Below are 55,206 nucleotides of genomic sequence, written 5' to 3' on the forward strand. Positions count from 1 at the left end.
TACAACCTCAAGCGGGTGTTCAACATGAAGGGAGCGCCCTGGATGCTCCGGGCGCTGGGGGGCTGAGGCCCTTGGGGCAATCGCTCGCCTAACGAAAAATGCCCCGCTCTCGCGGGGCATCTCGATCTAAGCGGGCGGCAGACTATTTACACAGACTGTCGCCGGGCGGCTTTTTCATTGGGACCTCGCGGCCGGTCGATCAGTAGTAGCGCGAGCTGTTCATGCGGCGCATGGCGTCGTAGATCGTCGGCATGCGGGCTTCGCGGGCGCTTTCGGCCATGCGGGCCAGCGCATCGACCTTGGCGGCGGCAGCGGCCGGAACCTTGCCTTCGGACTCGTGGCGCCACGTGGCGGCCTGCAGCTCCTGCATGATGCGCGGGTCGTTCTTGGCGGTTTCGAGGAAACGGGCATCGGCACGGGCCGCGGCGCGGCGGTGGGCCGCAGCGTTCCAGGTGCCTGCCACCGTGTCGCGCAGCGAACCGGCGAACAGCGCGATGCCGGCGAACACGGCGCCGCAGAGCACCGCCCAGCCGGCGAGCAGCGCGCCTTCGTCCCAATGGGTGACGAGGTTGTCGGCCACCACCGCCGCGGCGGCAAGCGCTGCGACGATCAGGAGGACGATCAGGGGACGCGAACCGTTGGCGCCCGCGCGGGCAGCCTTCAGGCGGGCAAACAGAACCTCGGCGCGATCGACGCCGGGATGGGAAGTGGGTTGGTCAACGTGGACGAAGCTGGTCATGATGAATCCCTCCTAGGGATGATTTACGGTGTCGATGGGGTGATATTAGGGTTTGCCCTAGTGTTTGGCTACTTTATCTTTCTGATGTTTATCATTCACAACACTGATGGACGTCAATTTCCGTACCCTCGACCTCAACCTGCTGCGCGTCTTCGACGAAGTGATGGCGGAGCGCAACCTGACGCGCGCCGCGCGCAATCTGTCGATCACCCAGCCGGCCGTGAGCAATGCCCTGCGCCGGTTGCGCGACACCCTGGGCGACGAACTCGTGACGCGCGCGGGCGCCGGCGTCGAGCCCACGCCGCGCGCGCTGGCGCTCTGGCCCACGGTGCGCGACGCGCTGCGGCAGCTGCAGCACACGCTGGCGCCGGGCGAATTCGACGCGGCCTCGGCCGACAGCACCTTCGTTCTGGCCATGGCCGACGCGACCGCGGCCGAGCTCATTCCAGGCCTGGTGCAGATCGTCGAGAGGGAAGCGCCCGCCATCTCGCTGCGCGTGCTGCCGCTGACCACACGCGATCCGCGCCGCATGCTCGAGCAGGAAGAAGTCGACATGGCGGTGGGCTACTTCCCGGCCGTGATCGCCAGCCTCGCCGCCCGGGGCCAGTCGGGCGCAGGGGTGGCGTTCGAGACCCAGCGGCTCTACCTGGGCCAGTACGTCTGCGTGATGCGGCGCGGGCACCCGCTGGCCGACACGCCGCTCACGCTCGACGGCTACTGCGCCGCACGGCACCTGCTGGTGAGCTTTTCGGGCCGGCCCTACGGCTTCATCGACCAGACGCTCGGCGCGCTGGGGCGCGAGCGGCACATCGTGGTGACGGTGAACCAGTTCTTCACGGCCGGCCGGGTGGTGGCCAACTCGGATCTGCTGACGGTGCTGCCACGCCACTTCGTGACCGTGACCGGCATCGAGGACCAGCTGGTGCTGCGCGAGCTGCCGTTCGACCAGCCGATGGTGCATGTCGACGCGATCTGGCATCGGCGCGCCCAGCACGGGCACGCGCACGAATGGCTGCGCACCGCATTGATGCGCTCGGCCGCATCAGCGTTCGCCGATCCGGCGCTGGGCCGGCAAGCGGGCGGCCAGGGCTGAACGCAGGCGCTCAGCGAACGACGCTGAGCCAGGCGCTGGCGGCGATGCGCAGTTCCTGCGCCTGGTGCGCATTCATGCCGGCGCGCACGTCTGCGCTTTCCATCAGCGTGGCGGCGTGGCTGCGCGGCAGGGCATCGGCCGGGGCGGAACGAAAGAATTGGGCCACTTGGGCAAGAAGGTTGGACATGGCGAGTGCGCTGCTTTTGGCTGCGCGAAGTAGTTGGTGCTTCAAGGATAAGGGTTATCCCTAGTATTTAAACCCCCTCCCTCATGCGCTTTGTGCATGGGCTGATTCCTCTAGACTGGCCCGACGATGAAGCTGCAACTGCTCTCCGACCTGCACCTGGAATCCCATCCGAACTTCGTTGCCGAGCCCGCACCCGGGGCCGACATGCTGGTGCTGGCGGGCGACATCGGCTCCTATCAGCAGGGCTCGCGCCTCGTCGACACCGACTTCGGCCTGGGCCGCTTCTCGCCGCGCCACGGCTGGCCCGTGCCGGTGGTCTACGTGCCGGGCAACCACGAATACGACAACACCGATTTCGACGAAACCCATGCCCGGCTTCGCGCGCTCTGCGACGCGCTCGACATCCGCTGGCTCGAGCGCGAGACGGCGGTCATCGAGGGCATCCGCTTCGTCGGCACCACGCTGTGGGCCGACTTCGACGCGCTCGTCGACCCGGCGGTCGACGGCCTGGCCGACGCACTCAAGAAACGCGGCAAGGCGATGCGCGCGGCCGACTTCTATCTCGAGAAGGCGGCCACGGTCCGCCACGGGCAGCCGTTCATGTCGGCCGCGCTGCGCGAGCAGGCGCTCGCATGCCAGGCCTGGCTCGAACAGGCGCTGGCCGAACCGTTCGACGGCACCACCGTGGCCATCACGCATTTCGCGCCAAGCCTCGCGAGCGCCGATCCGCGCTACGGCCTCAGGCCGGGTACAGCCGGCTTCTGCAATGCGCTCGACCCGCTGCTCGCCCACGCGCAGCTGTGGCTGCACGGCCACCTGCACTGTCCGTTCGACTATGTGAAGAACGGCTGCCGCGTGGTGGCTAATCCGCTCGGCTACAAAGGCAAGGGCGAACAGGAAGGCTTCCGGCCGCATCTGCTGATCGATATTTCCTGACGAAAGAATCGCGCGTGCTCAACGGCTTGTGGCTGGGTTTCTTCCTCGTGGCGGCGCTCGCCGCCCTCGGCCGCTGGCTCGTCGGCGGCGATCCGGGCGTCTTCGCGGCCATCGTCGAAAGCCTGTTCGCGATGGCGCGGCTCGCGGTCGAGGTGATGGTGCTGCTGTTCGGCACGCTCACGCTGTGGCTCGGCTTCCTGCGCATCGCGGAAGCGGCGGGGCTGGTCGGCTGGCTTGCGCGGCTGCTCGGGCCGCTGTTCCGGCGGCTCATGCCGGACGTGCCCGCGGGCCATCCGGCGCTGGGGCTCATCACGATGAACTTCGCGGCCAACGCGCTCGGGCTCGACAACGCGGCCACGCCGATCGGCCTGAAGGCCATGCGCGAACTGCAGCGGCTCAATCCCGACCCGGTCACCGCCACCAACGCGCAGATCCTGTTCCTCGTGCTCAACGCCTCGTCGCTCACGCTGCTGCCGGTGACGATCTTCATGTACCGCGCGCAGCAGGGCGCCGCCGATCCGACGCTGGTGTTCCTGCCGATCCTGCTCGCCACCAGCGCATCGACGCTCGCCGGCCTGCTCGCGGTGGCGGCCGTGCAGCGGCTGCGGCTCTGGGACCCCGTGGTGCTGGCCTACCTGGTACCGGCCGCGCTGCTGCTCGGCGGCTTCATGGCGCTGCTCGGCAGCCTCTCGGCGGCAGCGATCGCCGCGCTGTCGTCGCTGACGGGCAACCTGGCGCTGTTCGGCGTGATCGTCGCTTTTCTCGTGGCCGGCGCGGTGCGCCGCATCAAGGTCTACGAGTGCTTCGTCGAAGGCGCGAAGGAAGGCTTCGACATCGCAAAGAACCTGCTGCCCTACCTCGTCGCCATGCTGTGCGCCGTGGGGGTGCTGCGCGCATCGGGCGCGCTCGACGCCGCGCTGGCGGGGCTGCGCTGGCTGGTGGAGATGGGCGGCTGGGACACGCGCTTCGTCGATGCGATGCCGACCGCCCTGGTCAAGCCCTTCTCGGGCAGCGCGGCGCGCGCGATGCTGATCGAGACCATGCAGAGCCAGGGTGTCGATAGCTTTCCCGCGCTCGTGGCCGCCACCATCCAGGGCAGCACCGAGACCACCTTCTACGTGCTCGCGGTGTACTTCGGCGCCGTGGGCATCCAGCGCGCCCGGCATGCGGTGGCCTGCGCCCTCCTGGCCGAAGCGGCCGGCGTGGCCGCGGCCGTCGGGGTCTGCTACTGGTTCTTCGGCTGAAACCGAGCGCGCAAGCCTGACTTCTCATCCGTTCGCGACGATGCCGCTTGTAGGGCGCTGGTCGAGGTAAGCTCCTGCGCATGCCCTCTGAGCGCAGCCCTGCAACAAAGCCGCCGGACACAGGATTTGCCGCGCTGGTGACCAGCATTCGCCAGGTGCACGAAGAGTGCGCTGTCCGGGCGACCCGCGCCGTCAACATCAGCCTCACTTGGCGCAACTGGCTGATCGGCTCCCACATCCACCACTACGAATTGCAAGGCGCCGATCGCGCCCGCTATGGGGACAAGCTGCTGGTCGAACTGTCGGAAGCCTTGCGCGCTCAAGGCGTCAGCAACAGCGGCAAACGCCAGCTGTATGGCTACCTGGCCTTCTACAGGGCCTATCCGCAGATTGTGCGGGCGGTGTCCGCACAATCTGCGGCCCTGCATCCGCCCACGGCCCCGGAAGGAAAAGTGCGGACGGCGTCCGCACCATCGCCCACCACCGTTTCCTCAACCGACCCCGAACTGCTCGTCACTCGGCTTTCCTACAGTCACTTCGAGCAGTTGGTCGAGCTCGACGACGCACCGCAGCGAGCCTTCTACGAAGCCGAAGCACTGCGCGGGAACTGGTCCGTGCGCGAACTCAAGCGCCAGATCGCGAGCCAGTATTGGCAACGCAGCGGACTGTCCATCGACAAAGCCGCACTTTCGAAACGCACCCATGAGGGTGCGGAGCAGAACGCGCCGCAGCAGGTCATTCGCGATCCCTACGTGTTCGAGTTTCTGGGCCTCAAACCCCAGGAAGTGGTGACCGAAGGCCAACTCGAGGACGCGCTGCTCGAAAAGCTTCAGGGGTTCCTTCTGGAACTGGGCCACGGCTTCTGCTTCGAGGCGCGGCAAAAGCGCCTCCTGATCGGAGGCGAGCACTTCTTCGTGGACCTGGTCTTCTATCACCGCGTCCTCAAATGTCATGTGCTTATCGAACTCAAGAACGACGCGTTCCGCCATGAGCATCTGGGACAGCTCAACAGTTACGTGGGGTACTACAAGCAGCATGAAATGAGCGATGGCGACCAGCCACCGATCGGCATTCTTCTGTGCACACGAAAGAACGTTGAACTCGTGGAATACGCATTGGCGGGCATGAGCAATCAGTTGTTTGTGTCGCGATACCAGGTGCAGTTGCCAGAAAAGGAAGAGATCGCCGCGTTTCTGCACAAGGCGGTAGAGGAGCTGAGGAGCGCGTGAACACGAGGGAGGGCCATGTTCGATCTGCTCCGCAGGCTGTCGATCTACACCCCGTACGTGACCGAGGGAATGACGGCCCCGCCAGCGGCACTGCCGGCAGCTGAGCCAGAATAGCCCTTCCCTGCCTTCCAACGCGCCGCTTCTTCCGTGACCACCTCCCGCCGGGCCCAGCCCCCGACCTTCTCGCCCGCTGAATTCCGCGCGGCGCTCGGCATGTTCGCCACCGGCGTGACCATCGTCACCGCGCGATCGGCCGAGGGCACGCTGGTCGGCCTTACTGCCAATTCGTTCAACTCGGTCTCGCTCGCGCCGCCGCTGGTGCTTTGGAGCCTCTCGCGTGCCGCGGCCTCGATGCCGGCGCTCAGCGCGGGCTCGCACTATGCGGTCAACATCCTGGCGGCCGACCAGAAAGCGCTGGCCGAGCGCTTCGCCACCAAGAACATCGACCGCTGGGTCGACGTGGCCTTCACCGAAGGACTCGGCGGCGCGCCGGTGCTCGCGGGCGCGGCGGCGAGCTTCGAATGCTTCAACCGCAGCCGCTACGACGAAGGCGATCATGTGATCTTCGTGGGCGAGGTGGAGCGCTGCACGCACGACGACACGGCATCGCCGCTGCTCTTTCACGGCGGGCGCTTCTACACCGAACATCCGCTGTGACCGGCGCCTTCTGCGGCGCACAAGAAAAACAAGACCCATGATCCAGCGCAAGACCCACCTCGACTCTTTGGCCATCGGTCTGCTCATCGCCTGCTGTGCCTTCTGGGGGCTGCAGCAGATCCTCATCAAGACCACCGTCACCGAAGTGCCGCCGCTCTGGCAGGCCTCGATCCGCATGGCAGGTGCGGTGCTGCTGCTGTGGCTGTGGTGCGTGTGGCGCCGCGTGCCGCTGTTCGAGCGCGACGGCACGCTCGGAGCCGGCCTGCTCGCGGGGCTGCTGTTCGCGGGCGAGTTCGCGGGCATCTACCTGGGGCTGCAGAACACCAGCGCGTCGCGGCTCACGGTGTTTCTCTACACCGCGCCGTTCTGGGTGTCGCTGCTGCTGCCGCGCTGGGTGCCGTCGGAGCGGCTGCGCGGCTTCCAGTGGCTGGGCCTTTTGATCGCGTTCGCGGGCGTGGTGCTGGCCTTCAGCGAAGGCTTCGGCCACATGAGTTCGACGCAGCTCGTCGGCGACGCCATGGCGCTCGGGGCCGGCATGCTCTGGGGCCTGACGACGCTCACGCTGCGCACCACGCGCCTCGCCACGGCGAGCGCCGAGAAGACGCTGTTCTATCAAGTGGCAGTCACCGCCGCGGTGTGCCCGCTGCTGTCGCTCGTGCTCGGCGAGTCGTGGGGTTTCTCGTACTCCGCCTGGGCCTGGACCTCGATCGCGCTGCAGACCGTGGTCGGCGCATTCGCGAGCTATCTCGCGTGGATGTGGCTGCTGCGGCACTACCCGGCCACGCACATGTCGTCGTTCACCTTCCTCACGCCGCTGTTCGCGCTGGTGTTCGGCGTGGCGCTGCTGAAGGAGCCGCTCACGGCACAGCTGATCGTGGCGCTCGTGGGCGTGGCGGTCGGCATCGTGCTCGTGAATCGGCGGCCCGCAGTGCCGAAGGTGCACCGGTGAGCCATTTCCAGCACGTCCTCGACGAGATCGTCGACACCCTGCAGCCGCAGCTCGGCCAGGGCGGCACGGTCGCAAGCTACATCCCTGCGCTCGCCTCGGTCGATCCGCGCCAGCTCGGCATCGCACTGCGCACCTGCGAGGGTGAGGAAGCCGGCGCCGGCGACTTCGAGACGCCGTTCTCGATCCAGAGCATCTCGAAGCTCTTCACGCTCACGCTCGCCATGCAGCGCGTGGGCGACGCGCTGTGGGAGCGCATCGGACGCGAGCCCTCGGGCAACCCTTTCAACTCGCTGGTGCAGCTCGAGAACGAACACGGCAAGCCGCGCAACCCGTTCATCAATGCGGGCGCGATCGCGGTGGCCGACCGGCTCGTGAGCCAGGCGCTGCAGGCGGGCGGCAGCGCCAAGGCCGACATCCTCGCGCTGATGGCGAGCCTCTGCGACGAGCCCATCGCCTTCGACAGCGAAGTGGCGCAGTCGGAGGCCGCCACCGGGTTCCGCAATGTCGCGCTCGCCAACTTCATGAAGAGCTTCGGCAAGATCGACAACGACGTGGGCGCGGTGCTCGACACCTATTTCCACCAGTGCGCGCTGCGCATGAGCTGTCGCCAGCTCGCGCGCGCCGCGGCCTTCCTGTGCCGCGACGGCGCGCATCCGATCGACGGCCGCGCCGATGTCACGGGCGAGCGGCAGACACGGCGCATCAACGCGCTGATGCTGACCTGCGGCACCTACGATGCCGCCGGCGACGTCGCCTTCTCGATCGGCCTGCCCTGCAAGAGCGGCGTCGGCGGCGGCATCGTGGCCGTGGTGCCCGACCGGCTCACGCTCTGCGTCTGGTCGCCCGCGCTCGACGCGTCGGGCAATTCGCTGCTCGGCATGAAGGCGCTCGAACTGTTCGTTGCGCGCACCGGGCTGTCGGTGTTCTGAGGCCGGCGCGGCGCGCCCCGGCGCCCATGGCGTCAGGCGACAATGCCCGCGCAAGATCACGCATGCCCCGAATGACCGAACCCACCGACACCGACGACACCCCGCCCCTGCACGAGCCCCGCCTGTGGCGCGACGGCCTCTGGACCGCCCGCGTGATCAAGAACGAAGACGACGACGGCTGGGCCGTCGAGATGACGCGCCATGGCGACCCCGAGCCCGCGCTCGTCGGCCCCTGGACCATGGGCCGCGACAAGAAGAACCCGAAACCGCTCGATGGCCCGGCGTTCTCCACGCTCGTGAAGACCGCCGCCGAGGTCATCCGCCGGCACGAGCAGCAGCTGCACGCCACGCTCAACAAGCACGTGACCGTGACCACGCGCGACGACCGGCGCGTGCGCGTGTCGCTCGCGATCGTGCCCGACGAGGACAACCCCTCGGCCACGCTCACGGCGCACGACGCTGCGGACGACACGGAGCTGGCGAGCGTGAGCGTGTCGCCCGCGTTCCGGCTCACCGCGTCCAGCGCGGCCGCCTGGATCGAATCGGGCTACGCGCGTCCGCGGGGTTAGCAAGTCCCACAGGCGCTGCGCGCGAATAACACACGTTTCGCACATTCGCCAATTAGCGAAACAGCGTATGTTCACGCGAGGGTGAACCGAGGAAGAATTCGCCCCAACGAGCAATCGTTACCAGTCATTCGACGCCCGCTGCCAGTGCTGCCAGCGAGGTGTCGGGCAATAAAGCCCGAATCGGTTTCACCACCGGTTCGGGCTTTTTTGTTTTTTCGGTCGCAACAACGCCTTTTCAAAACGGATGCGCGGGCATCCGGTGGCGCAGCGTTGCCCGAAGAAGAAGCACTGGCAGCACAGCGCTCGTTTGCAGGGGCCGCGCGGCGGGAGGAGACACCCAAATCGCAGTTCCGAAGGTCGGATGTTCCTGATGACTCGCACAAAACCAAAGCAAAGGAATTTGACATGACGAACGCTTTCAACCGCCGCCAGATCGTGAAGACCGGGGGCTCGATGATCGTGCTGGGTGCCGCCGGCGGCGTGGGCGGCCTGGCCCGCGCGCAGGACGGCGCCAGCGTGAAGCTCGGCCTGCTGCATTCGCTCTCGGGCACGATCGCCATCGCCGAAGCCTCGCTGGTCGATGCCGAGAAGCTGGCGATCGAGGAGATCAATGCCGCCGGCGGCGTGCTCGGCAAGAAGATCGAGGCGGTGGTCGAAGACGGCGCGAGCGAGAACTCGGTGTTTGCCGAGAAGGCCCGCAAGCTGCTCGAGCGCGACAAGGTCGCGGCGATCATCGGCTGCTACACCTCGGCCTCGCGCAAGGCACTGCTGCCGGTGCTCAACCAGGCCAAGGGCCTGCTGTTCTATCCGACCTACTACGAAGGCCAGGAGCAGGACAAGCGCGTGTTCTATCCCTCGCAGGAAGCCACGCAGTCAGTGATCGCAGCCGTGGAGTGGATGGCGCGCGAGAAAGGCAAGAACTTCTTCCTCGTCGGCTCCGACTACATCTATCCGCGCACCTGCAACAAGATCGCCAAGCCCGCCATCGCGAAGGCCGGCGGCAAGGTGCTTGGCGAAGAATACGCACCGCTGGGCCACACCGAGTTCTCGTCGATCATCAACAAGATCAAGGCCGCCAAGCCCGACTGCATCTACAGCACGGTGGTGGGCGGGTCGAACGTGGCCTTCTACAAGCAGCTGCGCGCGGCGGGCCTGGACGGCGCCAAGCAGGTGCTGCTCTCGACCGTGGTGTCTGAGAACGAGATCGACGGCATCGGCAAGGACAACGCCGCGGGCTACTACGCCTGCATGGGCTACTTCCAGAGCATCAAATCGCCGGCCAACGAGAAGTTCGTGAAGGCCTTCAAGGCCAAGTACGGCCAGGAGCGCGTGATCGGCGACCCGATGGAGGTGGCCTACAACAGCGTGTACCTGTGGAAGCTGGCGGTGGAGAAGGCCAGGTCCTTCGACGTCGACAAGGTCACGGCCGCCGCCGCGGGCGTGGAGATCGAGGCACCCGAAGGCACCGTGCGCGTGCACGCCACCAACCACCACGTCTGGAAGAAGGTGCGCGTGGGCCGTGCGCGGCCCGACGGGCAGTTCGACATCGTGTGGGAATCGCCGCAGCTGGTCGAGCCCAACCCCTTCCCGAAGGTCTGAACGCGATGAACTTCGACATCGCGGTGATGCAGGTGTTCAACGGCGTGAGCCTGTTCACCATCCTGCTCTTGATGGCGCTCGGGCTGGCCATCGTGTTCGGCCTGATGGGCGTCATCAACATGGCGCACGGCGAGCTGATGGCGCTGGGCGCCTACATGACCTACCTGGCCGCGCGCTTCTTTGCGCACTTCGCGCCAGGCTTCATGGACCTGTACCTGTTCGCTGCGATTCCGTTCGCGTTCGCCGTGACCTTCGCGTTCGGCTATGCGCTGGAGCGGGGTTTCATCCGCTTCTTCTACGACCGGCCGCTGGACACCCTGCTCGCCACATGGGGCCTGAGCCTCATGCTGCAGCAGGCCTATCGCTCGATCTTCGGCGCGCAGGAAGTGAGCGTGCCGCTGGCCTCGTGGCTCGCCGGTGCCTGGGAGCCCACCGCGGGCATCCAGCTGCCGCTGAATCGCATCTTCATCGTCGGGCTCACGGCACTGGTCGCGGTCGGCGTGTACCTGCTGCTGTACCGCACGCCGTGGGGGCTGAAGGTGCGCGCCGTCACCCAGAACCGCGCCATCGCCGGCGCGGTGGGCATCGACACGCACCGCGTCGACGCGATGACCTTCGCGCTGGGCTCGGGCCTGGCGGGCATCGCGGGCGCGGTGTTCACGATGATCGGCTCGACCAACCCGGGCACGGGCCAGCTGTACATCGTCGACTCGTTCATCGTGGTGGTGTTCGGTGGCGTGCAGAGCCTCATCGGCACCGCGCTCTCGGGCTTTGCCATCGCGCAGTCGCAGACCTGGCTCGAGTACCTCATGAGCGGCTCGATGGCAAAGGCCACGATCCTGCTGCTGGTGATCGCGGTGCTGTACTTCCGGCCCCACGGCCTGTTCGCCACGCGGTCGAGGAGCTGAGGCATGCACGGACTTTCTGCTGAACGCCAGCGCGACATCGGCGCCATGCTGGCCGTGCTGGTGCTGCTCGCCGTGGTGCTGCCGCTCACGCTCGACCCCTTCCGCCTCAACCTCGTGAGCAAGTACCTGGCCTTCGCGTTCGTCGCGGTGGGTGTGGTGCTCACCTGGGGCTACGGCGGGGTGCTGAGCCTGGGCCAGGGCATGTTCTTCGGCCTGGGCGGCTACATGATGGCGATGTTCCTCAAGCTCGAGGCGTCCGCACCCGAGCTGCCGGACTTCATGGTGTGGAGCAGCGTCGAGCAGCTGCCCGCATGGTGGCAGCCGTTCCATTCGCTGGGCTGGACGGTCGTGGGGATCCTCGTCGTTCCTGCGGTGCTGGCGTATGTGTTCTCGTACGCGATCTTCAAGCGGCGCGTGAGCGGCGTGTACTTCGCGATCGTCACGCTCTCGCTGGCGCTCACCCTAACGGTGGTGGTGGTCGGCCAGCAGGGCGACACCGGTGGTGCCAACGGCATTACCGACTTCCGCACGCTGCTGGGATGGGACATCGTGGGCGACGAAGCCAAGCGCACGATGTACTTCGTCGAGGTGGCGGCCATCGCGCTGGTGATGGCGGTGTCGCTCGCCATCGTGCGCAGCCGTTTCGGCAAGCTGCTGATCGCCATCCGCGACAAGGAAGACCGCGTGCGCTTCAGTGGCTACAACACGGCGCACATGAAGGCCTTCGTGTTCGCGGTGGCCGCCGCGCTGTCGGCGATCGGCGGCGCGTTCTACAGCCTGCAGGTCGGACTCATCGCGCCGAGCGTGATCGGCGTCGTGGCCTCGGTCGAGATGGTGATCTACGCGGCGGTCGGCGGCCGGCTGTCGATTCCGGGCGCGGTGGTCGGTGCGCTGTTGATCGGCTTTCTCAAGTCGTACTTGTCGGAGACCTTTCCCGAGGGCTGGCTGTACGTGCTGGGCGCGGTGTTCATCCTGGTGGTGTGGGCAATGCCGAACGGGCTCGCGGGCCTGGGCGACAAGCTCGTGCGCCGACGTGCCGTGGTGGAGGTTGCCCCATGAACGCAACGATGACGATGTCCAACGGCGGGCTGCCGCAGGCCGCCTCGGCCGTGCCGCCCTCGAACGAGCAGATCCTGCGCATCGAGGACCTGACCGTGTCCTTCGACGGCTTCAAGGCCGTGGACGGCCTGAGCCTCTCGGTCGAGCGCAACGAGCTGCGCGTGATCATCGGCCCGAACGGCGCCGGCAAGACCACGCTGCTCGACATGGTGTGTGGCAAGACCAAACCCAGCGCAGGCCGCGTGCTGTTCAACGGCCAGGACCTCGGTCGCCTCAACGAGTACGAGATCGTGCGCGCCGGCGTGGGCCGCAAGTTCCAGACTCCCTCGGTCTACGAAGACCTGTCGGTGCTCGAGAACTTCGAAATCTCGCTGCCGCGCATGCACGGCCTGCTGCAGTCGCTGACCTTCCGTCGCACGCGCGCCCTGCGCGAACGCATCGATGCGATGGCCGAGGAAGTCTTCCTGTCCGATCGCCTCGACCACCGCGCCGGGCAGCTCAGCCACGGGCAGAAGCAGTGGCTAGAGATCGGCATGCTGCTGATGCAGGAGCCCGAGCTGCTGCTGCTCGATGAGCCCGTGGCGGGCATGAGCCCGCGCGAGCGCGAGCAGACGGGCGACCTGCTGCGCCGCGTCTCGGCGGGCAAGTCGGTGGTCGTCATCGAGCACGACATGGACTTCGTCAAGCGCATCGCACACCGCGTCACGGTGCTGCACCAGGGCAAGTTGCTGAGCGAAGGTACAGCCGCCGAAGTGCAGGCCGACCCGCGCGTGATCGACGTGTACCTCGGCCACTGAACGAAGGAGAAATGCTGATGCTCGAAGTCTCCGAACTCAATGTCGCCTACGGCGAATCGCACGTCATCCGCGACGTCTCGTTGCGCGTCGCACCCCGCGAGGCGGTGGCGATCATGGGCCGCAACGGCATGGGCAAGACCACGCTGTTGAAGTCGCTGATCGGCCTGCTGCCCGCGCGCAGCGGCCGCATCCTGCTCGAGGGAAGCGAACTCACGGCGCTGCCGAGCTACCAGCGCGTGGCGCAAGGCCTGGCTTTCGTGCCGCAGGGGCGCATGGTGTTTCCGTTCCTCACGGTGGAGCAGAACATCCTGGCCGGAGCGGCCAAGTCGGGCCACCGCACGGTGCCCGACTACCTCTACACCTTCTTCCCGGTGCTCAGGGACATGAAGCAGCGCAAGGCCGGCAACCTCTCGGGCGGCCAGCAGCAGATGCTGGCGATCGCGCGCGCGCTGATCTCGGAGCCGAAAGTGCTGATCCTCGACGAGCCCACCGAGGGCATCCAGCCTTCGATCATCAAGGAGATCGCGCAGACGCTCAACGTGCTGCGCGCCGAGCGCGGTTTTGCCGTCGTGGTTTCGGAGCAGGTGCTGAGCTTCGCGCTCGCGCTGGCGGACCGCTTTCTCGTCATCGACCGGGGCCGCATCGTGCATGACGAAGCGCGGGCCACGCTCGACCAGGACAAGGTCAGGTCGTTCCTGACCGTGTGAGCCCTTCTCTTTTTCCCTTCAACCACCCTCCAGGAGCAACGTCATGAGACATGGTGATATTTCGAGCAGCAACGATTGCGTCGGCGTCGCGGTCGTCAACTACAAGATGCCTCGCCTGCATACCAAGGCCGAGGTGCTGGCCAACGCACGCAAGATCGGCGAGATGCTGGTCGGCATGAAGAAAGGGCTGCCGGGCATGGACCTGGTGATCTTCCCGGAGTACTCGACCCACGGGATCATGTACGACGCCAAGGAGATGTACGACACCGCGTCGGCCATCCCCGGCGAAGAAACCGCGATCTTCGCGGACGCCTGCCGCCGCGCCAACGTGTGGGGCGTGTTCTCGCTGACCGGCGAGCGCCATGAGGAGCATCCGAACAAGGCGCCCTACAACACGCTGATCCTCATGAACAACCAGGGCGAGATCGTCCAGAAGTACCGCAAGATCATGCCGTGGGTTCCGATCGAGGGCTGGTATCCGGGCGACTGCACCTATGTGAGCGACGGCCCGAAGGGCATGAAGATGAGCCTGATCATCTGCGACGACGGCAACTACCCCGAGATCTGGCGCGACTGCGCGATGCGCGGCGCCGAGCTCATCATCCGCTGCCAGGGCTACATGTACCCCGCGAAGGAGCAGCAGATCATGGTCTCGAAGGCCATGGCCTTCATGAACAACACCTACGTGGCCGTGGCCAACGCGGCCGGCTTCGACGGCGTGTACTCGTACTTCGGCCACTCGGCGCTGATCGGCTTCGACGGCCGCACGCTCGGCGAATGCGGCGAAGAGGAAATGGGCATCAACTACGCCGAGCTGTCGATGGGCCTGATCCGCGATGCGCGCAAGAACGGCCAGTCGCAGAACCACCTGTTCAAGCTCGTACACCGCGGCTACACCGGGACCATCAACTCGGGCGATGGCGACAAGGGTGTGGCCGCCTGCCCCTACAACTTCTACACGCAGTGGATCAACGACCCCGAGGGCACGCGCGAGCGGGTGGAGTCGTTCACGCGCAGCACGGTCGGCACGCCCGAGTGCCCGATCGAGGGCATTCCGAACGAGCCCGCGAAGCACCGCTGAGCCACTGCGGCGCCCCGCCATTCCCTTCAACGCAAGAAAAAGAGGTATGCCATGAGTCAGACGCATGTCGACGACGAGGTGCTCGGCGACGAGTACGAGCACGACCCGGTTCCGCTCTCCAAGCGGCGCAGCACCTTCTCGGTCTCGATGGTGTGGCTCGGGTTCCCGATGATCATCACGGGCGCCATGACGGGCTCCATCCTGGTGGCAGGCATGGGCTTCCAGTCCGCACTGCTCGCGATGATCGTTGGCAACCTGCTGATGTTCGCGTACGTCGGGTCGCTCGGCGTGCTGGGCACGGCGCGCGGCCACAACTTCGCGCTGCTGGCCAGCGCCAGCTTCGGCAAGAAGGGCTACGTGTTCGCCTCGGGCCTGCTGTCGACCTTGCTGCTGGGCTGGTACGCGGTGCAGACCGGCATCACGGGCAACCTGATGCACACGGCCTTCAAGATCGACTATCTGACGATGACCATCGCGGCCGGCGTGCTGTACCTGGGCATCACCTTCGTCGGCATTCGCGGCCTGCACTGGATCGGCATGGTGTCGGTGCCGATGTTCGTGGTGCTGGGCGGCTGGGTCGCGTTGCATTCGGCCGGCGCGGCGGGGTGGGACAAGGTGCTCTCGTACGCCGGCACGCAGCCCGCGCTGCCGATGTCCTTCGGCATCGGGCTGACCATCGTGGTGGCGCTGTTCATCGACGCGGGCACGGTCACGGCGGATTTCAACCGCTGGGCCGCCGACCGCAAGAGCTCGCTGATCGCACGGCCTGCGCCTTTCCCGTGGCCAACCTGGTCGCGATGCTGGTCGGCGGCATCATGACGGCCGCACTGGCGCTGCCGCAACCGCAGCCCTTCGGCCTGGACAACATGTTCGGCTACCTGCTCGCGCAGAGCGCGCCATGGCTTGCCGTGGTGGCCTTCGTGTTCCTGCTGTGCAACCTGGGCTCGGTGTGCGCGCACTGCCTCTACAACTCGGCCGTCGGCTGGTCGCGCATCGGCAACGGCCGCATGCGCGTGTTCGCCGTGGTGCTCGCCGCGGTGGGCATCGCGATCGCCGCAGCCAACGTGTGGGCGCTCTTCATTCCGTGGCTGTCGCTGCTGGGCATCCTGGTGCCGCCCATCGGCGCCATCCTGATAGCCGACCTGTACTTCGTGCGGCCGGGCGCCGCCATCGGTGCCGACTGGCGCCCGCGCGCCTTCATCGCCTGGGGCGTGGGCTCGCTGGTGGCGTACGCCACCGAGACGATGGCGCCGCAATTTTCGACCGCGGTAGCGGCCTTCATCGCGGCAGGCGTGTGCTACTTCGTGCTCCACGTCGGCAGCGCCACGCCAGTGGCGGCGGCCGCGCCTTCCATCAAGAACTGAACACCTCTTTCGAAAGCGACATCGACCATGGACCACGAAATCTTCGAGCTCGGCGACGTGCCCCTGCAGCGCGGCGCGACGCTGCGCGATGCCAAGCTCGCCTACAAGACCTACGGCAAGCTCGACGCCGAGAAGCGCAACGTGATCGTCTACCCGACCTGGTACTCGGGCCAGCACCACGACAACGAGTGGCTGATCGGACCGGGCATGGCGCTGGACCCCGAGAAGTACTTCATCATCGTGCCGAACATGCTGGGCAACGGCCTCTCTTCGTCGCCCAGCAACACGCCCGAGCCGTACAACCTGTCGCGCTTTCCGGACGTCACGCTCTACGACAACGTCACGCTGCAACACCGGCTGGTGACGGAGCAGTTCGGCATCGAGCAGGTCGCACTCGTGGTGGGCTGGTCGATGGGCGCGCAGCAGACCAACCAGTGGGGCTGCCTGTACCCCGACATGGTGAAGCGCATCGCGCCCTTCTGCGGCTCGGCGAAGACGGCGCCGCACAACATCGTGTTCCTCGAAGGCGTGAAGGCCGCGCTCACGGCCGACGCCGCATGGAACGGCGGCTGGTACACCACGCCGCCGACGCGCGGACTGCGCGCGGTGGGCCGCGTGTACGCGGGCTGGGGCCTGTCGCAGCCCTTCTACATGCAGCAGCTGTGGCGCGAGCTGGGCTTCAGCTCGCTCGAAGACTTCCTGGTGGGCTACTGGGAAGGCTTCTTCCTGAAGAAGGACGCGAACAACCTGCTGGCGATGCTGTGGTCGTGGCAGCACGGCGACATCAGCGACAACCCGGTGTTCAAGGGCGACTTCGAGAAGGCGCTGGGTGCCATCCGGGCGCGCGCGATCGTGATGCCGGCGGAGCGCGACCTGTACTTTCCCGTGGCCGACAACGCGTGGGAGGTGTCGCACATGCCGAACGCCGAGTGCCGCCCGATCCCGGGCGTGTGGGGCCACTTCGCGGGCGGCGGCAGCAGCCCGGCCGACACCCGCTTCATCGACAGCGCCCTCAAGGAACTGCTCGCCACGCCATGAACGCCCCCATCCACGACCCGCTCGCCGCCCACCGGATCGAGACCGAGCCGTTCTACCGGCCCGCGGGCAACGAGGTGGCGCTGTACCGGCACGCCTACCGCCACCGCATGCCGCTGATCCTCAAGGGGCCGACCGGCTGCGGCAAGACGCGCTTCGTGGAGCACATGGCGTGGTCGCTCGGCCGTCCGCTGGTCACGCTCGCCTGCAACGAGGACATGACGGCCTCGGACCTGGTGGGGCGCTACCTGCTCGACGCCAACGGAACGGCCTGGCACGACGGACCGCTGACGCTCGCGGTGCGCCACGGCGGCATCTGCTACCTCGACGAGGTGGTCGAGGCGCGGCAGGACACCACGGTGGTGATCCACCCGCTGACCGACGCGCGCCGCATCCTGCCGCTCGACAAGAAAGGTGAGCTGGTGCATGCGCACCCCGACTTCCAGCTCGTGGTGTCGTACAACCCCGGCTATCAGAGCAGCGCAAAGGACATGAAGCCATCGACGCGCCAGCGCTTCGCCGCGCTGGAGTTCGACTACCCCGATGGCGCGCTCGAGACCGAGATCGTCGCGCACGAGGCCGGGGTCGAGCCCGGGCTTGCCGCGAAGCTGGTCGCCATTGCGCACTGCTCACGCGAGCTCAAGCACCGCGGGCTAGACGAGGGCGTATCGACGCGCATGCTGATCTACGCGGGCGTGCTGATCCGCGACGGCGTGTCACCGCGCGACAGCTGCGACATGACGATGACGCGCGCCCTCACCGACGACCCCGACATGGCGAGCGCGCTGCAGGGCTTTGTCGAGGCGCAGTTCGGATGAACGACGGGCACGGCGCGCTCTCGCTGCTGGCGCGCGGGCTGGCCGGCATCGATGTCGACGTGCAGCCGCTGGCCACCGCACGCGCCGTGCTCACGGGCCGCCGGCTGCTCTTGCCGGAGGGCGACGACACCGTGCGCCTGCACCGCGCTATGGTCGCGCATGCGGTCGCGCACCTGCGTTACTCCACGCCCGCGCGGCCGGCGCGCACGCTCAAGCCCTTGGGCATCGCCATCGTCTCGGCGCTCGAGGACGCGCGCGTCGAGCGCTTGCTGTGCCGCGATTTTCCCGGCCTGCATGGCTGGTTCACCGCCGCGCTACCGCCCGCACCCGATCCGCTGGACCTGCGCTTTGCCGCGCTGGTCGCACGCATGGACCGCGTGCTGCTGCGCGCCGACGCACAGGACGACAACCACTGGGTGAACAAGGCGCGACGCCTGTTCGACGAGACCGTCGCGCGCGCGGGGCTGGAGGACTACGACGCCTTCCGCGCCGTCGCTTCGGTCCTCGCCAACGACCTCGGCCAGATGCGCGTGCGCTTCGAGCCGCAGGACTACGCCGTGCCCGCGCTCTGGCGCGACGACAACAGCTACCTGTGGGACTTCGGCGATGCCGAGACACCGCCGGACGAAGCCGTCGCGCTGCAGCAGACCGGCGCGCGGCCGCCTCCGCCATCTTCCGAAGCACCGAACGACGGCAACGAAGCGCCACCCGAAGGCATTGCCGACATGGAACTCGGCCGCTACACCTACCCCGAATGGGACCGTGTGCAGGAGCGCCTGCGCCCCGACTGGTGCACGGTGATCGAGAAGCTGCCCGCGTGGCAGGGATTGGGCGCGGCGGGCGCGCCGGCGACGGCAGGCCATGAGCGCATGGTGCCGCTCACGCTGCCCCGCGCGCGCCACCTCGACCGCACGCACCGCCTGCGCCGGCAGTGGGAAGGCGACGACATCGACCTCAATGCGGCCATCGAGGTGCTGATCGACCGCCGCCTGCGCCTGCGGCCCGACGCGCGGCTTTTCATGCGGCCCGGCAAGGCGCCACGGCCGTCGAGCGTGCTGGTGCTGCTCGACCTCTCGGCATCGGCCAACGATCCGGGCCATGGCGATGGGACGGCTTCGCTGCTCGACCTGGAGAAGCAGGCCGCACTGCTGCTCGCCGCCTCGAACACGCGCGGCATCGACCGACTGGCCATCCACGGCTTCTCGTCGAACACGCGCGCCGAGGTGTATTACTACCGCCTGCTCGAATTCGGCCAGCCGCTCGCCGCGCCGTCGCGCGCCATGATCGGCGCGGTGCGCGGGCGCTACTCCACGCGCATGGGCGCCGCGCTGCGCCATGCAGCAACGCACCTGCAGGCCGAGCCCGCGGGGCCGCGTGCCATCCTGCTGGTGACCGACGGTGCGCCGTCGGACATCGACGTGCACGACCCGAAGTACCTCATCGAAGACGCCCGCCAGGCCGTGGTCGAGGCGCGCGATGCCGGCGTGCGCAGCGCGTGCATCGCGGTGGATGGTGCGGCCGATGCGTATGTGCGGCGCATCTTCGGCTGGCGCAACTATTGCATCGCCGACGATGCGCGCAGCCTGCCCGCGCGGCTGGCCCGCATGAGCACGCGGCTGGCCGCCGCCCATTGAGGGACCGAATGAAGAAGCACACGGAGGAGCACACGGAGGAGCACACAATGAGGGTCCACACATCCAGGAGACACCCCAGTGGCTGACAGGGACCCTCTGCGCGTCGGCATTCTTTATTCGGAGACCGGCGTCACCTCGACCATCGGCCTTTCGCAGCTGCAGGGCGCGCTGCTCGCCATAGAGGAAATCAACGCGGCCGGCGGTGTCGACGGCCGCGAGCTCGTCGGGGTGCGCTACGACCCGCAGTCGAACCCCGCGCGCTACGCGCAGCTGGCCGAGCAGCTGATCGTGCACGACCGCGTGAACGTGATCTTCGGCTGCTACATGTCGAGCAGCCGCAAGGCCGTGATCCCGGTGATCGAGAAGTGGAACAAGCTGCTGTTCTATCCCACGCTGTACGAGGGCTTCGAGTATTCGGGCAACGTCATCTACACGGGCGCCGCGCCGAACCAGAACAGCGTGCAGCTGGCCGAGTTCATGACGACCAACTTCGGCTCGCGCGTGTACCTGGTCGGTTCCGACTACATCTATCCGTACGAGTCGAACCGCATCATGGGCGAACTCGTCATGCAGCGCCCCGGCGGCGAGAAGCTCGGCGAGCGCTACGTGGCATTGGACGCCACCGAGAAGGACTACCGGGCGATCATGGCCGACATCCGCGACAAGCGGCCGGACTTCATCTTCTCGACCGTGGTGGGCGACTCCACGGCGAGCCTCTATCGGGCCTACGCCGAGGCGGGCTTCGATCCGAAGACGATGCCCATCTCGAGCCTCACGACCTCCGAGGCCGAGATCTCGCAGATGGGCCAGGGCGTGGCCACGGGGCACTTCACGGCGGCGCCCTACTTCCAGTCGATCGATTCGCCAGCCAACCAGCGCTGCCTGGCGCGGTTGCGCGGGCGCTTCGGTGACGGCTGCGTGCCCAACCTGTGCTGGGAAGCGTCGTACTTCCAGATGCACATCTTCGCCAATGCGTTCGCGCAGGCGGGCACGGACGACATCGCGCGGATCCTGCCGCACATCCTGGGCAGCGAGTTCGACGCGCCACAGGGCCGCGTCAAGGTCGATCCGGCCAACCACCACACCTGTCTCTATCCGCGCATCGGCCGGGTCGATGCGAACGGGCAGTTCACCATCGTCCGGCGCGCGACGCGCGCGGTCTACCCCGACCCCTACCTCGTCACCCATTCACTGGGCGACTGGACGGCACGGCTGGATTCGCTGGAACCTGCATCCCGAGAGGCCTGAGCGTGGACGCAACGGCACCCAAGCGACACACCCTGCGGGTGACGCCGACGCAGCTCAAGGAGCTGCGGCTGCTGAAGATCGCGGTCATCCACCCCGACGACGCCGACGGGCGGCAGCTCACCCAGCAACTGCAGCGCATAGGTTGCCAGGTGCAGGCCTTCTGGCCACCGATGCAGCACCTGCCCGAGGGCATCGACGTGGCCTTCATGGCGGTGCAGCCCGACCTCATCAACCTGCGCTTCGAATGGACCCAGAGCGACGACGCCCCGGCGGTGATCGCCGTCGTGACCTACGAGAACCCGACCATCGTCGAGGCTGTGCTCGAGATCCGCGCCAAGGCCGTGCTGCCCTCGCCGGTGCGCTCGTTCGGCCTGCTGTCGGCGCTGGTGGTCGCGCGCGAGGCGCACAAGGAAAGCCGCTCGCTCACGCGGCGCCTGCGCAAGACCGAGGCCAAACTGCTCGGCGTGCGTCAACTCGCCGAAGCCAAGGCCATCCTCATGAAGACGCACGACGTGACCGAGGGCCAGGCGCACGACCTTATCCGCGAACAGGCCATGAGCAAGCGCAGCACCATGGAAGACATTGCCGCAGCCATCGTCAACGCCAACGAGATCCTTTCGCTCGGCGCGCGCGGCAAGCCGGGCGGCTGAAGAAAGGCAGGCTCAGGCCTGGCGAAACGACGTGAGCACCTCCAGCACGCTGCGGGTGGCCCCGTCGAGCATCGCCGGCTGGCGGTGCGCAATGCCCACGCGGCGCGTGAGCTTCGGGCTCACCGGAAGGATCTGCACGCGCCCGTTGCCCGGGAGGTCGGTGCTCTTCTGCAACGGCAGCAGCGCGGCACCATAGCCGGCCGACACCAGGCTGCGGATGGCGGCGTCGTAGTTGAGCTCGATGCGCGCGCGCGGCGCGAAGCCGGCCGCGGCGAACCACTCCATCGTGAGGCGGTACATGTGCGTGGTCGCCTCGTTGAAGATCAGCGGCTGCGCCGCGAGCCAGGCCGGCGTCACGCGCCGGGGCGCCTTCCAGCGCTGCGGCACGAAGGCCATCATCGGCTGCTCGCACCAGGGCGTCACGACGATGCCGCTCATCGGCGGCTGCGGCACCGCGACCAGGCCGATGTCCAGCGTGCCCGCGGCCAGCCGCGCCATGGCCTCGAAGGAGCCGCGGATGCTCACCTCCACGTCGATGCCCGAATGCTCTGCGCCCAAGGCTTCGAGCACCTGCGGCAGCAGGTCGACGAGCACGCCGGTGGACGTGCCGAGCCGCACGCGCCCCACGCGGCCTTCGGCCTGCCGCTTGACGGCCTCGATGGCATCGTCGGTGTCGCGCAGCAGCTTGCGGCCGCGCTCGACCAGCGCCGCGCCGGCCGCCGTAGGCGCGATGCGGCGGTTGCCGCGCACCACCAGCGACGCGCCGAGGCGCGACTCGAGTTCGCTGATGTGCAGGCTCACGGTCGGCTGCGCAAGGTGCAGCGCCTTGGCGGCGGCCGAGAAGCTGCCGAGATCGGCGATGGCAATGAGCGTGCGCAACTGGTCGAGGTTGAGGTGTCGCATGGGTGGAGCGGTTGGGTCGTCATATCAGCAACCCTGATCGGTGCCGTCAGCATTCTCAACTTCCACAATAGCACGCGACACCAGAAGATCGGCGCTCCAACCAAGGAGCCCATCGTGACCGCGCCCAAGCCATCGTCCTTTCATCAACGCCTGATCCATGCCCTCGGCGGCTGGCGCCGCCGCGTGGTGAACGGCCGCCGTGCGCGCGATGCGCAGCGCCATCTGCGGTCGATGAGCGACCACGAGCTGCGCGACCTGGGCATCGGGCGCAGCGAATTGCCGGCCCTGATGGATCGCTACCGCTGAATTTGAGGTTCAATCCGGGGCGTGCCCCCCTCCACCGCAGCCTCCCTTCCTCCGCTTTCCATTGAGCTCACCTCGCCGCAGACCGTCGACGGCCGGCGTGCGGCGTTCCAGTCGCTCTGGCTCGTCGCGCGCATGAAGCATGCGCACGATACCGAGGGCGGGCTGGTGCGCCTGGCCGACCTGCGCGGCGAGGTGTCCGACGCGAGCACGCTGCGCATGGTCGTGAGCCGTGCGTTCCGCGATTTCAAGGCCTGGCAGCTCGACGTCGGCTGGGGCGAGGACACGCAGCGCGAGCCGCGCTTCCTCAACGCCGAGCGGCGCAGTCAGGGCCCGTTCTGGCTGCCCGCCGGCGAGGCCGCGCGGGTGCGCCTGCAGGTCGGCGGCCGTGCCGCCACGGCCGCAGAGGTGTCTTCGTTCCTGGGCCTGCGCACGCGGCGGCGCCCGGCGGCCGAGACCGGCTCGGCACCGCCCGACGCGGTGCACCTGCAGGACGCCGCCTTCTGGAAACAGCTGGTCGCCGCGCAGCAGGCCGCGCGCCAGGGCCGGCTCATGGCGCCCGTGGCAGGCGACGGTGGCGGCGGTGCGGCGGGCCCGCAGCCGGCGAGCGCGCTCGAATCGATCCGCCTGGCCGGCGGCCTGGCCGCCACCGATTTCCAGCGCGCGCTCGTCACGCTCAACGAGGCGATGCTGTGGCGCCGCCTCGGCGACAACGAGCAGGCGCGACGCCGGCTGCAGGCACTGAAGAAACAGCGCCTCGCCCACCATGTGGCGGGCAACGACTATCTTGGCGCGATGGAATGCATCGTCTCGGCCTGGTGCGCCTACACGGCACGCGACCTGCCGCTCGCCGAGTCGCTGCTCGGCGGCATGGCGGGCGACACCGCGCGGGCGCTGGTGCTGCGCCACCATCCCGACGTGCGCTTCGAATGGTGCAATCTCTGGGCGCTGGTGTGCCGCTCGCGCGCCCTTGGGATGGCGGCCGACGAGCCGCAGGCCGCTGCGGCGCTCGCCGAGGAATCGCTGCGGCGCTTCGGCGAGGCGCTGGCGGCCGCCTTCGAATCTCACTCCTTCGATGCGGCCCAGCACGTGGCCGCGAACATGGGCATGGCGGCCTGGCTGTTCGACCGCGTGGGACTCTCCGACCTGCCGGCGCTCGCGCACGACGGCCACGCCGACACCACGCGCCGCGCAGTGCAGTGGATCGCGTTCAGCGAATGGCTCTGCGGCCACACCGACGGCCAGGGCCGCTCGGCCTGGAATGCGATCTACCTGATGCGCATCGCGCGCGGCCACTGCAGCGCCGGGCGGCAGCCCTCGCTCGCGCAGTTCCGCGCCCAGGTGCCGCTCGATCCGGCCGCGGTCTCGGCGCTGGCCGGACCGCTCGCCGATGCCTTCGACAGCCCCACGCACTGGCCTGCGCGCTGGGCCGACGTGGCCGCGGCCCGGCTCGCCGACCACCAGACCGGTCGCCGGCGCTACCCGGGCCTGCAGCATGGCAGCCTGTTGTTCGAACATGCCTGGTATGCGGCGCATGCGGGCGATCTGGAGGCGGCCGAACGCTCGCTGGCGCATTTGCGCGAGGCGTTGCCACGGCTCGTGCCGAGCGACCGTGCCTACTTCACCGAATCGTGGAACGACACGCTGCCAGCCGAACTCGTGCTCGAGGCCCGGCCGCCGCGTCGGCCCGCGGCGCGCAGTTCGACCTAGGCAGCGAGAGCCGCACTCACGCGCTCGCGCAGCACCGGCAGCACGTCGCGCTCGAACCACGGGTGGTGCTTGAACCATCCGGTGTTGCGTGGCGACGGATGCGGCAGCGGTATGAAGCGCGGCGCGTAGTCCTCGAAAGCCTGCACGGTCTCGGTGAGCCCGGCCTTGCGTGCAGCGCCGAGAAAGTGGCGCTGCGCATACTGGCCGACGAGCAGCGTCAGCGCGATCTGCGGCATCTGCGCAAGCAGTCGCTCGTGCCAGAGTGCGGCGCATTCGCGGCGCGGCGGCAGGTCGCCGCTTGCGCCGCGGCCCGGGTAGCAGTAGCCCATCGGCATGATCGCGACGCGCGATGCGTCGTAGAACATGTCGCGGTCGATGCCGAGCCAGCGGCGAAGCTGCTCGCCGCTTCGGTCGTCCCACGGCACGCCGGTGGCATGCACCGTCGCGCTCGGTGCCTGGCCGACGATCAACAGCCGCGCGCCTGCGCTCGCCTGCAGCACCGGCCGCGGGCCGAGCGGCAGGTGGGCCTCGCAGGCGCTGCAGGCGCGGATCTCCGCGAGCAGCACCTCGATGCGGCGACCGGCCATGCGCGCAGGCCTATGCGGCGGACGGCCCAAAAAACTTGTTGAGCTCGGCACCGGAAGCGGCGCCTTCGAAGTCGAAGCGCCCTTCGCCGGCCATGGCGCGCGCCGCCCGGTCGAAGCCGCCCCAGGCCGCGCGGGCCAGCGCGCCGCCCACGCTGATGCGGCGCACGCCGAGCGCAGCCGCGTCCTGCAGCGTGAGCTCGCTCGACCAGCCGATCAGCAGGTTGATCGGCTTGGGCGAAACCGCGGCGACCACCGCCGCGATCTGCTCGCGCGTGCGGATCGCCGGCGCATAGAGGCAGTCGGCGCCGGCCGCGTCGTAGGCCTTCAGGCGCGCGATGGTGTCGTCGAGGTCGGGCCGCCCGACGATGAAGTTCTCTGCACGCCCCACGAGCAGCGTGTCTCCGCCGGCCGCATCGATGGCCTGGCGCGCAGCACGCAGGCGCGCCACGGCGACATCGATCGCGAACAGCGGGTCGGCGGCATCGCCGGTCGAATCCTCGATCGAGAGGCCCGCCACGCCGGTCTCGACCGCGAGCCGCACGCTCTCGGCCACGCCGTCGGCGTCGCGCCCGAACCCGTTCTCGAAGTCGGCGTTGACCGGCAGGTCGGTGGCCGCCACGATCTCGCGCAGGTGGGCGAGCACAACGTCGCGCGTCTCGGCACCGTCGGCCAGGCCTTGCGACCACGCATGCCCCGAGCTGGTGGTGGCCAGCGCCTTGAAGCCCAGCCCCTGCAGGTAGCGCGCGCTGCCCGCGTCCCAGGGGTTCGGAAGGATGAAACAGCCTTGTTCGTGGAGCGCGCGGAAATCGGCGCGTTTCTGGGTGACGGTACGGGTCATGTCGTCTCTCGGCTTTCTGAGAAGGGGAGGACGGCGTTTTAACCCAAGGCGCGAAACATTGCGTGCGGGCACCTTTCGGTGTTCTGATCGGCACCCATGCCCTACGTCATCCTGCTTCTCATCCACCTGCTCGCGGCCGCCTTCTGGGTCGGCGGCATGGCCACCCTGCACTTTGCCGTGCGCCCCGCCGTGGCCGCCACGCTCGAGCCGCCGCTGCGCCTGCCCACGATGGCTGCGGCGCTGCGGCGCTTCTTCGTCGGCGTCGACGCCGCCGTCACGCTGCTGTTCGCGAGCGGCTTCGCGATGATCATGCTGACGGGCGGCTTCCGCGGCGTGCATTGGCGTGTCCAGGCGATGATGGGCATCGCGCTCGTCATGGCCGGCGTCTACGTCTACATCCGCGCCGCGGTGTTCCCGGCGCTGCGCCGCGCGGTCGCGCAGAGCGCGTGGCCCGAGGCCGCCGCGCGGCTCGGCTCGGTGCGCATGCTCGTGAGCCTGAACCTCGCGCTCGGCGTGGCGGTGTTCGCGGTCGCGATCATCGGGCGCGCGGGCTGAGCGCGCTCGGTGCTCAGCGTTCGCCGAGCACCGCAGATCAGGCGAGCCCCTTCAGCTCGACGCCGTTGCCGTCCGGATCGGTGACGTAGATCGAGGGCCCGTCGCCCTCGGCACCGAAGTTGTTCTGCACCTCGCCGTTCACCGGCACGCCGTGCTGCGCCATCAGCGCGCGGATGGCCGCTTCGTCGAAGGGCTCGATGCTCAGGCACAGGTGATCGACGTTGCGCCCCTCGGGCCCCGCGAGCGCGCCGCCCTGCCGGCCGAGCCGGCCGTCGTGCGAGACCAGGTCGATCAGGCTCGCACCGGCGCGCAGGTGCACGAGGCCGAGGTCGTCCCGGCGCTTCTCGACGGTGCAGCCGAGCACGCCGCAGTAGAAGCCCATGGCGCGCTCGGTGTCGCGCACGCGCAGCACGATGTGGTCGATGCGCAGCAGCGCGAACGGTGCGGCGGGCGGATTCGGCGGCGGGCGGGTGACCATGCCCGCCAGTGTGTCAGACCACCCCGGCCGCGCGCAATGCCTCGAAGCGCGCAGCGTCGACACCGAACTCGGCCAGCACCTCGCGCGTGTGCTGCCCGAGCGCCGGCGGCGCATGCCGCAGCACGGGCGGCGTGGCCGAAAGGCGCAGCGGGCTCGCCACGCCGGTGATGCTCGCGATGCCGTCGCCCGCGTCGCGCGGTAGCGTGACGGCCAGCCCGCGCGCCTTCACCTGCGCATCGTCGAAGGCCTGTGCGATGTCGTTGATGGGGCCGCAGGGCACGGCCTTGTCCTCGAGCAGCGCGACCCAGTCGGCGGTGCTGCGCGTGCGCGTGAGCGCCTCCATCATCGGTATGAGCACGCCGCGGTGCTTCACGCGCAGCGTGTTGGTGGCAAAGCGCGCGTCGGCCGCCCATTCGGCATGGCCGGCCGCCTCGCAGAAGCGCGCGAACTGGCCGTTGTTGCCGACGGCCAGCAGCATCGCGCCGTCGGCCGTCGGGAAGTCCTGGTAGGGCGCGAGGCTCGGGTGGGTGTTGCCCTGGCGCTCGGGTGCATGGCCGGTGTTGAGGAACGCGCTCGCCTGGTTGGCGAGGATCGCCATGCCGACGTCGAGCAGCGCCATGTCGATGTGCTGGCCTTCGCCCGTGCGGTCGCGCACCTGCAGCGCCGCGAGGATCGCGGTGCTCGCGTAGACGCCGGTGAACAGGTCGGTGAGTGCCACGCCCACGCGCAGCGGACCGCCGCCGGGTTCGCCGTCGGGACGTCCGGTGATGCTCATCATGCCGGTCATGGCCTGGATCATCAGGTCGTAGCCCGCGCGCTCGGCATAGGGGCCGTCGTGGCCGAAGCCCGTCACGCTGCAGTAGATGAGCCGCGGGTTGGCCGCGCGCAGGCTGTGGTGGTCGAGGCCGTACTGCGCGAGGCCGCCGGTCTTGAAGTTCTCCACCACGATGTCGGCCTGCGAGGCCATCTGCCGGAGCAGCGCCTGCCCGTCGGGCGTGGCCATGTCGACCGTGACCGAGCGCTTGTTGCGGTTGCAGGCGGTGAAGTAGCTCGCCTGGTCGGTGTCGTTGCCGTTCGCATCCTTGACGAACGGCGGGCCCCAGGTGCGCGTGTCGTCGCCCACGCCGGGGCGCTCGACCTTGACGACGTCGGCGCCCAGGTCCGCGAGGATCTGCGTGCACCACGGGCCCGCGAGCACGCGGGACAGGTCCAGCACCTTGATGCCGTCGAGCGCTGCGGGTTGGGTCATGCGGTCGTTCGGCCGGGTCAGTTTGAAAATGCGGCAATGCCCGTGATCGCACGGCCCAGGATCAGCGCGTGGATGTCGTGCGTGCCCTCGTAGGTGTTGACCACCTCGAGGTTGACCAGGTGGCGTGCCACGCCGAACTCGTCGCTGATGCCGTTGCCGCCCATCATGTCGCGTGCCAGGCGCGCGATGTCGAGCGCCTTGCCGCAGTTGTTGCGCTTCATGATCGAGGTGATCTCGACCGCGGCCGTGCCCTCGTCCTTCATGCGGCCGAGGCGCAGGCTGCCCTGCAGGCCGAGCGTGATCTCGGTCTGCATGTCGGCGAGCTTCTTCTGGATCAGCTGGTTCGCGGCGAGCGGGCGGCCGAACTGCTTGCGGTCGAGCGTGTACTGGCGGGCGCGGTGCCAGCAGTCTTCGGCCGCGCCGAGCGCGCCCCACGAGATGCCATAGCGCGCGCTGTTGAGGCAGGTGAACGGACCCTTCAGGCCCTGCACTTCGGGAAAGGCGTTCTCCTCGGGGCAGAACACGCCGTCCATCACGATCTCGCCGGTGATGCTGGCGCGCAGGCCCACCTTGCCGTGGATCGCCGGTGCGCTGAGGCCCTTCATGCCCTTCTCGAGCACGAAGCCGCGGATCGGGCCGACGGCGCCGCTCTCGCTGACTTCCTTGGCCCACACCACGAACACGTCGGCGATCGGCGAGTTGCTGATCCACATCTTCGAGCCCGAGAGCGAATAGCCGCCCGGCACCTTCTTGGCGCGCGTGGCCATGCTGCCGGGGTCGGAGCCGTGGTCGGGCTCGGTCAGGCCGAAGCAGCCGATCCATTCGCCGGTGGCGAGCTTGGGCAGGAACTTCTGCTTCTGGCCTTCGGTGCCGAATTCGAAGATCGGCACCATCACGAGCGAGCTCTGCACGCTGGCCATCGAGCGGTAGCCCGAATCGACGCGCTCGACTTCGCGCGCGATCAGGCCGTAGGCCACGTAGTTGAGGCCGGGGCCGCCGTACTGCTCGGGAATCGTCGGGCCCAGCAGGCCGAGCGCACCCATTTCGCGAAAGATGGCGGGGTCGGTCTCGCCGCTGCGGAAGCCTTCGATGACGCGGGGCGCCAGGCGCTCCTGGCAGTAGGCGTTGGCCGCATCGCGGATCATGCGTTCTTCGTCGGTCAGCTGCTGGTCGAGAAGAAGGGGGTCGTCCCAATGGAATTGCGCTTTGGCGGCCATGTGGCTGTCTCCGGAAAAGGGGGGAAGAAAAGGAAAGGCGAAAAGACGGGGGAATGGCCCGATCCTAGCCCCGCTGCAAGCTGGGCGCAAACGATGAATCCTCACCCAGATATGCGTTCAACGCACATCTTGCGCATCTAGTGAAGCCGTCTCGCTGGTAACCGCAGGTTTCCAGTCATACACTCGCGGCATACATGCGCCGCAAGATTCCGCCCCTGCAGACCCTGGTGTGCTTCGATGCTGCGGCACGCCATGAAAGCTACACCCGCGCTGCGCAGGAACTCGCGCTCACGCAGAGCGCGGTATCGCGCCAGATCGGCACGCTCGAGGCCTTCCTCGGCGTGGCGCTGTTCCGCCGCACGCGCCATGGCGTGGCACTGACCGCGAGCGGCGCGGCCTACGCGCGCCAGACCGCCCGGCGGCTCGAGGCGATGGAGCGCGACACGCTCGATGCCATGGCCCACCAGGGCGAGGGCGGCTCGCTGTCGCTCGCGGCCGTGCCCACCTTCGCCACGCGCTGGCTGATGCCGCGCCTCAAGGGCTTCGCGGCGCTGCAGCCCGACGTGGTGGTGCACATCGAGACGCGCACCCGGCCCTTTCTGTTCGCCGATGCCGAGTTCGATGCCGCCCTCTACGCCGGCACGCCGGCGCAGGTCGAGAACTGGGCCGGCACGCGCGCGCTGCTGCTGATGCACGAGGACGTGGTGCCGGTGTGCAGCCCGTCGCTGCTGCCGCGCGGCCGGTCCGTGGCGCCCGCGGCCATCGCGAAGATGCCGCTGCTGCAGCAGAGCACGCGGCCCGACGGCTGGCGGCAGTGGTTCGACGCGCAGCGCATCGATGCACCCACCGCGCGCGGCGGGCCGCGCTACGAGCTGTTCTCCATCCTGGCGGCCGCGGCATCGCACGGGCTCGGCGTGGCGCTGATGCCGACCATGCTGGTGGCCGACGAACTCGCGCGCGGCGAACTCGTGGTGGCCTGCGCGCGGCCGCTTTCGGGCGAGCGCAACTACTACCTGGTAACGCCGGAGCGCGCCGACCAGCGCCCGCTGCTCAAGTACTTCAGCGACTGGCTGCTGAGCGAAGCGCGGCGCGGCGGCTGACAAGCCAGCGCTGAGCGCGGCCGATATGATGGGCCGCCCTCCTCCTGCCACCGCCCGCCATGCTGAACAACCTCGTCCCCTTTCTCGTGCACTGGGCCATCACGGCGCTCTCGCTGTGGGTGGCGAGCCTGATCTTTCGCGGGCTCAAGTTCGAGACCACGTCCGCGCTCGTGGTCTCGGCGCTGCTGCTGGGCCTGGCCAATGCGGTCGTCAAGCCGCTCCTGATCGTGCTCACGCTGCCGCTGACGCTGCTGACCCTGGGCCTCTTCCTGCTCGTGATCAACGCGCTGATGATCATGCTCGTGGCCGCGCTGGTGCGCGGGTTCAAGCTCTCGGGCTTCTGGACCGCGTTCTTCGCGAGCATCTTCATTTCGATTCTGAGCATCGCGATCGATTCGCTCGTCAGCAGCGGCGATCCCGCCACGACGATCCAGATGCCGACCGGCGGCACCTGGCTGTAGCCACCCGGCCGAAAACCGCCGAAGACCGAGGTCCGGAAACGGCCAGCAGCGCCAGCGCCTCCACGCGAGACTGGCGGCATGCAGACTTCTTTTTCTTCTTCTCCTGCGCGCGCCGTCGCCGCCCTCGACTGGCCCCGCATCGACAGCGAACTCGCCGCGCGCGGCTGCGCCAACACCGGTGTGCTGTTCGGCCCCGACGAATGCCGTACGCTGGCCGCGATGTACGACGAGCCGGGTCGCTTCCGCAGCCGCGTGGTGATGCAGCGCCACGGTTTCGGCCAGGGCGAATACCAGTACTTCGCGAACCCGCTGCCGCCGATGCTGGCCGCATGGCGCAGCGCGCTCTATGCGCGGCTCGTGCCGCTCGCGAACGCGTGGCGCTCGGCCATGGGGCAACTGGCCGACTTTCCCACCGCCCACGCCGACTACCTTGCGCGCTGCCATGCGGCCGGCCAGCTGCGCCCCACGCCGCTGCTGCTGCGCTACGGCGAGGGCGACTACAACTGCCTGCACCAGGACCTTTACGGCGAACTGCAGTTTCCGCTGCAGCTCACCGTGCTGCTGAGCCGGCCCGGCGAGGATTTCAGCGGCGGCGAGTTCGTGCTGACCGAACAGCGCCCGCGCATGCAGTCACGCGCCGAAGTGGTGGCGCTGGCGCAGGGCGAGGCCGTGGTCTTTGCCGTCAACCAGCGGCCGGTGGCGGGCACGCGCGGCACCTACCGCGTGACCATGCGCCATGGCGTGAGCCGCGTGCGTTCGGGGCAGCGGCACACGCTCGGCATCATCTTTCACGACGCGAGCTAGGCTTCGTCCTGCACCGCGGACGAGGACGCCCGCTGCGCCGCGAACGCAACGAACCAGTCGAGCGACCCGGGGTTGGCCATGGCCTCGCGGTTGACCACCTTTTCGATCGGCTGGCCGAGCAGCAGCTTCTTGATCGGCAGTTCCTGCTTCTTGCCCGAGAGCGTGCGCGGGATCTCGGCCACCTGGAAGATGTCGTTCGGCAGGAAGCGCGGCGAGAGCGAGGTCTTGATGGCGTTGTGAATCTTCGTGCGCATCGCGTCGTCGAGCGCGACACCGGGCCGCAGCACCACGAACAGCGGCATGTAGCTGTCGCGGCCGAGGTATTCGAGGTCGACCACCATCGAGTCGAGCACCTCGGCGAGGCCTTCGACGGCGCTGTAGATCTCGCTCGTGCCCATGCGCAGGCCCTGCCGGTTGATGGTCGCGTCGCTGCGGCCGTAGATGATGCAGCCGCCGTCCTCGCCGATCCTGATCCAGTCGCCATGGCGCCAGACCCCGGGGTAGGTATCGAAGTAGCTCGACAGGTAGCGCGCGTTGCCTTCGTCGCCCCAGAAACACAGCGGCATCGACGGGATCGGCTGCGTGCAGACCAGCTCCCCCACTTCGCCAATGACCGGCTCGCCCGCTTCGTTCCAGGCTTCGACGGCATGGCCGAGTTCGCGGCACTGCATCTGGCCGGGCACCTCGGGCAGTTCGCGGTTGCCGCCGATGAAGGCGCCGCAGAAATCCGTGCCGCCGGAGATGTTGCACCACCAGACCTCCTTCGCGCCCGCACCGAGGATCTGCTGCGTGCCCCAGCGCTGCACCTCTTCCGACAGCGGCGAGCCGGTACTGCCGAGCGCGCGCACGCGCGAAAGATCGCCGCAGTCGGCGGCCACCACGCCGGCCTTCATGCAATTCGTGAAATAGGCCGCGCCCGCGCCGAAGAAGGTGATGCGGTGCTTGGCGACGAAGCGCCAGAGCACGGCCCAGTCGGGCTTTTCCTTGCTGCCCGCCGGATGCCCGTCGTAGATGACCGCGGTCGCGCCGAAGGCCAGGCCCCCGAGCTGGCAGTTCCACATGACCCAGCCGGTCGAGCTGTACCAATGGAAGCGCTCGCCGAAGTTGTTGGCGCCGTAGCTCGCGCCCACGTCGTTGTGCAGGCCGCACGCGTACATCGTGAGGAGGATGCCGCCCTGCCCGTGCACGATCGGCTTGGGCAGGCCGGTGGTGCCGCTCGAATAGACGATCCAGATCGGATGGTCGAAAGGCAGCCACTCGGGCTCGAAGGCCGCCACCTCGGCGTCGTCGCGCGCGATGGCGTCCAGCCAGTCGGCGTTGGCCGCAAGCTGGTGCGCGGCATGCGGCGTGCGCACCAGCAGCAGCTTCTGCACGCTGGGCAGCGCGTCGCGCAGTTCCTGCACCACGGCGCTGCGGTCGATCGGCTTGCCGCCGTAGTGCACGCCGTCGGCCGCGATCAGCAGCGTGGGCTCGATCTGGCGGAAGCGGTCGGCCACCGCGACCGTCCCCATGTCTGGCGCGCACACGCTCCACACCGCGCCGATGCTCGAGCACGCGAGGAAGGCCACCATGGTCTCAGGCACGTTCGGCATGTAGGCGGCCACGCGGTCACCGCGCCGCACGCCGAGCGCGCGCAGCGTGAGCGCGACCGAGGCCACCTGCCGGCGCAGCTCGGGCCATGACATCTCGCGCACCCGGCCGAGTTCGTCGTCGCTCACGATCGCGGGCATGCCGGCCGCATGCGCCGCGTCGGCATGGCGCAGCACCTCGCGCACGTAGTTGACCTGGGCGCCCGGGAACCACATCGCGCCGGGCATGCGCGCCTTGGCCAGCACTGCCGTGTGCGGCGTGGGCGAGTGCATGCCCATGTAGTCCCAGATGCTCTGCCAGAACGCGTCGAGGTCGGTCACCGACCAGCGCCAGAGCGCGTCGTAGCTGTCGAAGGAGAGGCCGCGCTCGTCGCGCAGCCAGTTCTGGTACAGGCGGATCTGGGGGATGTTGGGGGCGGGAAGGTTGGGCGCAGGCATGGGCACGAGCGTAATGCCGCGCCACGCGCGGCTCAAGAGGAATAGACCTCAGGGTTTGCACGTGTGTTCAACAGTTTTGTACAGGCGTTCAATACCGGCCATGGATGCGCGCACCCCCACCGCCCGGCGAAGCACCCGCAAGCGCTCGCCCGCGGCCGCCGAGGCGCCGCGGCCCGACCGCCGGCAGGCCATCCTGCTGGCCGCCGAGAAGCTCTTCGCGCAGCATGGCTACCACGCGGTCACGATCCGCCAGATCGCCGAAGAGGCCGCCGTGCCGCTCGCGCTCGTGGGCTATTACTTCGGTCCCAAGCACGAACTCTTCCATGCCATCTTCGAGCACTGGAGCCACAGCATCGAGGAGCGGCTTGCGGGGCTCGCGGCGGTCGACATCGACCCCGACGACGCCCGCACGCTGCCGCGCATCATCGAAGCCTTCACCGCGCCCGTGCTGGCGCTGCGCGCGAGCGCCGAGGGCGAGTACTACGCGCTGCTGGTGGCGCGCGAGCTCTACCACGCGTCCGAGGAAGCCGACCGCGTGCTGCGCGGCTACTTCGATCCGCTGGCCGAGGCCTACATCGATGCGCTGCACGTCGCGCTGCCGCATGCCACGCGCAGCCAGGCCGCCTGGGGCTACCAGTTCGCGCTCGGTGCGCTGCTGCACCACCTGAGCGACGCCCGCATCGAACGGCTGTCGCGGGGCGAGAACCGGCGCAGCGATCCGGCCGTGGCGCCGATGCTCGTCAACTTCATCGTCGGCGGGCTGCGCGCAGCGCTGCCGCGACCCAAGGCGACCCCAAAGAAAACAACCTCAAGGAGACAAAAGAAATGATGAATCGACGCACCCTGCTGTCGGCGCTGGGCGCCGCATCGGCCGCCGCAGCGCTGCCTACGCGCGCGCAGGAGAACCCCAAGATCGTGTTCGGCTACACAGCCGTGTCCGACTTCGCCTCGGTCTTCGTGGCCGCCGAAGAGGGTTACTTCAAGAAGCGCAACCTCGATGTGGCGCTCAAGTTCATTCCGCTCAACTCGACCATTCCCGCGGCGCTGCAGTCCGATTCGCTGCAGATCGGCGGGCCCACGCCTTCGGTGTTCCTGCAGGCGGTGGACGGCGGGCTCGACCTGGTGCTCGTGGCCGGCGGCGGCCTCACGTCGAAGACCATCACGGGCTTCGGGCTGGTAGCGCGCGCAGGCTCGAACATCAAGACGCCGCAGGACTGCGTGGGCAAGAAGATCGGCGTGCCGGGGCTCGGCGCCTTCCTGCACGTGACCTTCCGTGCCTGGCTCAAGGACAGCGGCGTGGACCACCGCAAGGTCAACTTCGTCGAAGCCTCGTTCCCGCAACATGCCGACCTGCTGCGCGGCGGCTCGGTCGACGCGGTGGTGTCGGCCGATCCGTTCATGAGCCGCATCACCGAAAGCGGCGCGGGCTACGTGGCGTCGTATTACTCGACCTTCCTGCCCGAGAACAACCAGACCATCGTGCATGCGGCCAAGCGCGAGTGGGTGCAGAAGCACCCGGCGGCGGCGCGCGCGTTCCGCGAATCGCTGGTCGAGGCCGCCACCTTCATGCAGCAGCCGAAGAACGACGCCAAGGTGCGCGCGGCCATCGGCAAGTACATCAAGCTGCCGCCCGAGGTGCTCGCGAAGATCCAGATCTCGCCGCCCGGCCCGACCGTGACCGAGAAGCAGCTGGGCTACTGGGTCGGCCTGATGAAGGACCAGGACATGCTCAGGACCCCGATCGACGTCGCGAAGCTGATCGCCAAGTGAGCGCCGGGGCCGACTTTCTTCGCTTCGACGGCGTCGCGATCCGCCTCGGCGGGCGCGAGATCCTGTCGCCCACGTCGTTCGACGTGGCGCGCGGCGAGTTCGTCTGCATCGTCGGCCCGAGCGGCTGCGGCAAGACCACGCTGCTGCGCGCGGCCAGCGGCCTGGTGGCGGCGAGCGCGGGCGCGGTGCGGCGCAACGGCGTGGCGGTCGAGGCGCCCTCGCGCGAGGTGGCCTTCGTGTTCCAGGACTACGGCCGCGCGCTGCTGCCCTGGCGCACGGTCGAAGGCAACGTGAGCCTTGCACTCGAAGCGGCCGGCGTGCCGAAAGCCGAGCGTGCGCCGCGCATCGCCGAGGTGCTCGCGAAGGTGGGCCTGGCGAAGCATGCGCAGAAGTTTCCGGTGCAGCTTTCGGGCGGCATGCAGCAGCGCGCGCAGATCGCGCGCTGCCTGGCGCAGAAGCCCGAACTCATGATGATGGACGAGCCCTTCGGCGCACTGGATGCGCTCACGCGCCAGGGCCTGCAGGACGAATTGGCCCGGCTGGTGCGCGACGACGGCTTGACGGTGCTGTTCGTCACGCATGACCTCGAAGAGGCGATCTACCTCGGCGACCGCGTGATCGCGCTGCAGGCCAATCCCGGGCCGGGACGACCAAGCCTCGCGCGCATGATCGACGTGAAGATCCCGCGCCCGCGCGACCAGCTCACGACCAAGGAGCACCCCGACTACCTGCGGCTGCGGCGCGAACTGTTCGCCTTCATCGAGCAAAGTCATGACTGAACCGCGCCTGCTTCGCTGGGCCCGGCCGTGGGTGCTGCCGGCGCTGCTGATCGGCGCCTTCGAGTGGTACGCGCGGCGCGCGGCGGCGCTGGGCAGCGATGCGCTCGCGCCCCCCAGTGCAGCGGCGAAGGCCTTCGTCGGCGCGGCGCTCGACGGCTCGCTCTGGCAGGCCACGGGTTTCACGCTCGGCACCGCGGCGCTCGGGCTGCTGCTGGGCGCGGTGCTCGGCATTGCGCTCGGGCTGGCGCTGGGCCTGTCGCGCCGCGCGGCGCGGCTCGGCTCGCTGTCGATCGAGGTGCTGCGGCCAGTGCCGTCGGTGGCGCTGATTCCGCTCGCGATGCTGGCCTTCGGCTTCGGCGTGCGCATGGAAGTGGCGATCGTCGGCTTTGCCACGTTCTGGCCGCTGCTCGTGCTGGTGCAGTCGGCCGTGCAGCAAATCGAACCGCGCCTGCTCGAGGTGAGCCACGTGCTCGGGCTCTCGGCACGCGAGCGCGCCTTCAAGATCGTGCTGCCGGCGATCGTGCCGCGGCTCTTCGTCGCGCTGCGGCTCGGCGTGGCGGTGGCGCTGGTGGTGGCCGTCACGGTCGAGATCGCGGCCAATCCGCACGGCATGGGCTACGCGATGATGATCGCGCAGCAGAGCTTCGATCCCGCGCTGATGATCGCCTGGCTGGGCTGGATCGGGGTGGTGGGCTTCGCGGTCAATGCGGGCATGGTGCTGCTGCAGCGCACGGTCGCGCGGCGCATGGGGGTGCTGCCATGAGCGCAGTGAAACATCGAACCGGCTCGGACTGGTTCGGTCCGCTCGCCGTGTTCGGCGCGCTGGTGGCGCTGTGGTGGATCGCGAGCAATGCGGGCTGGGTGAGCCGCGTGTTCCTGCCGACGCCGCAGGCCACCTTCGCGAGCCTGCTCGAAGGGCTCAACCTGAAGGGCGATGGCGGCAACGGCGAACTGCTCGCCTACACGCAAGCCACGGTGGGCCGCATGGTGCAGGGCTGGCTGCTCGCGTCGCTGTTCGGCGTGGTGCTCGGTGCGGCCATCGGCGTCTCGCCCGCGGTGCGTGCCTGGGTACAGCCGACGCTCGAGTTCGTGCGGCCGCTGCCGGCCTCGGCACTGCTGCCGCTCGCGATCTCGATCTTCGGCCTGAACCCGAACATGGTGCTGTTCGTCGTGGCCTTCGGCGCGATGTGGCCGGTGCTGCTGGCCACGGTGCACGGCTTCGCGGCGGTGGAGCCGCGGCTCGCCGAGGTGGCGCGCTGCCTGCAGATGTCGCGCGCCGCCTTCGTCTGGAAGGTGGGCCTGCCCAACGCCCTGCCCGACATCCTGGCCGGCATGCGGCTCGCGCTGACCATTGCGCTGATCGTGGCCGTGGTGGGCGAGATGATCGCCTCGCAGAGCGGGCTCGGCCAGGCCATTCTTCTCGCGGCGCGCGCCTTTCGCGCGAGCGATCTCTTTGCCGGCATCGTGCTGCTCGGGCTGATCGGCTTCGTGAGCAATGCGCTGCTGGCCTTTGCGGAGAAACGCTTGCTGCGGTGGCAGCAGCCGTAGAACCCACATCCACCCGAAACCCCCACAGAAGGAGCGCCCCGATGCCACGCAAATTCGTCGACCTGTCGATCTTCCTGGAGAACGACGTGCTCTCCGACCCGCCGGCCTTCGCGCCGAAGATCCAGTACTTCACGCACGAACAGACCTACGAGCAGATCGAGCCCTTCTTCCCGGGCCTGAAGAAGGAAGACCTGCCCGACGGCGAAGGCTGGGCGGTCGAGCTGGTGCAGCTGTCGACGCACAACGGCACGCACCTCGATGCGCCCTACCACTTCCACTCGACCATGGACAAGGCGCTCGGCGAGAAGAAGCCCGCGATCGCGATCCACGACGTGCCGCTCGAATGGTGCTTCCAGCCGGGCGTGAAGCTCGACTTCCGCCATTTCGAGGACGGCTACGTGGTGACCGCGGCCGACGTGGAAGCCGAGCTCAAGCGCATCGGCCACACGCTGAGCCCGCTCGAGATCGTGGTGGTCAACACGCGCGCTGGCAAACGCTACGGCAACCCGGACTACGTCTCGGCCGGCGCGGGCATGGGCTATGAAGCCACGATGTACCTGCTCGAGCGCGGCGTTCGCCTCACGGGCACCGACGCATGGAGCTGGGACGCGCCCTTCGTGCACACGGCCAAGAAATACGGTGAGACGAACGACGCCTCGCTGATCTGGGAAGGCCACAAGGCCGGCCGCGACATCGGCTACTGCCACATCGAGAAGCTGCACAACCTCGAGGTGCTGCCGCCCGCGGGCTTCTTCATCAGCTGCTTTCCGCACAAGATCCGCGGCGCCTCGGCGGGCTGGACGCGCGCCGTGGCGATCTTCGACGACGCGCTGATGGCGTCGGTCTGACGCGCGGAAGGTCAAGACCATGATCACGCTCAATCACACGCACGATGCCGACGCCCGCAGCTGGGTGGCCAGCGCCAATGCTGCGGGCAGCGACTTTCCGGTTCAGAACCTGCCACATGCGGTGTTCCGCCGCCTCGGCAGCCCCGAGCCGTTTCGCGGCGGCGTGGCGATCGGCGACCAGGTCGTCGACATGGCTGCACTCGCGACGCGCCCGCTGCTCGACGGCCTTGCACTCGATGCGGCGCGCGCCGCGGCGCTGCCCGCCCTGAACGATCTCTTCGCGCTCGGCGGCAGCGCGTGGCAGGCCTTGCGCCATGCGCTCTTCGCGCTGCTGCACGCCGACGCGACCGCGGCCACTGTCGAAGCGATGCGCGAGTGCCTGGTGCCGCAGGCCGAGGTCGAGTTCACCGTGCCGGCGCGCATCGGCGACTACACCGACTTCTACACCTCGATCGACCATGCGCTGAACATCAGCCGGCTCATGAACCCCGAAGGCGACGTGACGCCGAACTTCCGCTGGATTCCGACCGCCTACCACGGGCGTGTCTCGACCATCGGCGTCAGCGGCCAGCGCTTTCATCGCCCGATGGGCCAGACGCTGGCGCCCGGCGCTAAGGCACCGACCTACCATGCCTGCGCGCGGCTCGACTACGAGCTCGAACTCGGCATCTGGATCGGCGAGGGCAACGCAGCCGGCGAGGCGATCCCGCTCGCGCATGCCGAGGACCACATCTTCGGCATCTGCCTGCTCAACGACTGGTCGGCGCGCGACATCCAGTTCTGGGAAATGGCGCCGCTCGGGCCGTTCCTGGCGAAGAACTTCGCGACCACCGTCTCGCCATGGATCGTGACGATGGAGGCGCTCGCGCCCTACCGCCAGGCATGGACGCGCGCGCCCGCCGATCCCCAGCCGCTCGCCTACCTGGAAGACGCGCGGAACCGCGAAAGCGGCGCGATCGACATCCAGCTCGAAGTCTGGCTCGAAAGCGAGCAGGCGCGCAGCGGCGGGCATGGCGCCTCGCGCCTGTCGCGCACGAGCTTCAGGCACCAGTACTGGAGCGTGGCGCAGATGGTGGCGCACCACACCGTGGGCGGCTGCCAGCTCAACGCGGGCGATCTGTTCGGCAGCGGCACGGTGTCGGGGCCCGGCCCGGGCGAGGCCGGCGCGATCATCGAGCTGACACGCGCGGCGCAGAGCCCGGTCACGCTGGCGCACGGCGAACAGCGCGGCTTCCTGGAAGATGGCGACGCGGTGATGCTGCGCGGCTGGTGCGAGAAGCCGGGCCATGCGCGCATCGGCTTCGGCGAAAGCCGCGGCATGGTGCTGCCGGCCAAAGGCTGAACGGCGGCCGCAAAAAGCAAAAGGCCACCGCAGGGGTGGCCTTTTGCAAGAAATGTGGAGCGGGAAAAGAGTCTCGAACTCTCGACCTCAACCTTGGCAAGGTTGCGCTCTACCAACTGAGCTATTCCCGCATTTCGAGCCGCGAATTATAGCCTGATTTTTTGAGCCGCTTGGATCAGCCGCCGAAGACCGACGCCCGGTGCAGCGAGATCCCGGCCATCACCCCGTCGGCCGAGGCCATGGTGGCGTTGTGGAACATCATGGCCGCGTCGCCGGCCGCGAACACGCCGGGCACGGTGGTCATCTTCATGGCGTCGGTGCGGATCATCGGTCCGAAGCCGCCCGCGTCGATCGCACAGCCGAGCTGTTCGGCCAGCGGACTCGCGAGGCGCGTGCGCGGCACGATGAACATCGCGTCGAGCGGCAGGCGCCGCCCATTCTCGAAGCGCACGCTCGACAGCGCGGTGGGCGACGGCCCCTCGAGCGCTGCAATGCGGCCCGGCTCGATCGCCACGCCGCGCGCCTCGAGCTTCGCGCGCATCTCCGCGTCCGGCAGGCTGCCGCCGTGGAGGAACAGCGTGGCCGGGCCCCATTCGGTGAACAGGATCGCGTGCTCGGGCGTGTGCGGCGGCTCGATCAGCACGCCGAGGCGCCGGCCGCTGACCTCGTAGCCGTGGCAGTACGGGCAATGCAGCACGCTCTGGCCCCAGCGCTCGCGCACGCCGGCGATGTCGGGAAACCCATCCTCCACGCCGAAGGCCAGCACGATGCGTGCGGCCGAGAGCTGCCGGCCGTCTTCGAGCGCGGCCGCGAAGCCGCCGGTTCCATCGGGCCGGGCCTCGGTCACGCGGCCTTCGATAAAGCTGGCGTTCGGATAGGCGAGCACCTTGGCGCGCGCATCGGCCATCATCTTCAGGGGCGGCGTGCCGTCCTGCCCGAAGAAGCCGTGCGCGGCTTCGGCAAAGCGGTTGCGCGGCGCGCCTGCATCCACGATGCAGACGTTTTTTCGCGCGCGCGCGAGCTGCAGGGCAGCGGAAAGGCCGGCGAAGCTGCCGCCCACGATCAGAGCGTCACAGTGCATGTTGAATGTCCTTGAGGTTGAAACCGCCGCCCGTCATGCGGCGATGAAAGTCCTTGGAGAGATCGGCCAGCGTGATGCTGTTGAAACGTTCAAGCAGCAGCGCCTCGGCATCCCGGCAGGCACCGTCGAGCGCCGCATTCACCGCCTGCTCGACGATGCAGCCCGGGCTTTCGGTGCGGTTGCCGATGGCCAGCAGCGCCGGCGAACCCACCGCCTGGTGGATGTCGCCGAGCGTCACCGCGTCGAGCGGGCACGACAGCACCCACCCGCCGCCATGCCCCTTGGCCGAACTCACGAGGCCTGCCTCGCGCAGACCGGCCATCGCGCGCCGCACCACGACGGGGTTGGTCTGCATCGCCATGGCGAGCGTTTCGGACGTGACGGGCTCGTCCATCTCGGCCATGTGAAGCAGCGCGTGGAGAACGCCGGAAAGCTTGCTGTCTCGTTTCATGCAACATTATGAGTTGCATGAAACGCATGTTGCCTGACTGCTGTGCGGCAGACCCTGCGTGCGGAACGGTCATTGGCGCCGCGGCGCTACCAGACGTGAAGCAGCGCACAACAGATTCTTTCGAACCCATCCGCTGCCTCGATGCAGCGGACGGCCAAACGCTTCACCCCCCGTCTCCGCCGACGGAGGGCGCCCACACCCCGCGCGCCCACGGCGCACATGGCGACAAACGCAGTTGAGGCGGTGGGACCACGAATGCAGTGAGCGGCGCCACCGGGGCCGTGGGTGGCGCCGAGATCCGGAAGTAAGCGCGCCGCGGTACCCGCAGCCGGAGCCCGCAGCGCCTCGCGGGCTTTTCTTGATCAGGTCGCGGCTTGGAGCCTGAACAGGCTCGTGACCTCGGCATCGAGCACCAGCATCTCGCGCTGGTTGAACAGCTGCCAGCGCCAGCGCAGGATGCCGAGCGTGGGCCGCTTCTCGGAGCGCCGCACCTCGATCACGTCGGCGACGAGCCGCAGCGCGTCGCCGGGCCGCACCGGGTTCGGCCAGCGCACATGCTCGAGCCCCGGCGAGGCGAACGATTCGGAGCCCTCGAGTGCGGCACCGACGACCAGGCGCATCGCGATCGCGCAGGTGTGCCAGCCGCTTGCAATGAGCCCGCCGAAGGGGCTGCCGGCCGCAGCCTCGGCGTCGGTGTGGAACCACTGCGGGTCGTAGTCCTTCGCGAAGCGCACGAGTTCGGCTTCGGTCAGCACGTAGGGCCCGGCCTCGATGACCTGGCCCGCTTGGAAGTCGGTGAACTTCATTCGCCGGCGCTCAGTACGTCTCGAGGTGCAGCCGGCCTTCGCGCTTGAGCGCACCGCCCACGGCGTCCCAGTCGAGCCCCGCTTCCTTCGCGATGTCGCGCAGCGCGAGCACCACGCCCTCTTCCATGCTCTTGAGGCCGCAGACGTAGAAGTGGCTCGCGCCGTCCTTCAGCAGCACCGCGAGGTCGGCAGCGCGCTCGCGCATCAGGTCTTGCACGTAGCGCTTGGGGCTGCCGGGCGTGCGCGAGAACGCGAGGTTGATGTCGATGAAATCCTTTGGCAGCGACTGCAGCGGTCCGAAGTACGGCAGCTCCTGCTGCGTGCGCGCCCCGAAGAACAGCATGAGCTTGCCGCCCTCGAACTTGCCGCTCTTGCGCAGGCGTCGGCGCCATTCGGTCATGGCGCGCATGGGGGCGCTGCCGGTGCCGGTGCAGATCATCACGATGTGCGACTTCGGATGGTTCGGCATCAGGAACGAGGCGCCGAACGGACCGACCACCTGCACCGTGTCGCCCACCTTGAGGTCGCAGACGTAGTTGGAGGCGATGCCGCGCACCGGACTGCCCTGGTGGTCTTCGGTCACGCGCTTCACGGTGAGCGAGACGTTGTTGTAGCCGGGCCGCTCGCCGTTGCGCGGGCTGGCCACCGAGTACTGCCGCGCATGGTGGCGCTTGCCCAGCGCGTCGGTGCCCGGCGGCACGATGCCGATCGATTGGCCTTCGAGCACCGGGAACGGCACCACGCCGAAGTCGAGCACGATGTGGTGCGTTTCGCTGTCGAAGCCGGCTTCGGTGCAGTTGAAGTTGCCCACGACGGTGGCCGTGGTCGGCGTCTTCGGTGGGAAGAGATTCGTGTAGGCGTGCGCGGCCGACCAGGGCGGCACGGTGGCGCCGAACTGCGCGGAATTGAAGACCGGCTCGACGGAATCGACGGCGGCGGTGCTCTCCGCCGGCACGGCGGCCGGTGCCGCGGCTGCGGCAGGCTCCGCGGATGCGCCTGCGGCCTCGAGTTCCTCGGGCGGCAGCTCGGGCGGCAGCGACTCCCAGGTCAGCTGTTCCTCGATGGTGTACGCGCGCACCACGGGCATGGTGCGCCAGTTGTCGATCGAGCCCGTGGGGCACGGCGAGATGCAGGCCATGCAGCCGTTGCAGATGTCGGCCCGCACGACGTAGTTGTTGTCGTCGTGCGTGATCGCGTTGACCGGGCAGGTGGCCTCGCAGGTGTTGCAGCGGATGCAGATCTCGGGATCGATCAGGTGCTGCTTGATGATCCCGGCTTCGACGGCCATGTCCATGTTGTTTCTCCTGAAGCCCTCCCCTTTCGGGGGAGGGTTGGGTCGGGGCCGGCGGCGTTGGTCGTGGTCACGCTGCTGGCCCCCATCCCGGCCTTCCCCCAACGGGGGAAGGAGAAATACCCGTCAACCGAAGCGGACGTATTCGAAATCCACCGGCTGGCGGTTGATGCCCATCACCGGCGGCGCGATCCAGCCGGCGAACTTGCCCGGCTCGACCACGCGGCCCATCAACGATGCCACGAAGGCGAAGTCCTCGGCGCTTGGCAGCCATTCGTTCCTCTTGGCGGCAAATTCGGTCTCGCTGACCACGCGGCCCTCGGGCGACATCTTGATGCCCGCGAGCGCGCCGATCTGGCGGTTGAAGGCCTTGTGCGGCACCACCAGGCGGGTCGGGATGCCGGCCTTCTCGAGCACCTTGTTCCAGCGGCCGACGCCGGCCACCGAGTCCTTGATGAAGTCGTCGCGCAGCACTTCGTTGAGCGCGTTGAGCATCGGCACGTCCTTCTCGACGAGCTGGCCGTCCTTGACCTCGAGCACCTTGTAGGTCTGGCCCTTGAGCACGTGGTCGTCGGTGCGTTTGCCTTCTTCGTAGCGGCCCTTCAGGCCCGAGCTGTAGAAGATGGCGGCATTGCTCGACTGGTCGGCACCGAACAGGTCGATGGTCACGCTGTAGTGGAAGTTCAGGTAGCGCTGGATGGTGCCCAAATCGATGGCGCCAGCGGCGCGCACCTTCTGCGGGTCGTCGGTCTTGAGTTCGTTCATGACCTGCGCGGTGCGCGAGAGCACGCGCGAGACGCCGCTCTCGCCCACGAACATGTGGTGCGCCTCTTCGGTCAGCATGAACTTGGTGGTCCGCGCGAGCGGATCGAAAGCGCTTTCGGCCAGCGCGGCCAGCTGGAACTTGCCGTCGCGGTCGGTGAAATAGGTGAACATGAAGAACGCGAGCCAGTCGGGCGTCTTCTCGTTGAAGGCACCGAGGATGCGCGGGTTGTCGACGTCGCCCGAGGTGCGCTGCAGCAGCGCCTCGGCTTCCTCGCGGCCGTCGCGGCCGAAGTGCTTGTGCAGCAGGTAGACCATGGCCCAGAGGTGGCGGCCCTCTTCGACGTTGATCTGGAACAGGTTGCGCAGGTCGTACATCGACGGCGCGGTCAGGCCGAGGTGGCGCTGCTGCTCGACCGAGGCCGGCTCTGTGTCGCCCTGCGTCACGATGATGCGGCGCAGGTTGGCGCGGTGCTCGCCGGGCACGTCCGCCCAAGCTTTCTCACCCTTGTGGTCGCCGAAGTGGATCTCGCGGTTGGCGTCGCCCGGGTTCAAGAAGATGCCCCAGCGGTAGTCGCGCATCTTCACGTGGCCGAACTGGGCCCAGCCTTGCGGATCGACGCTCACGGCTGTGCGCAGGTACACCTCGTGGTTGGTCGAGCCCTCGGGGCCCACGTCGTCCCACCAGTTGATGAAGTTGGGCTGCCAGCCTTCGAGCGCGCGCTGCAGCGTGCGGTCTTCGCCGAGGTTGACGTTGTTGGGGATCTTCTCGCTGTAGTTGATCGTGCTCATCGTTGTTCCTTGGGTTGTAGGGGCTGCCAGTTCACACGCGGTTCAAGTCGAAGCCGGCCTTCTCGCCGGTGCCGTAGACCTTCAAGGCACCCTTCTCGCCGACGGCGTTGGGGCGGTTGAAGATCCAGTTCTGCCAGGCCGTGAGCCGGCCGAAGATGCGGGTGGCCATGTTCTCGCGGCTCGCGAAGCGCAGGTTGGCCTCGAGGCCAGTGAGCGCGTCGGGCGACATGGCGGCGCGCTCCTCGATGGCGATGCGGATCTCGTCGTCCCAGTCGATGTCGTCGGGCGCAGCGGTAACGAGGCCGAGCTTCAGCGCCTGGTCGGCATCGAGCGGCTGGCCGGCTGCGGCGCGTGCAGCCTCGAGCGGCGCGGCCTCTTCGTAGAAGCGGCGCTGCAGGCGGCTCTGGTCGTTGACCATCGGGAAGAAGCCGAAGTTGAATTCGTTCAGCACCAGCTTCGGCGCGCGTCCGGCATCGTCGGGCAGCGCGAGCATGTAGCTGCGGTCGGCAGCAAAGGCCAGCTCGGCGAGCGTGCCGGCAAAGCAGGAGCCGGCCTCGATCAGCGCGAACAGGCTGCGCGAGGACACGTCGAGCCGCGCCAGCGTGCGGCGCAGCGCGCCGATGGTCTCGCGCACCAGCCAGTGGTCCTTGTGGGCCAGCATCACGGCGTCCGACGCGAGCACCGCATCGGCATCGCCTTCGGTCTTGAGCAGCCAGGTGCCGATGTCGAGCTCGTTGGTGCGCAGGTTGAGGATCGCATCGTCGAGTTCGCGGCACATCGCGAGCGGCCACCAGGCGGCGCCCGCGGCCTCGATGGCGGCCACGTCGGCCGGCTGTGCGCCCGTGGGCGCCTTGACGGTGATCGTGGCGGTGCGCTTGCTGCGGTCGATCTTCACGTCGACGTGGCTGTAGGCAATGCCGTCGGCGCTGTCGGTGCGCTCGAGGCGGGTCAGCGCCACGCCCTTGGCGCCGGCCGGGCGGTCGCTGCCGGCCGCGAGCTGCGCGGCGCGCTCCTGCACCGTGGCAGCGAACTGCGCAGGCTTGGCGATCGCGTCGACCAGGCGCCAGTCGACCGCGCGCTGGCCGCGCACGCCTTCGACGCTGGTGCAGAAGATGTCGGCCAGGTCGTGGCGCACATGGCGCTTGTCGGTGACGCGGGTCAGGCCGCCGGTGCCGGGCAGCACGCCGAGCAGCGGCACCTCGGGCAGCGACACGGCCGAGGAGCGGTCGTCCACCAGCACGATCTCGTCGCAGGCCAGGGCCAGCTCGTAGCCGCCGCCGGCGCAGGCGCCGTTCACGGCCGCGATGAACTTGAGGCCCGAGTGCTTCGACGAATCCTCGATGCCGTTGCGCGTCTCGTTGGTGAATTTGCAGAAGTTCACCTTCCAGGCGTGGCTCGAGACGCCGAGCATGAAGATGTTGGCGCCCGAGCAGAAGATCCGGTCGCGGCCGCTGGTCACGATCACGCTGCGCACCTCGGGATGCTCGAAGCGCACGCGGTTGAGCGCGTCGTTGAGCTCGACGTCCACGCCGAGGTCGTAGCTGTTGAGCTTGAGCTTGTAGCCCGGGCGGATGCCGCCGTCCTCGGCGATGTCGAGCACCAGGCGGGCCACGCTGCCCTCGACATTCAACTTCCAATGCTTGTACTGCGCCGGTTCGACGCGGTAGTCGACGCGCGGAGGCGCCTGGACGGGGGGGGTGGTCTCGGTCATACGGAAGTCTCCTGTGGGGCGGATGCGAACCGGAAGAATATTGCACATTCCGGCGCCGATGACATGCATCATGCTGCATGTGAACAGGCAAGTCAATGCCTGTTGTGCTTTTTTTCATCGTCCCGGGTCGGGCCCGGCTCAGGCGCCGATGCCCATAGCCTGCCGCGCCGCGGCGCGCAGCGCCTGGAAGCTGTCGGTCAGGCTCTTGCCGCTCGTGTCCACCGACAGGTCGGCCTTCGAATAGAAGGCGGCGCGGCCGTTGAGGATGCGCCGCAGGTCTTCCATCGCTTCGCGGCTCGCGGCCATGGGGCGGGTGTCGCCCTGGGCGGCCACGCGGCCCATGTGCTCCTCGGGCGAGGCCTGCAGCCAGACGGTGGTGCAGTGCGCGAGCAGCTCGTTGAAGGTGGCCGGGTCGGACACGATCCCGCCCGGCGTGGCGATGACCACTTCGCTGTGGATCTGCACCGCCTCCTCGAGCGCGCGGCGCTCGTAACGGCGGTAGGCGTTGGTGCCGTAGAGGTCGTGGATCTCGCGCACGCTGCAGCCCGCGAGCTTTTCGATCTCGCGGCTCAGCTCCACGAAGGGCAGCTCGAGGTCGTCGGCCAGCATCTGGCCCAGGGTCGACTTGCCCGCACCGCGCAGGCCCACGAGCGCGATGCGCCGGTGCCGCGCCGGATCGACCGAGGCGGTGCCGAGCAATTCGCCGAGGGCCAGGCGCACGCGGCGCAGGTCGGCCTCGCTGCGCTTTTCGAGCAGTTCGCGGATCAGCAGCCACTCGGGCGAGCTGGTCGTCACGTCGCCCACCAGTTCGGCCAGCGAGCAGTGCAGCGCGCCCGCCACCTGCTGCAGCACGAGGATCGAGGCATTGCCGATGCCGTATTCGAGGTTGGCCAGATGCCGCTCCGAGACATCGGCCGCCACGGCCACCGCCTTGCGCGTGAGGCCGCGCTGCGCGCGCAGGTTGCGCACGCGCTCGCCCAGCGCCGCCAGCAGCGGATGCTTCGCCTCCCCGGCGGGCGCGGCGTTGTTGCCGCTTTCCGGCGCGGTGGCCAGCACCGTGTCTCCATGCTCGTTCATGCAAGTCCTCGTTCCTGGCCAGGATTGTGCGCGCTCAGGGTAAACACCATAGATGCACTATATTGCTTGACACTCATTGTCTCGGTGCTTATCGTTCGACCACAAGCAAGATACTGCACGCGCCGTCATCGCGCAAGTGAGACCAAAAGTTCGCAGCCGCGGCGGCGTCCCCGCCAGCCAGCCTCCAACAGGAAGCCCGCCATGTCCAGCAAGGAAGATTTTCATCAACTGATTGCCGGCCTCACCGCCGAGATCGCCGGGCGGCCGCTCGACGCGCAGCTCGAGGCGTGGTTGAACGCCCAGCACGGTGCCGGCAGCGCGCGTTTCGAGCGCCTGCGCGCGGCCTGCATCGGCGGCGTGGCCGAAGGCTGGCTCTGCGAGCGCGAAGGCGGCGGCATCCGCTACGGCCGCGTGTTCAAAGCTGACGACGCGCTGCACCGTTTCTCGGTCGACGTGGTCGACATGCAGGACATTGCCGGTCCGCACCACACGCATCCGAACGGCGAGATCGACTTGATCATGCCGCTGGACAGCAGCGCCGCCACCTTCGACGGACGCCCCGCGGGCTGGTGCGTCTACGGACCCGGCACCGCACACCGCCCGACCGTCGCGCAAGGCCGGGCGCTCGTTCTCTACCTGCTGCCGGAAGGGCAGATCAAGTTCACCCAATGACCGAACGCCTCGCCAATTTCGTCGCCGGCCACTGGCAAGGCGGCTCGGACGCCGGCACGCCGCTCTTCGACCCGGTGCTCGGCACCGAACTCGTGCGCGTCGACGCCACGGGCCTCGACCTGCCCGCGGCCTTCGCGTTTGCGCGCGAACAGGGCGGCGCAGCGCTGCGCGCGCTGACCTACCGCGAGCGCGCCGGGCTGCTCGCGGCCATCGTGAAGGTGCTGCAAGCAAACCGCGACAGCTACTACGAGATCGCCACCGCCAACTCGGGCACCGTGAAGAACGACTCGGCGGTCGACATCGACGGCGCCATCTTCACGCTCGGCCAGTATGCGAAATGGGGCGATGCGTTGGGCGACGCGCGCGTGCTGCGCGACGGCGACGCGGTGAAGCTCGGCAAGGAGCCGGTGTTCCAGTCGCAGCACCTGCAGCTGCCCACGCGCGGCGTGGCGCTGTTCATCAACGCCTTCAATTTTCCGTCGTGGGGCCTGTGGGAGAAGGCCGCGCCCGCCCTGCTTTCGGGCGTGCCGGTGATCGTGAAGCCCGCCACCGCGACCGCCTGGCTCACGCATCGCATGGTCAAGGATGTGGTCGATGCGGGCGTGCTGCCCGCGGGCGCGCTGTCGGTGGTGTGCGGCACCTCGGCCGGCCTGATGGAGGCGCTGCAGCCCTTCGACGTGGTGTCGTTCACCGGCTCGGCCGAGACCGCTGCGCTGATCCGGTCGCACCCCGCAGTGGCCGCGCGCTCGGTGCGCGCGAACATCGAGGCCGACAGCCTCAACAGCGCCCTGCTGCTGCCCGGTGCGGCGCCCGGCAGCGAGGCCTTCAACCTGCTGGTGCGCGAGGTGGTGCGCGAGATGACGGTCAAATCGGGCCAGAAGTGCACCGCGATCCGCCGCATCCTGGTGCCGGCCGAGGTGTACGACGCCGCGGCCGAGGCCATCGGCGCGAAGCTCTCGGCCGTCACGGTGGGCAATCCGCGCAACGAGGCCGTGCGCATGGGTTCGCTCGTGAGCCGCGCCCAGCTCCATGCGGTGCGCGAAGGGCTCGACGCGCTGTCCACGCAAACCACCGTGCTGCACGACGGCCGCAAGGCGCCGCTGGTGGATGCCGACCCTGCCATCGCAGCCTGCATCGGCCCCGTGCTGCTTGGCGCGCGCGACGCCGATGCCGCCGCGCGCGTGAACGACATCGAGGTGTTCGGCCCGGTCGCCACGCTGCTGCCCTACCGCAACCTCGCCCATGCCACGGCGCTCGCGCACCGCGGCCAGGGTTCGCTGGTCGTGTCGCTGTACGGCAGCGACGATGCGGCACTGGCCCAAGCCGCGCTGGCCGTGGCGCCGAGCCACGGGCGCGTGCACGTCGTGTCCCCCGAGGTGGCGCAGGCCCACACGGGCCATGGCACCGTGATGCCGATGTCGCTGCACGGCGGCCCCGGCCGTGCCGGCGGCGGCGCCGAGCTGGGCGGGCTGCGCGCGCTCGACTTCTATCACCGCAGGACGGCCGTGCAGGCGAGCCCCGGCGTGCTGGCCGCGCTGGGCCTCCAGGAAGTAGGAACATGACGCTGCCCCCCCGATTCAATTTCGCCGAACACCTGTTCGCGCTCAACCGTGGCCGCGCCGATCGCACGGCCTACATCGACGACCGCGGCCGGCTGGCCTACGGCGAACTCGAAGACCGCGCGCGCCGATTGGCGGCTGCCCTCAAGGCGGCCGGCGTGCGGCGCGAGGAACGCGTGCTGCTGCTGATGCTCGACAGCAGCGACTGGCCCGTGAGCTTTCTCGGCTGCCTCTATGCGGGCGTGGTGCCGGTCGCGGTGAACACCCTGCTCACGCCCGACGACTACGCCTACATGCTCGACCACAGCCGCGCGCAGGCCGCGCTGGTCTCGGGCGCGCTGATGCCGGGGTTGCAGGAGGCGATGAACCGCGCGCCGCATGAAGTGCACACGCTCTTCGTCTCGCAGCCGACCGGCGCGCTGCCCGAAGGCGCGAAGGATTTCGAGGCCGCGCTCGCCGATGTGGCGCCGATGCCCGCGGCGGCGCCCACCGCGTCGGACGACCCGGGCTTCTGGCTTTATTCCTCCGGCTCCACCGGCAAGCCCAAGGGCACGGTCCACACGCATGCCAACCTCTGGTGGACCGCCGAGCTCTACGGCAAGCCGGTGCTCGGCCTGACCGAGAACGACGTCTGCTTCTCGGCCGCGAAGATGTACTTCGCGTACGGGCTCGGCAATGCGCTGACCTTCCCGCTCTCGGTCGGTGCCACGGTGGTGCTGATGGCCGAACGGCCCACGCCCGACGCCACCTTCCGCCGCTGGACGGCGCACCAGCCGACCGTGTTCTTTGGCGCGCCAACCGGCTTTGCGGGCATGCTCGCCTCGCCGAAGCTGCCGCCGCGCGAGGCCGTGGCCCTGCGCATGTGCTCGTCGGCGGGCGAGGCGCTGCCGGGCGAGATCGCACAGCGCTTCAAGGCGCACTATGGCTGCGAGATCATCGACGGCATCGGCTCCACGGAGATGCTGCACATCTTCATCAGCAACCGCCCCGGCGACGTGCGCTACGGCACCACCGGCCGGCCGGTCGAGGGCTACGAGGTCGAGCTGCGCGGCGAGGACGGCCGGCCCGTGGTCGACGGCGAAGTCGGCGACCTCTACATCCGCGGGCCCAGCTCGGCGCTGATGTACTGGGCCAACCGCGAGAAGTCGCGCGACACCTTCCAGGGCGGCTGGACCAAGAGCGGCGACAAGTACACGCGCGACGCCGATGGCTACTACACCTATGCGGGCCGCAGCGACGACATGCTGAAGGTCAGCGGGATCTACGTCTCGCCGTTCGAGGTCGAGGCCACGCTGATGCAGCACCCGGGCGTGCTCGAGGCCGCGGTGATCGGCAAGGAAGACAGCGACGGGCTCACGAAGACCAAGGCCTTCGTGGTGCTGAAGGACGGCGCCGCGGCGACCGAGGACGAGCTCAAGTCCTTCGTGAAGGAACGCCTCGCGCCGTACAAGTACCCGCGCTTCCTGGAGTTCGTGCCCGAGCTGCCGAAGACGGCGACGGGGAAGATCCAGCGGTTTCGGTTGCGCGAGCGCGAGAAGGAATCATGAGCCTTCCCCTGTCTTGCTCCCTCCCCTTCCGGGGGAGGGCTGGGGTGGGGGCAGGCGGCCTGTGCAAAGGCATGGCCTCCGCCAGCGCAGCAAGCCCCCATCCCAACCTTCCCCCAGAGGGGGAAGGAGCAATACCATGAGCACCGCCGAATTCGCCACCATCGACTGGCGCGGCCGCGCCGTGCAGATCGAGTGCGCATGGATCGCCCCCGAGCGCACCGACGCCCCGCTCGTCGTCTTCCTGCACGAAGGCCTCGGCTCGGTCGCGATGTGGAAGGACTTTCCCGCGCGCCTGTGCGAGGCCGCCAAGGTGCGCGGCCTCGTGTTCTCGCGCCCGGGCTACGGCCGCTCGACGCCTCGCGGCGAAGACGAAACCTGGGACGTCGACTTCATGCACCGCCAGGCGCACGAGGTACTGCCCGCGCTGTTCGCCGCACTGGGGCTCGACGGCGAGACGCCGTGGCTCTTCGGGCACAGCGACGGCGGCTCGATCTCTCTGCTGTACGCTGCGCGCTTTCCCGCTCGCGTGGCCGGCCTCGTGGTGCTCGCGCCGCACATCTTCGTCGAGGACGTGACCGTCGAAAACATCGAGAAAGCGCGCAGCGCCTACCTTTCGACCGACCTGCCGCAGAAGCTCGGCCGCTACCACGATAGCGCGGACTCGGCGTTCTGGGGCTGGAACCGCATCTGGCTGCATCCGCCCTTCCGCCAATGGAACATCGAAGCCGAAATCGACGCGATCCGCAGCCCGGTGCTCGCGGTCCAGGGCATCGACGACGAATACGGCACGCTCGCACAGGTCCGCGGCATCGCGGCGCGCGTCGGCGGGGCATGCGAATTGCTTGAACTCGCGGAATGCGGGCATTCCCCGCATCGCGATCAGCCGGATCGTGTCATCGTCGCGGCCAACCTTTTTATTACCACCCACAATCGGAGACAGTCCCTATGACCATTCGCACCGCCCGCCTCGCGCTTACCGCGATCGCTTTCGCCGCACTCGCATCGACCGCCGCGGCGCAGGGTTCGGCCAAGCTCAAGGTCGGCCTGATGCTGCCCTTCAGCGGCACCTACACCGCGCTCGGCGTGGCCATCGAGAACGGCTTCAAGCTCTACGTCGACGAACAGGGCGGCAAGCTCGCCGGCCGCGAGATCGAGTACTTCAAGGTCGACGACGAATCCGACCCTGCCAAGGCCACCGACAACGTCAACAAGCTCATCAAGCGCGACAACGTCGACGTGATCGTCGGCACGGTGCACTCCGGCGTCGCGATGGCGATGGCCAAGGCCGCCAAGGAAAGCGGCACCGTGCTGATCGTTCCCAATGCCGGCGCCGACGCGGTGACCGGCCCGATGTGCGCGCCCAACATCTTCCGCAGCTCGTTCAGCAACTGGCAGCCGGCCTACGCGATGGGCGAGGTCGCGGCCAAGCAGCAGGGCAAGAAGAAGGCCATCACCATCACCTGGAAGTACGCGGCCGGCGACGAGTCGGCCAACGGCTTCAAGGAAGGCTTCGAGAAGAACGGCGGCAAGGTCGACAAGCAGCTCACGTTGGCCTTCCCCAATGTGGAGTTCCAGGCGCTCCTGACCGAGATCGCTGCGGCCAAGCCCGATGCGGTGTACGCCTTCTTCGCGGGCGGTGGCGCGGTGAAGTTCGTCAAGGACTACCAGGCCGCGGGCCTCAACAAGACCATTCCGCTCTACGGCCCGGGCTTTCTGACCGACGGCACGCTCGAGGCGCAGGGCGACGCCGCGCAGGGCATGCTGACGACGCTGCACTACGCCGACGGCCTGAACACGCCGCGCGACAACGCCTTCCGCACCGGCTACGCCAAGTCGTTCAAGATGCAGCCCGACGTGTACGCCGTGCAGGGCTACGACGCAGCGCAGATGCTCGGCGTGGGCCTGGCCGCCACCAAGGGCGACATCTCGAAGAAGGCCGAGTTCACCGCCGCCATCGAGAAGGCGAAGATCGACAGCCCGCGCGGCACGTTCACGATGAGCAAGTCGCACAACCCGGTGCAGGACATCTACCTGCGCAAGGTCGAGGGCAAGGAGAACAAGGTGGTGAGCACGGCCATCAAGGGTCTGGCCGACCCCGCCCGCGGCTGCAGGATGTAAGTAAGGCCCACCCCCGAAGCGGCTCACTTCGTGTAGCCGCCTCCCCCTCAAGGGGGCGACACCTGCGGCCCGGCAAAGCCGGTTCCGCGGTGTCTCGCGAACATCGTGGGCGCTTCGCGCCACACTCCTCTTTCTTGCGCTCTCGGGATCATTCAACGTGGATTTCGGCACCTTTCTCGTCCAGTGCCTGAACTCGGTTCAGTACGGACTCCTGCTCTTCCTCGTGGCCTCGGGGCTGACGCTGATCTTCGGGATCATGGGCGTCATCAACCTGGCGCACGGAAGCTTCTACATGATCGGCGCGTACATGGCGTTCACGCTGTCGCCGCTGTTCGGCGACCAGTTTCTTCTGATGCTGGTGGCCGGCGTGGTGCTGGCGGCGATCTTCGGCTACCTGCTCGAATGGGCCTTCTTCAGCTATCTCTACCAGCGCGACCACCTGCAGCAGGTGCTGATGACCTACGGGCTCATCCTGGTGTTCGAGGAGCTGCGCTCGATCCTGGTGGGCAACGACGTGCACGGTGTCGGCGTGCCGCCATGGCTGGAGGGCAGCTTCGCGCTCGGCAACGTCATGAGCTACCCGTGGTACCGGCTCTTCGCATCGGCGGCCTGCATCGTGCTGGCGGTCGGACTCTATTTCGTCGTCAACCGCACGCGGCTCGGCATGATGATCCGCGCCGGCGCGAGCAACCGCGACATGGTGCGCGGCCTGGGCATCGACGTGAAGCGGCTCTACCGCATCGTGTTCGCCGCGGGCGTGGCGCTCGCGGCGCTGGCCGGCATGATCGCCGCGCCGATGTCGTCGGTGTACCCCAACATGGGTGCGAGCGTGCTGATCATCTGCTTCGTGCTGGTGGTGATCGGCGGCATCGGCTCGATCACCGGCGCGCTCGTGGCGTCGCTGCTCGTGGGCTTCGTCGACACCTTCGGCAAGGTGTTCTTCGCGGACCTGAGCGGCATCGGCATCTACCTGCTGATGGCGATCGTGCTGATCTGGAAGCCCGAAGGGCTGATGGGGAAGCGGCCATGACGAACAACAACAACACCCACGCCACCGTCCGCCAGCGCTCCTCGCTGTCGTTCCTGGTGCCCGTGGCGGTGGCCATTGCGGTTGGCGTGGCCGGCCCGATGCTGGGCAACTACGCCTCGGACTTCGTCGTCAAGATCATGATCCTGTCGATCTTCGCGCTGAGCCTGGAACTGCTCGTGGGCACGACCGGCCTCGTGAGCCTGGGCCATGCCGCGTTCTACGGCCTTGGCGCCTACGTGACGGTGCTGGCCTCGGGCAACGACGGCGGCAACCTCGTGCTGCTGCTGCTGGCGTCCATGGGCGTCGCGGCGCTGTATGCGCTCTTCGTGGGCGCCTTGAGCCTGCGCACGCGCGGCGT

At 68.4% G+C, this 55,206-nt stretch carries 57 protein-coding genes and 1 tRNA gene (1 of these 58 only partly in view); 41 read left to right on the forward strand and 17 right to left on the reverse strand.

Going from position 1 to position 55,206, the window contains the following annotated elements; genetic code table 11:
- Positions 1-199: 199 nt before the first annotated feature.
- Positions 200-739, reverse strand: coding sequence for a hypothetical protein (locus AC3A6R_RS12145; protein ID WP_487864421.1), 540 nt, complete (start codon positions 737-739; stop codon positions 200-202).
- A 106-nt stretch (positions 740-845) separates the two neighbouring features.
- Between AC3A6R_RS12145 and AC3A6R_RS12150 the strand changes: the two genes are divergently transcribed.
- Positions 846-1,832 carry a LysR family transcriptional regulator gene (locus tag AC3A6R_RS12150; protein WP_487864422.1) on the forward strand — a complete coding sequence of 329 codons (987 nt, stop codon included), beginning with the start codon at positions 846-848 and terminating at the stop codon, positions 1,830-1,832.
- Between the two features lie 10 nt (positions 1,833-1,842).
- Here AC3A6R_RS12150 and AC3A6R_RS12155 read toward each other — a convergent pair whose 3' ends face one another.
- Positions 1,843-2,019 carry a hypothetical protein gene (locus tag AC3A6R_RS12155; RefSeq protein WP_487860648.1) on the reverse strand — a complete coding sequence of 59 codons (177 nt, stop codon included), beginning with the start codon at positions 2,017-2,019 and terminating at the stop codon, positions 1,843-1,845.
- Positions 2,020-2,145: 126 nt separating this feature from the next.
- Between AC3A6R_RS12155 and AC3A6R_RS12160 the strand changes: the two genes are divergently transcribed.
- The 20 genes from AC3A6R_RS12160 (at position 2,146) to AC3A6R_RS12255 (ending at position 21,432) form a co-directional block, all read left to right on the forward strand.
- Positions 2,146-2,955: a metallophosphoesterase gene (locus AC3A6R_RS12160; RefSeq protein WP_487860649.1), complete on the forward strand. Its 810-nt coding sequence runs from the start codon at positions 2,146-2,148 to the stop codon at positions 2,953-2,955.
- 14 nt (positions 2,956-2,969) lie between these two features.
- A complete protein-coding gene (locus AC3A6R_RS12165) occupies positions 2,970-4,199 on the forward strand; it encodes a nucleoside recognition domain-containing protein (RefSeq protein WP_487864423.1) in 1,230 nt (409 codons plus the stop codon).
- Between the two features lie 80 nt (positions 4,200-4,279).
- Positions 4,280-5,428, forward strand: coding sequence for a PDDEXK nuclease domain-containing protein (locus AC3A6R_RS12170; RefSeq protein ID WP_487864424.1), 1,149 nt, complete (start codon positions 4,280-4,282; stop codon positions 5,426-5,428).
- A 147-nt stretch (positions 5,429-5,575) separates the two neighbouring features.
- Positions 5,576-6,085, forward strand: a complete 510-nt coding sequence (locus AC3A6R_RS12175) for a flavin reductase family protein (protein WP_487860652.1) — start codon at positions 5,576-5,578, stop codon at positions 6,083-6,085.
- Positions 6,086-6,122: 37 nt separating this feature from the next.
- Positions 6,123-7,034, forward strand: coding sequence for a DMT family transporter (locus AC3A6R_RS12180; protein WP_487864425.1), 912 nt, complete (start codon positions 6,123-6,125; stop codon positions 7,032-7,034).
- On the forward strand, positions 7,031-7,963 hold the full coding sequence (locus AC3A6R_RS12185) for a glutaminase (RefSeq protein ID WP_487864426.1): 933 nt from the start codon (positions 7,031-7,033) through the stop codon (positions 7,961-7,963). Before AC3A6R_RS12180 ends, AC3A6R_RS12185 begins: the two co-directional genes overlap by 4 nt.
- 71 nt (positions 7,964-8,034) lie before the next feature.
- Positions 8,035-8,532 (forward strand): hypothetical protein, encoded by a 498-nt coding sequence (locus tag AC3A6R_RS12190; protein ID WP_487864427.1) that lies wholly within the window; start codon positions 8,035-8,037, stop codon positions 8,530-8,532.
- Positions 8,533-8,937: 405 nt separating this feature from the next.
- Positions 8,938-10,131, forward strand: coding sequence for an urea ABC transporter substrate-binding protein (urtA, locus tag AC3A6R_RS12195; RefSeq protein WP_487864428.1), 1,194 nt, complete (start codon positions 8,938-8,940; stop codon positions 10,129-10,131).
- A gap of 5 nt (positions 10,132-10,136) precedes the next feature.
- Positions 10,137-11,039 carry an urea ABC transporter permease subunit UrtB gene (gene urtB / locus AC3A6R_RS12200; RefSeq protein WP_487864429.1) on the forward strand — a complete coding sequence of 301 codons (903 nt, stop codon included), beginning with the start codon at positions 10,137-10,139 and terminating at the stop codon, positions 11,037-11,039.
- A gap of 3 nt (positions 11,040-11,042) precedes the next feature.
- Complete coding sequence (gene urtC, locus AC3A6R_RS12205) at positions 11,043-12,098, forward strand: urea ABC transporter permease subunit UrtC (protein WP_487864430.1); 1,056 nt, start codon at positions 11,043-11,045, stop codon at positions 12,096-12,098.
- 14 nt (positions 12,099-12,112) lie between these two features.
- On the forward strand, positions 12,113-12,895 hold the full coding sequence (urtD, locus tag AC3A6R_RS12210) for an urea ABC transporter ATP-binding protein UrtD (RefSeq protein ID WP_487864678.1): 783 nt from the start codon (positions 12,113-12,115) through the stop codon (positions 12,893-12,895).
- Positions 12,896-12,912: 17 nt separating this feature from the next.
- Entirely contained in the window at positions 12,913-13,602 is a 690-nt protein-coding gene (gene urtE, locus AC3A6R_RS12215) for an urea ABC transporter ATP-binding subunit UrtE (protein ID WP_487860659.1), read from the forward strand.
- Positions 13,603-13,645: 43 nt separating this feature from the next.
- Positions 13,646-14,683: an aliphatic amidase gene (locus AC3A6R_RS12220; RefSeq protein WP_487860660.1), complete on the forward strand. Its 1,038-nt coding sequence runs from the start codon at positions 13,646-13,648 to the stop codon at positions 14,681-14,683.
- Positions 14,684-14,734: 51 nt separating this feature from the next.
- Positions 14,735-15,502, forward strand: a complete 768-nt coding sequence (locus AC3A6R_RS12225; protein ID WP_487864431.1) for a cytosine permease — start codon at positions 14,735-14,737, stop codon at positions 15,500-15,502.
- On the forward strand, positions 15,463-16,047 hold the full coding sequence (locus AC3A6R_RS12230; RefSeq protein ID WP_487864432.1) for a purine-cytosine permease family protein: 585 nt from the start codon (positions 15,463-15,465) through the stop codon (positions 16,045-16,047). Before AC3A6R_RS12225 ends, AC3A6R_RS12230 begins: the two co-directional genes overlap by 40 nt.
- 27 nt (positions 16,048-16,074) lie before the next feature.
- Positions 16,075-17,085, forward strand: a complete 1,011-nt coding sequence (locus AC3A6R_RS12235) for an alpha/beta fold hydrolase (protein ID WP_487864433.1) — start codon at positions 16,075-16,077, stop codon at positions 17,083-17,085.
- Entirely contained in the window at positions 17,082-17,900 is an 819-nt protein-coding gene (locus tag AC3A6R_RS12240; protein WP_487860663.1) for an AAA family ATPase, read from the forward strand. The genes AC3A6R_RS12235 and AC3A6R_RS12240 overlap by 4 nt, the downstream gene beginning before the upstream one ends.
- On the forward strand, positions 17,897-19,534 hold the full coding sequence (locus AC3A6R_RS12245; RefSeq protein WP_487860664.1) for a nitric oxide reductase activation protein NorD: 1,638 nt from the start codon (positions 17,897-17,899) through the stop codon (positions 19,532-19,534). The genes AC3A6R_RS12240 and AC3A6R_RS12245 overlap by 4 nt, the downstream gene beginning before the upstream one ends.
- Positions 19,535-19,612: 78 nt before the next feature.
- Positions 19,613-20,782 (forward strand): transporter substrate-binding domain-containing protein, encoded by a 1,170-nt coding sequence (locus AC3A6R_RS12250; protein WP_487860665.1) that lies wholly within the window; start codon positions 19,613-19,615, stop codon positions 20,780-20,782.
- Positions 20,783-20,784: 2 nt separating this feature from the next.
- Positions 20,785-21,432 (forward strand): ANTAR domain-containing response regulator, encoded by a 648-nt coding sequence (locus AC3A6R_RS12255; protein ID WP_487860666.1) that lies wholly within the window; start codon positions 20,785-20,787, stop codon positions 21,430-21,432.
- Positions 21,433-21,444: 12 nt separating this feature from the next.
- On the opposite strand, the gene AC3A6R_RS12260 is transcribed toward AC3A6R_RS12255, so the two are convergent.
- On the reverse strand, positions 21,445-22,335 hold the full coding sequence (locus AC3A6R_RS12260) for a LysR family transcriptional regulator (RefSeq protein ID WP_487864434.1): 891 nt from the start codon (positions 22,333-22,335) through the stop codon (positions 21,445-21,447).
- A gap of 114 nt (positions 22,336-22,449) precedes the next feature.
- Here AC3A6R_RS12260 and AC3A6R_RS12265 point away from each other — a divergent pair, with 114 nt between their 5' ends.
- Both AC3A6R_RS12265 and AC3A6R_RS12270 read left to right on the forward strand, forming a co-directional pair.
- Positions 22,450-22,641, forward strand: a complete 192-nt coding sequence (locus AC3A6R_RS12265; protein ID WP_487860668.1) for a YjiS-like domain-containing protein — start codon at positions 22,450-22,452, stop codon at positions 22,639-22,641.
- Positions 22,642-22,662: 21 nt separating this feature from the next.
- Positions 22,663-24,348, forward strand: coding sequence for a hypothetical protein (locus AC3A6R_RS12270; protein ID WP_487864435.1), 1,686 nt, complete (start codon positions 22,663-22,665; stop codon positions 24,346-24,348).
- On the opposite strand, the gene AC3A6R_RS12275 is transcribed toward AC3A6R_RS12270, so the two are convergent.
- Positions 24,345-24,935 carry a uracil-DNA glycosylase family protein gene (locus tag AC3A6R_RS12275; RefSeq protein WP_487864436.1) on the reverse strand — a complete coding sequence of 197 codons (591 nt, stop codon included), beginning with the start codon at positions 24,933-24,935 and terminating at the stop codon, positions 24,345-24,347. The genes AC3A6R_RS12270 and AC3A6R_RS12275 overlap by 4 nt on opposite strands.
- A 10-nt stretch (positions 24,936-24,945) precedes the next feature.
- Positions 24,946-25,773, reverse strand: coding sequence for an isocitrate lyase/PEP mutase family protein (locus AC3A6R_RS12280; protein WP_487860671.1), 828 nt, complete (start codon positions 25,771-25,773; stop codon positions 24,946-24,948).
- Positions 25,774-25,869: 96 nt separating this feature from the next.
- Here AC3A6R_RS12280 and AC3A6R_RS12285 point away from each other — a divergent pair, with 96 nt between their 5' ends.
- On the forward strand, positions 25,870-26,328 hold the full coding sequence (locus AC3A6R_RS12285; protein ID WP_487860672.1) for a CopD family protein: 459 nt from the start codon (positions 25,870-25,872) through the stop codon (positions 26,326-26,328).
- A 37-nt stretch (positions 26,329-26,365) separates the two neighbouring features.
- Here AC3A6R_RS12285 and AC3A6R_RS12290 read toward each other — a convergent pair whose 3' ends face one another.
- The 3 genes from AC3A6R_RS12290 to AC3A6R_RS12300 are packed head-to-tail and all read right to left on the reverse strand — an operon-like array spanning position 26,366 to position 29,272.
- Complete coding sequence (locus AC3A6R_RS12290; protein WP_487864437.1) at positions 26,366-26,806, reverse strand: VOC family protein; 441 nt, start codon at positions 26,804-26,806, stop codon at positions 26,366-26,368.
- Positions 26,807-26,819: 13 nt separating this feature from the next.
- Positions 26,820-28,055, reverse strand: a complete 1,236-nt coding sequence (locus AC3A6R_RS12295; protein WP_487864438.1) for a CaiB/BaiF CoA transferase family protein — start codon at positions 28,053-28,055, stop codon at positions 26,820-26,822.
- A 17-nt stretch (positions 28,056-28,072) separates the two neighbouring features.
- Positions 28,073-29,272 carry an acyl-CoA dehydrogenase gene (locus AC3A6R_RS12300; protein ID WP_487860675.1) on the reverse strand — a complete coding sequence of 400 codons (1,200 nt, stop codon included), beginning with the start codon at positions 29,270-29,272 and terminating at the stop codon, positions 28,073-28,075.
- Positions 29,273-29,466: 194 nt separating this feature from the next.
- Here AC3A6R_RS12300 and AC3A6R_RS12305 point away from each other — a divergent pair, with 194 nt between their 5' ends.
- The 3 genes from AC3A6R_RS12305 (at position 29,467) to AC3A6R_RS12315 (ending at position 31,637) form a co-directional block, all read left to right on the forward strand.
- Positions 29,467-30,372, forward strand: a complete 906-nt coding sequence (locus AC3A6R_RS12305) for a LysR substrate-binding domain-containing protein (RefSeq protein ID WP_487864439.1) — start codon at positions 29,467-29,469, stop codon at positions 30,370-30,372.
- 59 nt (positions 30,373-30,431) lie between these two features.
- Entirely contained in the window at positions 30,432-30,833 is a 402-nt protein-coding gene (locus AC3A6R_RS12310) for a phage holin family protein (protein ID WP_487864440.1), read from the forward strand.
- 78 nt (positions 30,834-30,911) lie between these two features.
- Positions 30,912-31,637, forward strand: coding sequence for a 2OG-Fe(II) oxygenase (locus tag AC3A6R_RS12315; RefSeq protein WP_487864441.1), 726 nt, complete (start codon positions 30,912-30,914; stop codon positions 31,635-31,637).
- Here AC3A6R_RS12315 and AC3A6R_RS12320 read toward each other — a convergent pair.
- Positions 31,634-33,664, reverse strand: a complete 2,031-nt coding sequence (locus AC3A6R_RS12320; protein WP_487864442.1) for an acetoacetate--CoA ligase — start codon at positions 33,662-33,664, stop codon at positions 31,634-31,636. The genes AC3A6R_RS12315 and AC3A6R_RS12320 overlap by 4 nt on opposite strands.
- Before the next feature lie 100 nt (positions 33,665-33,764).
- Here AC3A6R_RS12320 and AC3A6R_RS12325 point away from each other — a divergent pair, with 100 nt between their 5' ends.
- Genes AC3A6R_RS12325 through fahA form a run of 7 tightly spaced genes read left to right on the forward strand, consistent with a single transcriptional unit; the run spans position 33,765 to position 39,951 of the window.
- Positions 33,765-34,493: a TetR/AcrR family transcriptional regulator gene (locus tag AC3A6R_RS12325; RefSeq protein ID WP_487860680.1), complete on the forward strand. Its 729-nt coding sequence runs from the start codon at positions 33,765-33,767 to the stop codon at positions 34,491-34,493.
- A complete protein-coding gene (locus AC3A6R_RS12330) occupies positions 34,490-35,434 on the forward strand; it encodes an ABC transporter substrate-binding protein (RefSeq protein ID WP_487864443.1) in 945 nt (314 codons plus the stop codon). The genes AC3A6R_RS12325 and AC3A6R_RS12330 overlap by 4 nt, the downstream gene beginning before the upstream one ends.
- Positions 35,431-36,213 (forward strand): ABC transporter ATP-binding protein, encoded by a 783-nt coding sequence (locus AC3A6R_RS12335; RefSeq protein WP_487864444.1) that lies wholly within the window; start codon positions 35,431-35,433, stop codon positions 36,211-36,213. The genes AC3A6R_RS12330 and AC3A6R_RS12335 overlap by 4 nt, the downstream gene beginning before the upstream one ends.
- Positions 36,206-36,976: an ABC transporter permease gene (locus tag AC3A6R_RS12340; protein ID WP_487864445.1), complete on the forward strand. Its 771-nt coding sequence runs from the start codon at positions 36,206-36,208 to the stop codon at positions 36,974-36,976. The genes AC3A6R_RS12335 and AC3A6R_RS12340 overlap by 8 nt, the downstream gene beginning before the upstream one ends.
- Complete coding sequence (locus AC3A6R_RS12345; protein WP_487864446.1) at positions 36,973-37,761, forward strand: ABC transporter permease; 789 nt, start codon at positions 36,973-36,975, stop codon at positions 37,759-37,761. The genes AC3A6R_RS12340 and AC3A6R_RS12345 overlap by 4 nt, the downstream gene beginning before the upstream one ends.
- A 41-nt stretch (positions 37,762-37,802) precedes the next feature.
- Complete coding sequence (locus AC3A6R_RS12350; protein ID WP_487864447.1) at positions 37,803-38,609, forward strand: cyclase family protein; 807 nt, start codon at positions 37,803-37,805, stop codon at positions 38,607-38,609.
- A gap of 19 nt (positions 38,610-38,628) precedes the next feature.
- Positions 38,629-39,951, forward strand: coding sequence for a fumarylacetoacetase (gene fahA, locus AC3A6R_RS12355; protein ID WP_487860686.1), 1,323 nt, complete (start codon positions 38,629-38,631; stop codon positions 39,949-39,951).
- Between the two features lie 55 nt (positions 39,952-40,006).
- On the opposite strand, the gene AC3A6R_RS12360 is transcribed toward fahA, so the two are convergent.
- From AC3A6R_RS12360 to AC3A6R_RS12395, 8 genes are all read right to left on the reverse strand, one after another.
- Positions 40,007-40,082, reverse strand: a tRNA-Gly gene (locus AC3A6R_RS12360).
- Between the two features lie 44 nt (positions 40,083-40,126).
- A complete protein-coding gene (locus AC3A6R_RS12365) occupies positions 40,127-41,032 on the reverse strand; it encodes an NAD(P)/FAD-dependent oxidoreductase (RefSeq protein ID WP_487864448.1) in 906 nt (301 codons plus the stop codon).
- A complete protein-coding gene (locus AC3A6R_RS12370) occupies positions 41,022-41,483 on the reverse strand; it encodes an Rrf2 family transcriptional regulator (RefSeq protein WP_487864449.1) in 462 nt (153 codons plus the stop codon). Before AC3A6R_RS12370 ends, AC3A6R_RS12365 begins: the two co-directional genes overlap by 11 nt.
- Before the next feature lie 362 nt (positions 41,484-41,845).
- Positions 41,846-42,289 carry a MaoC family dehydratase gene (locus AC3A6R_RS12375; RefSeq protein WP_487864450.1) on the reverse strand — a complete coding sequence of 148 codons (444 nt, stop codon included), beginning with the start codon at positions 42,287-42,289 and terminating at the stop codon, positions 41,846-41,848.
- Positions 42,290-42,299: 10 nt separating this feature from the next.
- Positions 42,300-43,583: a benzoyl-CoA 2,3-epoxidase subunit BoxA gene (gene boxA, locus AC3A6R_RS12380; protein WP_487864451.1), complete on the reverse strand. Its 1,284-nt coding sequence runs from the start codon at positions 43,581-43,583 to the stop codon at positions 42,300-42,302.
- Positions 43,584-43,706: 123 nt separating this feature from the next.
- On the reverse strand, positions 43,707-45,134 hold the full coding sequence (gene boxB / locus AC3A6R_RS12385) for a benzoyl-CoA 2,3-epoxidase subunit BoxB (protein ID WP_487860691.1): 1,428 nt from the start codon (positions 45,132-45,134) through the stop codon (positions 43,707-43,709).
- A gap of 31 nt (positions 45,135-45,165) precedes the next feature.
- Entirely contained in the window at positions 45,166-46,845 is a 1,680-nt protein-coding gene (boxC, locus tag AC3A6R_RS12390; RefSeq protein WP_487864452.1) for a 2,3-epoxybenzoyl-CoA dihydrolase, read from the reverse strand.
- 138 nt (positions 46,846-46,983) lie between these two features.
- Positions 46,984-47,922: a helix-turn-helix transcriptional regulator gene (locus AC3A6R_RS12395; RefSeq protein ID WP_487860693.1), complete on the reverse strand. Its 939-nt coding sequence runs from the start codon at positions 47,920-47,922 to the stop codon at positions 46,984-46,986.
- Between the two features lie 201 nt (positions 47,923-48,123).
- Between AC3A6R_RS12395 and AC3A6R_RS12400 the strand changes: the two genes are divergently transcribed.
- From AC3A6R_RS12400 to AC3A6R_RS12430, 7 genes are all read left to right on the forward strand, one after another.
- Entirely contained in the window at positions 48,124-48,594 is a 471-nt protein-coding gene (locus AC3A6R_RS12400) for a DUF4863 family protein (RefSeq protein WP_487864453.1), read from the forward strand.
- Complete coding sequence (locus AC3A6R_RS12405) at positions 48,591-50,156, forward strand: 3,4-dehydroadipyl-CoA semialdehyde dehydrogenase (protein WP_487864454.1); 1,566 nt, start codon at positions 48,591-48,593, stop codon at positions 50,154-50,156. Before AC3A6R_RS12400 ends, AC3A6R_RS12405 begins: the two co-directional genes overlap by 4 nt.
- Positions 50,153-51,700, forward strand: coding sequence for a benzoate-CoA ligase family protein (locus tag AC3A6R_RS12410; RefSeq protein WP_487864455.1), 1,548 nt, complete (start codon positions 50,153-50,155; stop codon positions 51,698-51,700). Before AC3A6R_RS12405 ends, AC3A6R_RS12410 begins: the two co-directional genes overlap by 4 nt.
- Positions 51,701-51,836: 136 nt before the next feature.
- Positions 51,837-52,649 (forward strand): alpha/beta fold hydrolase, encoded by an 813-nt coding sequence (locus AC3A6R_RS12415; RefSeq protein ID WP_487860697.1) that lies wholly within the window; start codon positions 51,837-51,839, stop codon positions 52,647-52,649.
- Positions 52,646-53,818 carry an ABC transporter substrate-binding protein gene (locus tag AC3A6R_RS12420; RefSeq protein WP_487860698.1) on the forward strand — a complete coding sequence of 391 codons (1,173 nt, stop codon included), beginning with the start codon at positions 52,646-52,648 and terminating at the stop codon, positions 53,816-53,818. The genes AC3A6R_RS12415 and AC3A6R_RS12420 overlap by 4 nt, the downstream gene beginning before the upstream one ends.
- Before the next feature lie 157 nt (positions 53,819-53,975).
- Complete coding sequence (locus AC3A6R_RS12425; protein ID WP_487860699.1) at positions 53,976-54,848, forward strand: branched-chain amino acid ABC transporter permease; 873 nt, start codon at positions 53,976-53,978, stop codon at positions 54,846-54,848.
- Positions 54,845-55,206 carry the 5' portion of a branched-chain amino acid ABC transporter permease gene (locus AC3A6R_RS12430; protein ID WP_487864456.1) on the forward strand. It continues 628 nt past the right edge of the window, so the window shows 362 of its 990 coding nt (coding positions 1-362); the start codon lies at positions 54,845-54,847; the stop codon falls past the right edge of the window. The genes AC3A6R_RS12425 and AC3A6R_RS12430 overlap by 4 nt, the downstream gene beginning before the upstream one ends.

The organism is Variovorax sp. Soil_C_19 (assembly GCF_057657255.1).

Bases quoted from the DNA above. Each gene is read 5' to 3' on its own strand.
- AC3A6R_RS12145 (WP_487864421.1), bottom strand. From the start codon at position 739: ATGACCAGCTTCGTCCACGTTGACCAACCCACTTCCCATCCCGGCGTC.
- AC3A6R_RS12150 (WP_487864422.1), top strand. From the start codon at position 846: ATGGACGTCAATTTCCGTACCCTCGACCTCAACCTGCTGCGCGTCTTC.
- AC3A6R_RS12155 (WP_487860648.1), bottom strand. From the start codon at position 2,019: ATGTCCAACCTTCTTGCCCAAGTGGCCCAATTCTTTCGTTCCGCCCCG.
- AC3A6R_RS12160 (WP_487860649.1), top strand. From the start codon at position 2,146: ATGAAGCTGCAACTGCTCTCCGACCTGCACCTGGAATCCCATCCGAAC.
- AC3A6R_RS12170 (WP_487864424.1), top strand. From the start codon at position 4,280: ATGCCCTCTGAGCGCAGCCCTGCAACAAAGCCGCCGGACACAGGATTT.
- AC3A6R_RS12180 (WP_487864425.1), top strand. From the start codon at position 6,123: ATGATCCAGCGCAAGACCCACCTCGACTCTTTGGCCATCGGTCTGCTC.
- AC3A6R_RS12190 (WP_487864427.1), top strand. From the start codon at position 8,035: ATGACCGAACCCACCGACACCGACGACACCCCGCCCCTGCACGAGCCC.
- urtA (WP_487864428.1), top strand. From the start codon at position 8,938: ATGACGAACGCTTTCAACCGCCGCCAGATCGTGAAGACCGGGGGCTCG.
- urtB (WP_487864429.1), top strand. From the start codon at position 10,137: ATGAACTTCGACATCGCGGTGATGCAGGTGTTCAACGGCGTGAGCCTG.
- urtC (WP_487864430.1), top strand. From the start codon at position 11,043: ATGCACGGACTTTCTGCTGAACGCCAGCGCGACATCGGCGCCATGCTG.
- urtD (WP_487864678.1), top strand. From the start codon at position 12,113: ATGTCCAACGGCGGGCTGCCGCAGGCCGCCTCGGCCGTGCCGCCCTCG.
- urtE (WP_487860659.1), top strand. From the start codon at position 12,913: ATGCTCGAAGTCTCCGAACTCAATGTCGCCTACGGCGAATCGCACGTC.
- AC3A6R_RS12220 (WP_487860660.1), top strand. From the start codon at position 13,646: ATGAGACATGGTGATATTTCGAGCAGCAACGATTGCGTCGGCGTCGCG.
- AC3A6R_RS12225 (WP_487864431.1), top strand. From the start codon at position 14,735: ATGAGTCAGACGCATGTCGACGACGAGGTGCTCGGCGACGAGTACGAG.
- AC3A6R_RS12235 (WP_487864433.1), top strand. From the start codon at position 16,075: ATGGACCACGAAATCTTCGAGCTCGGCGACGTGCCCCTGCAGCGCGGC.
- AC3A6R_RS12240 (WP_487860663.1), top strand. From the start codon at position 17,082: ATGAACGCCCCCATCCACGACCCGCTCGCCGCCCACCGGATCGAGACC.
- AC3A6R_RS12245 (WP_487860664.1), top strand. From the start codon at position 17,897: ATGAACGACGGGCACGGCGCGCTCTCGCTGCTGGCGCGCGGGCTGGCC.
- AC3A6R_RS12260 (WP_487864434.1), bottom strand. From the start codon at position 22,335: ATGCGACACCTCAACCTCGACCAGTTGCGCACGCTCATTGCCATCGCC.
- AC3A6R_RS12275 (WP_487864436.1), bottom strand. From the start codon at position 24,935: ATGGCCGGTCGCCGCATCGAGGTGCTGCTCGCGGAGATCCGCGCCTGC.
- AC3A6R_RS12280 (WP_487860671.1), bottom strand. From the start codon at position 25,773: ATGACCCGTACCGTCACCCAGAAACGCGCCGATTTCCGCGCGCTCCAC.
- AC3A6R_RS12285 (WP_487860672.1), top strand. From the start codon at position 25,870: ATGCCCTACGTCATCCTGCTTCTCATCCACCTGCTCGCGGCCGCCTTC.
- AC3A6R_RS12290 (WP_487864437.1), bottom strand. From the start codon at position 26,806: ATGGTCACCCGCCCGCCGCCGAATCCGCCCGCCGCACCGTTCGCGCTG.
- AC3A6R_RS12295 (WP_487864438.1), bottom strand. From the start codon at position 28,055: ATGACCCAACCCGCAGCGCTCGACGGCATCAAGGTGCTGGACCTGTCC.
- AC3A6R_RS12300 (WP_487860675.1), bottom strand. From the start codon at position 29,272: ATGGCCGCCAAAGCGCAATTCCATTGGGACGACCCCCTTCTTCTCGAC.
- AC3A6R_RS12305 (WP_487864439.1), top strand. From the start codon at position 29,467: ATGCGCCGCAAGATTCCGCCCCTGCAGACCCTGGTGTGCTTCGATGCT.
- AC3A6R_RS12310 (WP_487864440.1), top strand. From the start codon at position 30,432: ATGCTGAACAACCTCGTCCCCTTTCTCGTGCACTGGGCCATCACGGCG.
- AC3A6R_RS12315 (WP_487864441.1), top strand. From the start codon at position 30,912: ATGCAGACTTCTTTTTCTTCTTCTCCTGCGCGCGCCGTCGCCGCCCTC.
- AC3A6R_RS12320 (WP_487864442.1), bottom strand. From the start codon at position 33,664: ATGCCTGCGCCCAACCTTCCCGCCCCCAACATCCCCCAGATCCGCCTG.
- AC3A6R_RS12325 (WP_487860680.1), top strand. From the start codon at position 33,765: ATGGATGCGCGCACCCCCACCGCCCGGCGAAGCACCCGCAAGCGCTCG.
- AC3A6R_RS12330 (WP_487864443.1), top strand. From the start codon at position 34,490: ATGATGAATCGACGCACCCTGCTGTCGGCGCTGGGCGCCGCATCGGCC.
- AC3A6R_RS12340 (WP_487864445.1), top strand. From the start codon at position 36,206: ATGACTGAACCGCGCCTGCTTCGCTGGGCCCGGCCGTGGGTGCTGCCG.
- AC3A6R_RS12345 (WP_487864446.1), top strand. From the start codon at position 36,973: ATGAGCGCAGTGAAACATCGAACCGGCTCGGACTGGTTCGGTCCGCTC.
- AC3A6R_RS12350 (WP_487864447.1), top strand. From the start codon at position 37,803: ATGCCACGCAAATTCGTCGACCTGTCGATCTTCCTGGAGAACGACGTG.
- fahA (WP_487860686.1), top strand. From the start codon at position 38,629: ATGATCACGCTCAATCACACGCACGATGCCGACGCCCGCAGCTGGGTG.
- AC3A6R_RS12365 (WP_487864448.1), bottom strand. From the start codon at position 41,032: ATGCACTGTGACGCTCTGATCGTGGGCGGCAGCTTCGCCGGCCTTTCC.
- AC3A6R_RS12370 (WP_487864449.1), bottom strand. From the start codon at position 41,483: ATGAAACGAGACAGCAAGCTTTCCGGCGTTCTCCACGCGCTGCTTCAC.
- AC3A6R_RS12375 (WP_487864450.1), bottom strand. From the start codon at position 42,289: ATGAAGTTCACCGACTTCCAAGCGGGCCAGGTCATCGAGGCCGGGCCC.
- boxA (WP_487864451.1), bottom strand. From the start codon at position 43,583: ATGGACATGGCCGTCGAAGCCGGGATCATCAAGCAGCACCTGATCGAT.
- boxB (WP_487860691.1), bottom strand. From the start codon at position 45,134: ATGAGCACGATCAACTACAGCGAGAAGATCCCCAACAACGTCAACCTC.
- boxC (WP_487864452.1), bottom strand. From the start codon at position 46,845: ATGACCGAGACCACCCCCCCCGTCCAGGCGCCTCCGCGCGTCGACTAC.
- AC3A6R_RS12395 (WP_487860693.1), bottom strand. From the start codon at position 47,922: ATGAACGAGCATGGAGACACGGTGCTGGCCACCGCGCCGGAAAGCGGC.
- AC3A6R_RS12400 (WP_487864453.1), top strand. From the start codon at position 48,124: ATGTCCAGCAAGGAAGATTTTCATCAACTGATTGCCGGCCTCACCGCC.
- AC3A6R_RS12405 (WP_487864454.1), top strand. From the start codon at position 48,591: ATGACCGAACGCCTCGCCAATTTCGTCGCCGGCCACTGGCAAGGCGGC.
- AC3A6R_RS12410 (WP_487864455.1), top strand. From the start codon at position 50,153: ATGACGCTGCCCCCCCGATTCAATTTCGCCGAACACCTGTTCGCGCTC.
- AC3A6R_RS12415 (WP_487860697.1), top strand. From the start codon at position 51,837: ATGAGCACCGCCGAATTCGCCACCATCGACTGGCGCGGCCGCGCCGTG.
- AC3A6R_RS12420 (WP_487860698.1), top strand. From the start codon at position 52,646: ATGACCATTCGCACCGCCCGCCTCGCGCTTACCGCGATCGCTTTCGCC.